Source organism: Paenibacillus sp. TSM33 (assembly GCF_056099025.1).
This window is the reverse complement of sequence record NZ_JBLZXB010000003.1, coordinates 1-57,671: the sequence shown is the minus strand read 5'-3', so window position 1 is coordinate 57,671 and position 57,671 is coordinate 1. Positions and strand designations below refer to the sequence as shown.

The window sequence follows — 57,671 nt, the reverse complement described above, 5'->3', positions numbered from 1 at the left end:
CGCTATGCTGTGGAGCCATCTTGTCCGTATCACCAGCCCAGGCGAACAATGGATTACGGTTCCGTCCTGTAGAGCAGCCACATTCACCAGAAGCATGGGAATACGTATCAAACTCAAAGGATTCAAAAGAACGATTTTGCACGAGTTCTGCATAAATCCCACCATCTGCCGCATTATTGATATCTTCGTAGAATAAGCCGTACATCACTTCGCTGACATCCACAACTTCCTTATTCCCATGAATGGTCAGCGTGTACGGAGGCAGCTGTTCTGGAAGAACGGAAACTTCAAAGCTTTCTTCAATCCGGCTTGAACCTCTGGTCAAGAGAGCCGTAACAGTGACCCCCTGTGCGGAGGTAATCGCCTGAACCTGTCCATGGTCAGAGAGTATGCTAGGCTGGCTGGATTTCCAGGTCACTTCTACTCTTCCACCCATCAGAACCGTTGGCAGGGATATGTCTTTGGTTATAATTGTCGTCGGGAATGACAAATACTTATCGCGGGCAAGCTTCACGATCTCTTCATCTGTCAATGAATCGCACATGACCTCAATGACTTCATCCGCCGTCAAACCTGCTTTATAAATTCGGAAGTCCGAAACCGAGCCAGCAAAGTCTACATCGGCTGCATGTTGGGAACGACCGATAAAATTGTTACTATAGTTGGTCGTATCTGCAAACGTTTCGAACCATTTGCGCAGCTTGGCATAGTTACCACTGGAGGTTTGGCTGATGGAGCCGTCCGCTGCCACTTCACCATTGACATATACCACTGGACCCGCACTGCTTAATGTACCACCTTTTGTGCCGATTACAGACAGGGCTATGTGCATCCACTCATCCCTGACAAAACCTCTTCCTGGGTCTACGGATAAGTCAGCCTCAGTGAAAAGAGTTCCACGCAGATTCCGTGTCATAAACATATAAGGACCCGTATGGGATTTACCAAAGTCAAAAACACGTTCCCACATATCCGTGAATCTGCCGAAGTTTACCCAAGCCGTCACTGTAACACCAGTGTTATCGCTTACATCTTTAAACAGATCAGAAGGTAGCTGAATATAAGATGTTCCGTTGGGACCTCCCTCAAGTGCCAAAGCCGCTCTTCCGGTAGTATGGGAGATCGTAGGTGCTGCTGTGCCTGAAGCAATCCCGTCATTACCTTGTCCAGAGCTATCCTTGCCGACATTCTCTGCATCATCAAACTTGTACCGCGCAATGATTTGATCTTGGAATTTGGTCATCTTTATGGCTCCTATACCTTTAGTTTATTAATGTAATACCTAATTAGTTAATATAAATACGTACTATATAGCTATAGTACCTTATCCTGTGTACCTTTTTCAATCCAATAAATCGGATTTATAAAGAAAATGCTTGAACAATTTACATTAAAAAAGCAGTCATCACAGAGAATACTCTGCAACAACTGCTGTTTGGTTTACAAAGCTACCCGTTCAATTTCTGTCCACAATTCGGACAAAAGTTAGCTCCCTCGTTTTTTGTACCACAATTCGGACAAAAATTTGGCCTTTTACCGTCGCCAGAAGGAGTGGGGGCATCGGTTGCAGGCTGAGTCTCAGCCTGAGGCTGCTGACTTGGATTCAAATTTTTCATCATTTCATTGGCTATATTCATGCCCATCATCATACTGGCCATATCCGACGCAGCACCGCCGCCTTTTACATTCCCCGATGCCATACCGTCGGTCATCGTCACTTGTTGGTACTTTTGCAGATTACCGATCATTTCATGAGAAGCTGTCTTTGTAATCATATCCTGAATTTCTTGAGGATAATTGAAGCTCATCACATGAAAGCTTGTAATCGTCATTCCGTTGTCCATCACTTGCATATCCAGGTCTTCTTGGATGCCCTTTGATATATCAGAAGCATTCGCCTGTAGATTAAACATATCCTTGCCTTCTCTGCTGATCCACTTCATCAATAACTGATCCAACACCGATGTAATCCGTATTTTAACATCCTCAACAAGATAACTGTCCTTTACCCCGGCAATCTTATCAATAAGCGTAACATAATCGTTTACTTTAAAATTAAATGTACCATTGGCGCGAATCGGCATTCCACCTGGCAGTTGGGGAGTCGGGATCAAAACCGGATTTTGTGTTCCCCATTTTACAGTAAACTCCTTCGTATTAACGAACAAGACCTCGACCCGCATGCCGCTGTTAAAACCGAACTTGAACCCTTTTAATGTCGATAGAAATGGAATAATATCCGCGTCCATGTTATATGACCCTTCATTCTCAAAGATACCCTCGATCTTACCGTTATTGACAAAAATGGCGTCCTGACCGGAGCGAATGATTAATTTACTGCCTTTTTTAATTTCACGATTGCTCCACTTCCAAAAAATCATGTCATCCCTAAATTCTTCCCATTCAACAACATTTGCAAATTGATTTCTGAAGAATCCCATGTGCTGTATCCATCCCTTCCGTTAAAATGATCCTCTGCTGCCGCTATGCGAATGACCGCCGCTGGTGGTTCCGCCCCCTCCGCCTGATGAGCTGCTGCTACTGCTCTTTTCAATCTTCCGCTTCGTTGTCGTGGTGTGAGTGTACATATCTTGATGTGCCAGAATCCCTGACGTGCTTGCATCCTCGTAGGTCTGCCGATTTACCGTAACCCGACCGCCGGAACTCGAAACCATCTTACCTACAATAATAGACGCCAATCCCAGCGCAATCGCCAAGTGAAGCCAGCCTTTGAAAAATATACTGTCTGGATTCACTCCTGGACGGATGGCCAAATATTTGTGCGCATCGAGAATATACTTTTGAAAGGCAAGTCCATAGTTGCCATTCGTCAGATCCGGGGTAATTTCATGGCGTATTTTAGTAAGCCTATCGTCATCCAGATACCGTTCTGCTTTGTAAAAGCCAGCTAAATAAACCTCTCTATTTCTCATATCCATCGTTAAAATAACTGCATTTCCATGAGATCTGTCATAACCCGGACCATGATCATCATAAAAATCCTGTGTCATTTTCACAACATCCATATTGTCGGGATTGTTGGTCGTATAAATAATAATGTCCGTTTCTCTTTCGGCTCCGTATTGATTAGCCATAGAGTTCAACACATCATACTCTTCCTGATTAAGCAAACTCGCCTCATCATAAATCAATGGCTTCATTTCTGTCGTTGCTGCTTCGCCCTTCATTTCCATAGGAACCGCCAGAAAAACAGCAAAGAACAACAAAACGGCCACAATGGCTCTATATTTTTTCAATAGAATTCTCCTCCCATGATCAGCCAAGTGATCAATCTTAATGAAAAGAGAGTCATGCCGAAAATGCCCGCAAACCAAGCCGTCACTTTGAATTTGCTAATCGGAGGCTTACCAACTACCTTGCCCGTCTGACCGTTCATCGCAAACGTATGCTCCAATTGATTGTAGTCATAGTGGATGACCCATACTGGGAGCAGGACATAATCCGCTTGCTTTAATGTTGTATCAATTTGCTTTTCCGTGTAACTCACGGACGTATACTCTGACACCGTGGACTGAATATAAGCATCAATATATTCCTTCACTTTGCCTTTCACGCGCGGGAAAAGCTCCTCTTCGTTATAACTATACTTTTCCGCAATATAGCCCGCTAGATATGGCGTTTTAAAAGGTTTGAGCTGATCATAAGGAAAAGGCTCCAATTTATCCATCAGCTCGTCATTCATTTTCTCCGCAGCATCAATCGGAACCTTTACGTAATTCAAACGGATTTTCCGATATACATCAAAATGCTTTGTTTCTGTATATTCGTAATCTCCGCTCGTATAGGTCCTCACTTGGGTACCTTCACCTTGAACCTCAATATGATTATGTAATTCATATAACCAGAAGGGGACATACATACCGGTTATTCCCTTGATTCGGTCTGCTATCATAAACCGGTTCGGTGTCAGACGACCATTCTTGCACCACTTTTTGAATGCAGCTATGGCTTCTTCCTTGCTGATCGAAAAAGGAATAACCTGCGCCGGAGCTAGCTCCCCGGTCAGTCGATCACCTAAAACCACGGCAGAACCACAAAAGCTGCACACCGTTGCACTCGTTTCCACTTCGGTCATAATCACTGCTCCACAGTTATTGCAATGATACTCATGGGCCTCATCTTCTGAAAAAATACGATTGGTCAGAGGATCAGGAATTGTATCGATGTTGTCCTCTCTTCCGCAGCTATGGCAAGATAACATTCCTGTCTCACTGTCAAAGACCATGCCGCTGCCGCAATTGGGGCATTTGTACTCGATAACCGGCATCTGCTCACCTCTTCATTGTAGAAACTCTTATGATTCTTTGGGATTGATTTTCTCCTTGATTGCAGCCAGCTCATCTTCTGCATTGGTACTCTTCTCATATTGTACGAATAACGCATCCAGGTCGTCCTTCGTCTCTCCCCGGAGCTCGGCTATCGCCATCGCTTCATCATATGCCTTGTTTGCCTTCTCTTCCAAGGCTTCGAATACAGAATCATGGTCGCCCATAGAATTTAAGGCTTGCTGTGCTTTGGCGACCGCCAGCTTCCCTTTAAGTTCGGCACGCCGCACTTCCAGCCGCCCTATATCGGATACCAATTTCCCCTGCATTTGTTTCATATGTACGGCGTTTGCCGAAGCTAATTCGTAGGAGGTCTGTAACGATTCCAGTTTCTCTGTCTGCAAGATTTTACGTTCCAGAAACTTTCGAGCCTCATCTTCATTGCCAGCCTCCACAGACTTACTTGCATAATGCTGGAGCTTTTCGATCTCAGCTCTACATTCATCTAGTGCTCTTTTCGCTCTTTTCTCATCAGCCAGCACTGAGGCCGTTTCTGCTTTCACTTTGCCCAGATCACTGTTCAAGTTCCGCATATAATCATCAATGGTCTTCTCTGGATCACTCGCCTTATCCAATAAGGCGCTGATATTCACCTTCATAATATCCTTAAACCTTGATAAAACTCCCATGATGCCCTCCTTCAAAAAGACTGCATTCCCCCATATCATACATCATGTCCGGTTAAAAATGTTCATCATTCATCATAGCTATATTTAGGCCTATCGCATCCTTTCCGCTATTACTAAAAAGCAAAGGGTTCAAAAAACCTCTACAGATTTTTGAACCCTTCGAATTCATTCTTGTAGATTATAGTTCTTCATAGGAATTGGGGTCCTGTCCCCATAGCCGTCCATCTTCCCTGCTTAGTGCTGAGATCACGTTCATTTCCTCTGGTGACAACTCAAAATCAAAAATGTCCAGATTTTCCGTCTGATGTTTTACAGAAGAAGCCTTAGGAATTGGAATTGCTCCCAGTTGGATGTGCCAACGTAAAATCGCCTGTGTCGCTGTTTTGCCATGAGCAGCAGCAATTTTCCCAATCTCTTCATTTTCCATCATGCTGTGACCGCGACCCAAGGGGCTCCACGATTCTGTCACAATACCCTGTTCAGCATCTTTGGTACGCTGATGCTCCTGGTTAAACAATGGATGCAATTCAACCTGATTGATGCTCGGTGCGATACCTGTTTCCCGAATCAAACGTTCATTATGCTCAGGCAGAAAATTGCAGACCCCGATGGAACGAATATAGCCCCGCTTCTTCGCCTCAATCAACGCCTGCCAGGCTTCAACATAACGATCAATTTGGGGATTCGGCCAATGGATCAAATACAGATCATAATAGTCCAAACCGCCTCTATATAATGACTCTTCAATCGTGACAATAGCTTCCTGATACGCATGTCGACGACCTGGAAGTTTGGAGCAAATCAATAATTCTTCTCTCGGTATAGAACTCTGCTGGACAGCTTTCCCGACAGCGCCTTCATTTTCATAGTTGAAAGCTGTGTCAATTAGACGGTAACCCGCGTCAATCGCGTCGGCTATCACTTTTACTCCATCTGCACCCTTCAATCCAGCAGTTCCAAATCCAATAACAGGCACCTTAGTGCCATCATTCAATACCTTCTCCGGAATTTGATGGTTCATATTAACAGCCTCCTCTCCTATTCCCTTATACCATAACACCTCTTCAATATTCAGACAAAATGCAGCTAACCATTCAGTTCCCATATACTTATTACCCACTTGCTCGTGACTTCCCTATTAAATTCTCAGTGTGCTACATCAAAAAGTGCCTGATCCCCGTTGAAATCATACTTGAAGTCAAGGGGTCAGGCACTTCTATACTACTACCAAATCATATATTTCACTTCATGCTTGACTGCTTGGCTGTCCAACACAAAGCTGAAATGTACTATACTTTTTTATTTCAGACCTTCCCATACCCAGTTCTCTACCTCTGGCAAGTCAATGCCTTCTTCACGAATGAATTGATGATGTTTCTTAACCATTGCATCCATTTCATCCGCAATATTCGCGTACTTTCCAGCGTCAGGTAAGTTTAGAACAGCTTCTTTCACCAAGTCAAAACGATCCATTTGATTCAATACACGCATATCAAACGGTGTCGTAATATCGCCATTTTCACGGTAACCATGTACATGCAGGTTATGGTTTTGACGATCAAAGAACAGGTCTTTGATCAGACCTTCGTAACCATGGAAAGCGAATACGACTGGCTTGTCTTTTGTGAAAAATTGATCAAACTCAGCGTCAGATAATCCACGAGGATCTAACTTTTGGCTTCTCAACTTCAGTAAGTCTACTACGTTGATGTAGCGAATCTTCAAGTCAGGCAGTTTTTTATGCAAGATCGAGATTGCAGCTAAGCTTTCAATCGTTGGCTCTGTACCAGCAGAAGCGATGACAATATCAGGCTCTCCACCTTGATCTGTACTTGCCCAGTCAATAATCTTCAATCCTTTGTCTACCAATTCTTTCGCTTCATCAGCAGAGAACCATTGTGGACGTGGGTGTTTGGACGAAACAACCAGATTGATCTTTTGACGGTCATTTAAAATGGTGTCAAAAACAGCTAGCAGAGAGTTGGCGTCAGCTGGCAGATACTCACGAATAAATTCTGGTTTCTTATCAGCCAAATGTCCCAACAAGCCTGGATCTTGGTGTGTATACCCATTATGATCCTGTTGGAAGACCGTTGAAGTAGCTACAACATTCAATGATGGGATATCTGCACGCCATCCTTGGTCCGTTGCTTTACGCAGCCATTTGAAGTGTTGAGTGATCATCGAGTCAACCACACGCAGGAAGGCTTCGTAACTTGCAAAGAAACCATGACGACCTGTTAACACGTAACCTTCCAGCAATCCTTCAGCTTGGTGTTCAGACAATTGGGAATCAATGACACGACCATAAGATGACAAGAATTCATCATTAGGCTCAATAATTTGATCCATCCATTGGCGTTTGGTTACTTCAAAAACAGGAGCCAAGCGGTTAGACATCGTTTCGTCAGGTCCGAAGATTCTGAAATTGCGATTCTCTTCATTTAATACAACCACATCTTTAACGTATTTTCCCAAAACCGACATATCTTGCGCAATCACTTTACCAGGCGTGGAGTTATCCAGCGCATAGTTACGGAAATCTGGCAATTTCAAGTCTTTAATAAGGTTACCCGCATTCGCAACAGGGTTCATTCCCATTCGTTTATCGCCTGTAGGCAGAATTTCAGCAATCTCAGCTTTTAAACGACCGTTTTCGTCGAACAATTCCTCTGGTCTATAGCTATTCAGCCATTCTAATAAGGCAGGTGCGTGCTGCATATTTTTTTGATCAACCGGAATTGGAACCTGATGGGCACGGAACGAATTTGTATTCGGCACTCCGTCCCATTCCTTTGGACCCGTCCAGCCTTTAGGTGAACGGAAGATAAGTACTGGCCACGCCGGACGAGTAAGGTCATTATTTTCACGCGCATTCTTCTGGATAGCTTCGATCTTCTCGATGGCAGTATCCAATACTTTCGCCATTTCTGGATGCATGTGATCAGGGTCTTCACCTTCAACAAAAAAAGGTTCCCAACCTAAACCTTTAAAGAACGAGGTTAACTCTTCTTTCGATTGGCGAGACATAATCGTTGGGTTACTAATTTTGAAGCCATTTAAGTGTAAGATTGGAAGCACTGCGCCATCCGTGATTGGATTGATAAATCTGTTAGAGAACCACGAAGCGGCTAATGGTCCCGTTTCGGCTTCACCATCCCCAATAACAACAGCCGAAATCAGATTCGGATTATCTAAAATAGCACCTACACCATGAGAAAGGGAATAGCCCAGCTCTCCACCTTCATGGATAGATCCAGGTGTTTCAGGAGCAGCATGCGAAGCAATACCGCCAGGGAACGAAAATTGTTTGAACAGTTTCTTCATGCCTGGGATATCTTGAGTGATTTGTGGATAGATTTCAGTGTAGCTTCCATCAAGATATGAATTTGAAACCATAACCTGGCCGCCGTGACCAGGACCTTCAATGTAAAGCATGTTCAAATCATATTTATTAATAACACGATTAAGATGAGCATAAATAAAGTTTTGGCCTGGAATCGTGCCCCAGTGTCCAATAGGCTTCACCTTTACATCCGAATCTTTCAAAGGTTCTCTCAACAAAGGATTGTCTTTTAAATAAAGCTGACCTACTGAAATGTAGTTGGTTGCACGCCAGTATGCATCCAGTTTTTTCAAATATGTTTGAGATGAGTATTCTGCTAACACGGGTGATAAGGCCATGGTGTCCACTCCCTAGTAATTTGGTTTGTAATATTGTTTGTAATTTATTTCCGTAAATTTCATCTACATGTACATCATAACGCTACGCTAAATTAATTCAACCTTTTTCACAAGTGATACGGTCCAATTTTGTGAAATTTTGAACATACTATGAAATATAAATTAAAAAGACAGTAAAAAAGCCCTTACATTAAAATATATAGAAAGATAAACAAATAAAATTCGTGATAAACGAAGAGTTCGCAGGCTTTAATTCTTTTTCAAAACCATAAAAAAAGACCGGAGAATTCTCCAGTCTTTTCGTTAGTGTACCGATACAAAGGTATTAAATTTCAAATATTTGTAGTGAAATCGCATATGCGAAAATTCAAATGGGGTACCGTTATCCAAAAAGAAAACACCCTCCATAATGCCTACGGGTTCATTTTCTTTCAATTGCAGCAGCTTTTGGTCATTTTTTTGAGACGGTTCTGCAAAAATGGATAAGAAAGATTTGGTGACAGCCAGGTTCCGCGAGTCCTCCAAATAATTAAAAATGGAACCCTCAATAATCGTCTGATTTAAATCCTGGACAATTTTAATGGGGATATAGCCCGTTTCGATCATAAATGGATCATCATCAAACAGACGCAACCGAACGATTTTATAAACAAAATCATGAGTGTCCAAGAACAAATCGCGCTGTAGTTCTTCTGTCGGTGGAATGACCTCAAAACTCAATACTTTGATTTTTGGCTTTTTGCCATGCATTTGAAAATTATCAGTAACCCCTAGATTAGAGCCTTCGTAGTTAAAGATAGATTCATTTCTTATGTATAAGGGATTAATAAATGTCCCGGAACCTTGTTTTTTGAAAATAATTCCGACACTCTCCATTTTAGTCAGAGCACGTTTAATGGAACTACGACTAACCTGGTAAGTCTCACTAAGACTACGTTCATCTGGCAATCTCATATCTGCAAACTTTCCAGCGAAAATTTTCATTTTAAGATCGTCAATAATTTGCTTATAGACAAATTGTGTCATATAGTACTCCTCTTTCAGGTCTTCTATAACTCCATATAGTTTACCATAAACATGCCCATTTCATCTCATGTTTGTTTGTGTCCCTTTTACTTTACATTCTTATGCATAATGCTGCCATGACATATACATCACACCACTGAACATATCTGCAAAACAGCCAAAAATACAGAACCCGACCTAACATCCGATAGAACCAAGCCTGTTTCGCACCTTCAGGGGGGTATTTGACTAGACCAGGCTAAAATCCTTGAATACATTGTTATTATTTATCTCGTTCAAAGGTTCTCTAATTAGAATGGTGGGGGGGGAGATCACATTGGCTATCCGCTACAGCGTCATCATTCCAACCTATAATCGCGCCCAGCAGTTGTTGCTCACACTCGCTTCATTTGAATCACAAACCTACCCGAAGCAACTATTCGAAGTCATTGTAGCTGATGATGGTTCTACAGACGGAACGAAAGAAATGGTCGAAGGCTTCAAAGCATCCTATCCTCTTACTTATGTGTCACACCCGGAACAACGCGGTCGATCTGCCGTTCGAAATTTGGGACTGCGCCGTGCAAAAGGGCTATACATCATTTTCTGCGATGCTGACTTTTTGGTGCTGCCTCATTTCATTAGAACCGTGAGCCGTTATCACCGCAAGTATCCCAAATCCGTGCTTTCAGGCATTCCACACTCGTGGGACGATGCTTTTACCCATTATCACCCTGACTTTTCTGCGGAAGAGAAAGAACATTGTCGGAGCATACTTACACAATCAGGCTTATGGAATCCTGACTTTGAAACAGCGAATGAAATTACCCCGGTCATAACGCCAGAAGATATCCTTCATCAAACGGGTGCACTGTCTAAAGTCGTTAGTCCCACAAGGGTTCCGCCCAGTACTCAAAAACAATTTGCCTCCACGGACGTAGCTCCCTGGATGATGCTAGTAACTCGTTGTGTAGCCATCAGACGCAGCCACTTGATTCGTATTGGAGGTTTTAATGAACGGTTCGTGTTATATGGACTCGAAGACTGGGATCTTGGCTATAGGCTGCATCGCTTGAAAATCCCCTTTTATTGCATCAAAGAGGTGGTCGGGTATCATCAGGAACATCCAACCCATCTTAGAGGTAACGTTTTAAATATGGAAAATCTGAGAATCATGTATGAAACTTACGGGTTCCATGACTCCTCGCTAAATTTATTCGCTCTAATCCCTCCATCCGAGGATTTTGAGACCTACAAAAATACGCTGCGAGTATTGCGCAGGGGACTCCGTTCCAGGTTAACACGTTCATCAGCCATGTTGTTGAGAAGGACACTACGCATGGCAGCCAAGCAGTTTTATTATCACAATAATACCCCAGCATTCCAACAATCATTACGAGTGATAAAAAAGAAAGCAGAGCACCGAAAAAGCCGAGTCGCTCACGTGTTACGAGAAATGCTGGTAAAGTCTGAAAGGTTAGTAGAATAACAAAAGGATGGAAGATCACGAGACACATACCTGGAAGCGGATTCTGTCTGATAGATTATGTCGTATATTAGATTAATCAAATCATAAATATAAGCTAATTGCGGATGATTTCATTTTCAGGAGGTAATTCATCGAATGAAAAATCCACAATCGAATGAGATTGTGGATTTACGTGACTTCATCTGGATGCAAAACAGCAGCTATTTCGTTTAATTTTGTTTACTTTTGTTTATCTGTTAATGTTCTCACTTCAATAGGATGCAGGTTTGCCTCGATCTGAGCCCGCTGTGGCTCATACCACTCTGGCAGCATTAATTTCTGCCCCAAAGATTCAGCAGGCTCATCGTTAGCAAATCCCGGTGGATCAGTAGCAATTTCGAACAGTATGCCGCCCGCTTCTCTGAAATATATCGCATTAAAATATTGGCGGTCGATGATTGGGGTCGGCTGATAGCCATAATGCTGGACTGTGCTTCTCCAATCTTCATGTTGTTCGAAATCTTTTGCGCGCCATGCAATGTGATGTACCGTGCCTGCTCCACCAAAGCCTAAGCCCATTTTGACGAGCGGAACATCCACAATGTTGCCGATTTCTCCAGCGGACTGATAACGAGCATATTCGGCGTCTTCATCGATCTTCGTAAATCCGAGTATGCTCTCCAATGCATCCATCGTTTTCTGTGGGTTGGTGCTAAACAGCACGGCGCCTCCAAAGCCCTTAATTGCTTTATCGGCCGAAATACCACCGTAAGACCAAGTACTGTTTGCTCCCTCTGCACGTTCAACAAGTTCAAGACGCAGGCCTTCATTATCCTCGAATTGAAGATACTGTTCATTAAAGCGGCTTGTTTTCGTCACTTGAATATCAAAGTTTTGCAAACGATGCTGCCAAAAATCAAGCGAGCCTGGCGGTACCACATACGAGGTTATGCCCACCTGACCACCTCCGATGCGCCCTTTGGGAGTTTCTGGTGCCGGGAAAAAAGTAATGATCGTTCCAGGACTCCCCGCCTCGTTACCAAAGTACAAGTGGTAAACCTCAGGAGCATCGAAGTTGATTGTTTTCTTCACTAACCGAAGTCCAAGAATACTTGCATAGAAGTCGACATTTGCCTGCGGATTACCAGCAAAAGCTGTAATATGATGGATACCTGTAGTTTGAAGTGACATATAAAACCCTCCTTTAATTGTAGAAATCCTTATTTTTCATTATTGATAATCTTTAATGACCTAAGTTCATGTATTAATGAAGTATTGCATCAATGGAATATGAACCTGCCCCTGTCAACGCAATTCCGATTACGACAGCAATAAGGACCAGCGGATATTCATATCCATTAGCGGTTGCCCAGATTCCGTTTTGACCATGTACTTTGACAATCGCTCCAAGCATCGTCATCGTAATCAACAATGCAGCCAGTGGAGTGAGCAGTCCTACAGTAAATAGAGCCCCTCCCAGCAATTCCATCAACCCAGCAGCCACAGCCATCAATACCCCGGGCTTGATCCCGATGGATTCCATCCAACCGCCAGTACCTTTTGGACCATAGCCGCCAAACCAGCCAAAAAGCTTCTGAGCCCCATGCCCCACCAATAATAATCCAACCACCAAACGTATCAGTAACAATCCACTCGCCAACATAAAATCACTCTCCGTAGTTATTATTTATTATTTGAAGATTTTCAAATTAGAGATATTAGACAAAATTAAGTTTCTGGCTTAACGATTTGAGCCTGTTCTTTTCTTAGTTTTTCAGGAGTCACATCGTCTCCATTCGGATCATAGATCGTAGCATTCAAAAGTATGCTTTTGATAGAGCCCCGAAAGATTTGAAGGTATTCCTTGCGAAGATTCATTTGCTCCGTTTTTTCAATTTCAGTTAACCCAACTTCTTTTGCTTTGTTTGCCAACTGATTAATTCTTTCTAAAATCGCAATCATGTGTATACCTCCCTATTCAAAATTTACTGTTTGTTTTTATCTTTAATTTATTTATCTTGATATAAAGATATAATATATTTTTATTCTTGTCAATACTTTATTACAAAGAGAAGAAGATGATGAACTCTTGAGTTGCTTCTCACCCCCATAATATCAAGGCCATCTCCATACTGATATTACTTGTATTTTAAACGTACCATCGCAGTGACCAGACCATCGTAGGTAAGACGGATATCCTGATAAGATCGCTTCTTTATCTGGATATCCATCTGGTACGAATGCGAAGCAGCCTTCAGTTCAACTGTATACACGTCCCGAATACAATTCCGAAACCTAACGGTTTTGAAACAGACCCTTAATCCAGCTCCTGTCCATCATTTTCAATTTGGATATGACCACAATACAGACACTGATGGGTACAGTTATGTGTCAAAGCGGGCTGCCCTTCGATCTTCACATCACTTTTTCCATTCAGCCACGGCATGGTCAGGACTGGAATACACGGAGCCTTTTTCACGCCATAGATGTCCACCATCTCACTTGCCTGCACGGCTGGATTTAAGGGACTGGAGCAATTTCCAAAAGACTGAATGTTCACCCCTGGAACGTAATCTCCAATGTTCATTTGTGCTTTGTCTTTTACGTAGACGCCATGGCTAAAAGGTCTCTTCAAACGGGTAGGTTGTGTTCCATAACTACAACTTAAGATCGCTCCCGCCACAACATAGCTTTTTTTTGCACCCGTTCCCGGTCTCACTTGGGCTTCTTCCACTTACCTCATCCTCCTTGGTGCTTCCTTCTCAACTCTTTGCACTCGAATGCCTGTAAAAGATCGGCGCAGCAGGCTTTCTGCCACAGCCAAATGGATATAGATATAAGGTTCGACCAGTCCCTCAATCCGAAAAACAGGTGGCTCTATCTCCCCCTGTCTTAGTATCAATTGTTTCAATGTACCATTGGGATACCATTCCGTTTGTGCGGACAAACAATCCACCATCGGCGGACAAAGCACCCAGTATACCTCCTGTCTAGCCTGCTGAAATTCGGTAAGGATGGCCGCTTTCCATTTCAGTCCTGGCATATATTTCTCCAATAATACTTTCAACCGGTCGGACACCAGGGGTAGGGGAAATTCCAGGAAATCCGGGTACACTGTTCGTGGATCGGTATGTACAGCCAAAAAAAGCGGATCATCCTGCTGTTGCTCTCCCTCAGCTTCCGTCAGGATTTCTTCTACTTGCAAAGGAGATAGCGCAGCAGGCTCCACCCGATGTTTTACCCGCTCGTCTATCATCAGTCGAAAATATCTCAATGCAGCCACTTCCTTTTGCTAACATCATCCCTTACCTCTGTAGACGCAGACAGCTCTCCATATGAATGAGAAGACCCAAGAGTAGACCACTCCAAACCAATGGCTCCTCTACGCTGTTCATCGGTAAAAATGACTCCTTGTACATTGGCACCTGTAAAATTAGCTCCGATCAAACAAGTTCCTTTAAAGGATGCACCTGTCACATTTGCTCCAACAAAGCAGGCATCGGTTAGATCTGCCCCGTCCAAGGACGCTTTTTGTAGTAACGCCTCTTGAAAAATGGCTCCCCGCAATTGTGCATCATGAAAACGGGCTCCTTGCAAGCTCGCACCTGTGAAATCTACTCCAGCAAAACCTAATGGCTCCCAATCCAGTGAAGCATCTGATCCATATCCGGCGTTCCCTATAACGACATCCAATATGGCCCCTTTCATCGAGCATCCGCTAAAATTGGCTCCATGAAGCAAACTGTATGTCAAATCAATTCCATTTAACTCACTTTCCTGCCACACTGTTCCTACTAGAACACAGCCATGTAGACGGCTATGCTCCATCCTGATTTGGCGAAAGGCTGTATAACGAAAATCCAACAGGCTAAAATCCCCATCCGACAAATGAACTTGAGTCAACGCCTGATAGCTGTACGCATGTTCCTCTTTTTCCTCCAACCACGACCGAATCTCATTCGCCTCCATGGCTCTGCGATCTTCTCGATATACCGATACACTATGATCCAAATATTCGCCGACACGAATCTCGAATGTCTCTTCTCGCTCCAGCTCTTGAAACTCCGATAAGTACACCGCCTGTTTCATTGCCGAGCGCACCACATTCACAACGAGCGCATGAATGTGTACCGCTGCTTCCAACATAACCTGCTCCCATTCAAGCTCTGATAGAGAAACTTGCTGCTTCTCTACCTCCCCTCGCAATTGTCGCTGCAAATCGGTCCAGTAGGAATATGTCCAGCTTGTATCCCATTCCAATCGGATCGGCTGCGGATCAAGCATCCATAAAACATCGGAAGCCTCTACGAAATAAGCAGGCCGTTCTTCCAGCCAGGTGGTACGTAGCATAGAGTACGTGATATAACCGATCCTTCCTTTTCTTCCTTGAAGCTGCTCTTGCCGAATGTGCTGGCAATATCCCCGAAACTCTTCGACACAGGCCTGAATCCGTTGCTCCTGTGTCACCTTGAACTTCAGTGCCCAGTCTCTGCGGATGAGAAACCACGCCTGATTCAAAATGGCTTGCCATTGCGGTTCTAACTCATCCATAGGCTTCTCCATTTGTACTCAACCACCACCTAAAGCTCTCATAAATTCATATCTTCAGGCTAATGCCATTCATCCGCTGCCCTACAGCCTAATTCGACTTCACTTCACTGCCCTTCATATCCGCTGATCCACTCAATTGAATATGACTGCCATTGCAATCCATACGCAGCTCGCTGCCTGCCGACAAATTCATCGTTTTCCCAGCCGACAAGCTCAGATTACCACCCGCCGAGATACTTACCTGTTTATTGCTCATAATATGAATGCCTTCCTTATCGTCCAGCTTGATAAAAATAGCACCATCTTTACCCGTCACGACCAGTTCATCCGGTCCCAAACGAATTTCTTTTCCATGAGGTGTTCGCCATATTTTCATCTGCGGATTGGAAAGCTTGTTATGCCCGCTCCCTCTGTCTGCACGTCGGACTGCACTGCCTGCTACCCCATCCTCTTCACGGCTGCCCGGAAAATAGAGTGAAACCGGGTCCCCTTTCTCCGGCATCACATACCATCCTGTATGTCCCCCACCGCTATACATCGTCGAATAGTTGAACCAATGCGCCTGATCGACCGCCTGCTTCTCGTCGCAGTCCAGATGGATACGTACCTGATCCTGACGTACGTCTACGACCACCCCGCCTAATGAAGCACCCGCCAGCTTTTCCTGATAATAGCCTTTCTGCCGTAAGCCTTTATACGAGGCAAGCACATATTGATGCCGCAACAGACCCTGTCTCATTTCCGTATAAGCCTCCATGACATACAAACTGTGTCCCTGAAAGGTCAACTGAGCGCCCAAATCCAGCACCTCGTCTGTCTCCACCTCATAAAAAATAAAATCATTTTCGTTCACCTTTGCCTGCTCATTTTCCTGAAAGTAGCGGAAAGGCAGCATCTGCTTGCGTACCGTATAACGGGTATGATCCAGTACAGCCTGTGCAGAGCTGTCTTCAATGCCGAAATAAAATTTGGGACTATCAAAACGAGACACAGGCATCAGGCTCGTATGATAGCGGGAAGCCATGCGTCTTAAAAAAGCCCAATCCGTCTCCTGATACTGGATGGAAATCCGTCCGATAGGCTCTCCACCTGTCGCTCCATCAATCACATCCAACCCTTCATAATCCTTACCAATCTGCTCCAGCATCTGAGGAATCGTCATTTTGGTATATTGAAAAGAACGGGTGCGTTGCTGAATATCCATCCGATAAGTATGGGAGATGGCCTCTACCTCCAGATAGTACACATCCCGCACAACCTTCACTTCGACCGATAGCGCAATTCCGCTGAATAGCGGCTTACTTTCACCCGATTCATTGCGCTGGCTTACCTCAATAACCGTGTTCTTTTCCGTCGTTTCCACATAGCTGTCCTGCATGTCTTCCGGGATGATCCCTGTAAAATAGAGCCGAGTATGCTCGTTGATTTTCTTCGTGAGGGTAAGCTGCTCCAGCTCAACCAGCTCGTAAGGCTGGATTTGGATATTATCGTAGCCCAGACTCATAGCGAATCCACTCCTCTCTCAAGCGTAGGATGTAAAAGCAAAGAGACTGCATGGAGCGATTGTACTGTGTTTTCCGCTACAGGCAGCCATACCTCCATGTCCGATTCCATACAGTTAAACGTTCCCATCATTACCTGTCCTGCATGGGTGAACAGCAGGATTTCGTTGTACAAATTTGTATCCACGCCTGCAGCAACAAAACGGATCACCCCAATGGACAGACCGGAATGATTTACGATCACTTGAGTGCCCAACCAGTTACGGATCGGTTGTACAGCTCGCAAAGTGTCCGCCATTTGCTCCACAAACTCATAAAGTTCCTCGTCTGCCAAAGTGGACTCTGTCCGATTAAAGGTGATATTCACCGTTCCATCCTCCGAGGTATAAATGACCTCTGGACGATATTCCGAAGGATATTTAAATTTGGCCAGCTCCAGTGGCATCAAGCTAAAAGATTTCGGCACACTTACCTGCATTTGTCCGTCCAAAATCACCCTCAATTCCAACGTAATGAGCTCATCACCTAACCGCAACACCTGATTTTCCCCGAAAACGGATTGATCCCGTTCGGATATAGCAATTTGAGAAAGACTCGTATTTACGTTATTAGATGCAACATCATAATTAAGCCTATTTTTGAGACTTAAAATATGCTCGTCCATATAGCTCATAGGGTTAGTCCCTTCTTCGTAAAAAAGATAAGTATTTAATTCAAAATATAAAAGCAAAAGGGCATATTTAACAATAACCCATCTTATGTATGTATCGGCCAGATTAGAGAGTTTGTTTACAGAAAGAACCATCCCATGTGTTATTTTCAATGTATATTTCTGAAATTAATATGGAGAAGGGGATGATAGGAACGGACCATGGATCGAGTTAAATCCATCCTTGCTCAGAATAAAAGCAGTTATTATGACTTGGAAAGGCCGCTCCCTTAATGCAAGTGATTTTATCAAGCGGTTTAGATAATCGGAGTTTGTAGAATCAAAGTTACACTTGGTCCGCAATCGAATCTACTAAAAAGCAAAAACCCGCTCTATGAGCGGGTTTTTCAAATGGAGGCGAGGGGAGTCGAACCCCTGTCCGAAGATAACGACACATAAGCTTCTACGGGTGTAGTCACAGTTTTGATGTCACCCGAGTATCGCCCCGTAACCGGCTATACGTTGGGTCAGCCTGATTGTCTTCTTCAGCACACCCCAGGCGGAGATGTGGCAGCGTATCCCACTATAGGTTAGCCCCTACATCCGGCACATGGGCGATGCAGGAGAGGAGCACGCTCACAGGTTATTAAGCTGCGAAAGCGTAGTTGTTTTGTTGTTTGCCGTTTAATAGGCTTTAGCGTTGATGAAGTGGACGCGTCCCCACTACCCGCTACCCATGCTCGAACTATCCCCGTCGAATCCATAAACGCCCCCTTATTATAAAAGGGCTCCACGGATAAATCCGGAAATACCGGAGCATAAGTGCATAATATCAAAAGCTGCTGAATCCTAAGATTCAACACTCCAAACAAGTTAAATCAAGATGCATTGAAAAATCACTACTTCGTTAGTATAACATATTACATGTCATAACGAAACGGATTGAAGCCATTATAGTTCGATAAAATAGCACCATTACAGGAACAAGTAACTTATCCACGTAATTTGTACCATACAGAGTAAGCAGACTGCTTATCTTGCAATTTTTTGCTTCTCTCGTAGTGCACGTTGGATATCACGCTGTGCATCACGTTTGGCAGCTGTTTCGCGCTTATCATACTGCTTTTTACCTCTACCTAGTCCAAGTAGCAGTTTGGCATAACCGTTGCGAACATAGATCTTGAGCGGCACGATGGTGTAGCCTTCCTGTTTGGACAGACCAATAAGCTTACGAATCTGCTCTTTATGCAGCAGCAGCTTACGCGTACGCGTCGGATCGGTCGGATTGTTACGATTACCTTGTTCAAAAGGGCTGATATGCATATTGTGAATATGAATTTCACCATTACGGATCGTAGCAAAAGCATCACTTATGTTAGAGCGACCATTCCGCAGAGACTTAATTTCCGTTCCCGTTAACACCATGCCCGCCTCGTAGGTGTCCTCAATAAAATAGTCATGGGAAGCTTTTTTGTTCTGGGCGAGCACTTTCCCATCTGCCTTCTTACCCATGAATACCACTCCTTATGAATAACTTAGATTGAATCTAGAATTCTTGCTACAAAGAGCTACCTAGAAATATATTGTAACAAATTTCGGAGGGTAAAAGCAAGAAAGGTCAAGCCTTCTACATTTCTCATTACACGTATAGCACACTAAAACCAAGCGGCTTCTATCCATTACTACAGACAGAAACCGCTCATATACCTAAGCATCCGTAAGCTTCATTCACTGCTCTCGGAAGCCCCAATCTCCTAACAGTAAGTTATATCAACCTATTTTTTCTTTTTCCGTACAAACCCAGCGGTGCTATTTCCACCGTTAGTGCCCTTTTTTTTCCGCTTGCGACGTGCTGCACCTTCACCGCCTGATCTTGCATCACTACCTGGGGTAGCTGCATCACCAATGAATATCCCGCTGGTAGACGTCTTTTTCCGCCGCTTGCTTGCCCCGGATGCTGGCGAATTGTACCCGCCCTTGCCACTGCCAAAGCCGAAGCTGCTAGCTGAACCAGCTCCTGCTCCGTTAGCACTGCCGCGCCCTGAACGACCTGCGGTGCTGATGCCTGCGTTACCGCTCTCTTTAGGCTTTCCAGCCGCCTCACGACCGCCTTTACGCTCTCTTCCAGCCTTGTCTTTTCCGCCCTTACGGTCACGTCCTTCTCGGCCCCTGCCTTTACCGCGGCCCTCGCCATGTGCAAAATCTCCGCCCTGGCCCGAGCCACCCGTCCGTTCACGGCGTTGCCGTTGCTTCATATCGACAAGTTCGAAGTCAATTGTGTAATCTTCCATGTTCACACGTGCGACGCGAACTTTAACCTCATCCCCAATGCGGAACACCTTAGAGGTACGTTCTCCAATTAACGCCATATGCTGCTCGTCAAAATGATAATAGTCGTCCGTAAGTGCACTCAGACGCGTCAGACCCTCGACAGTGTTGTCCAACTCAATGAACATCCCAAAGCTGGTTACACTGCTGATAATTCCTTCGAATTCCTCGCCGACCTTATCCAGCATATATTCAGCCTTTTTCATTTGCTCTGTGTCGCGCTCTGCATCCACAGCCACACGTTCACGCTCGGAGGATTGCTGAGCAATATCTGGCATGCGTGCGGTCAAGTATTCCTGACGCTCATCTGTCAAAGCCCCGCCATTCTCCAATACCTCACGAATGACACGGTGAATCACCAAGTCAGGGTAACGACGAATCGGCGATGTAAAATGAGAGTAATACTCCGCGGCCAGTCCAAAATGTCCTGTTGACTCTGCATCATACTTTGCCTGCTTCATCGAACGCAGCATCATCGTGCTAAGCACCGTTTGCTCCTTCGTACCCTGAATGTCTTCCAACAATGTTTGCAGTGCACGCGGATGAATGGAATTTCCTCGACCTTTGATCTGATGACCAAAATTAGCTGCGAAAGCCATAAAATTTTGCAGCTTCTCTGGATCGGGGTCCTCATGAATTCGGTACAAGAACGGTACCTTAAGCCAGTGAAAATGTTCGGCTACCGTTTCATTGGCCGCCAGCATAAACTCTTCGATAATTTGTTCAGCTATCGTACGATCCCTTTTCACAATATCGACAGCTTTGCCTTCATCATCTACAATCACTTTGGCCTCATCAAAATCAAAATCAACCGCACCCCGGCGCATCCGATTCGCACGCAGCTTCAACGCCAAATCCTTCATCGTACGGAATACATCAACCAGGTCCTTGTACCGTTCCATCAGTTCTGCATCTTCCTCTTCGAGGATTTTGCGAACGTTAGTATAGGTCATCCGTTCCTTTGTTTTAATCACGCTGGTGAAAATATCATGCTTTACTACCTTCATATGCTCATTGAATTCCATCTCACAGGATAAAGTCAGTCGATCCACCTGAGGATTCAATGAACATATTCCGTTTGAAAGTCGATGTGGAAGCATCGGAATGACGCGGTCAACCAAATACACACTACAACCGCGGTTATATGCCTCCTGATCCAACTTGGAGTTCTCACGCACATAATACCCTACGTCAGCAATATGAACGCCCAGACGGTAGTTTCCGTTCGGCAAGCGCACTACATTAACCGCATCATCGAGGTCTTTGGCATCCTCACCGTCAATGGTAACAATGATCTTATCGCGCAAATCGCGCCGTCCCTGACGTATGATCTCTTCTTCCGTAATCGCATCAGGAGCCTGATCCGCTTCCGCCATCACTTCATCCGGAAAAGCCTCGGGAAGCTGATGCTTGCGAATAACGGACAAGATGTCAACGCCCGGATCATCCTTATGACCCAGCACCTCCAGCACTTCGCCTTCTGCCGCTGCACGTCCTTCCGGATAGCTCACAATACGCACGACGACCTTTTGCCCGTTCACAGCTCCGTTAAAGCTATCCTTAGGAATGAAAATGTCCCGGTTAATACGTTTATCATCCGGCAAAACAAAACCGTATGCTTCGTGACTCTGAAACACACCGACTACCTGAAGCACTGCGCGCTTCACGATTCGCACAACTTCGCCTTCTAAACGGCCACCCGCAGGTCCCTTTGACGTCACTCTTACCAGTACCGTATCTCCATTCATTGCGCTCTTTAAGTCGTTAGCATGAATGTATACATCCGGGTGTTCCCGGTCCTCTGGAATCAAAAAAGCAAAGCCCTTGGCATGAGCCTGCAAACGCCCGCGCTGCAAATCCATCCGTTCTGGAACACCATAACGGTTTGTGCGGGTCAACAGAATTTTTCCGTCTTCCTCCAATGCGTTCAAGAGCTTAAGGAATTCACGAAACTCTTCTGCATCCTTAATGTCAAAATGTTGCTCCAGCTCCTGGTATGTCATAGGTTTATATGCGGTCTCGCGCATGAAATCAAGTAGTTGTTGCTCTGTTATCATAATTTTGTCCACCTCGGGTGACCTTTAGTTTTCAGTAATAAATCCGCATGTTCCTTGTTCCTGATACACAAGGCTCTTAATATACTCATACCCTAGTATACACGAATTTAATCGACGGCATCCCTGCCTGTCCAAAATCCAAAAAAAGCCCCCGTTTCCCGTGAAACGAAGGCTTAAGGTGTATATTTATTTTATTTTGCGAAAAATGCAACCAAAACGGAAACGATCATAAAACACGCACCCAAAACAGCAGTTACGCGTTGTAAAATCAAATCCATACCGCGAGCTTTGGTCTTGCCGAACAGATGCTCAGCACCGCCAGAGATGGCACCGGACAAACCTGCGCTTTTCCCCTTTTGCAATAAAACAACCGCAATAACAGCAATCGAGAACACAACGAGCAGCACTTTCAAAAAGATTTCCATGAAAAATCCCACCTCCTGAGCTTATACATCTGTTTTGCAAAACAACACAGCCTCTTTTATGAAAACATGCACATATCATGCTTTAAATAGCCGGAAATTAACGCAAAACACTATTTTCATTCTACCACAGCTTTCAGTAGATAACAACAACTACGGCAAGACACTTAGTCATTAAGCTTCTGTAGATATATTATACATTTTCATAATAAAAAACAGACCTGCTTGCACATGGCGAGCAGGTCTGTTTATTTTATGCGTAAAAGCTTCGGACGTCAGACTTCGTGATCATAAATCATAGGTCTAAGACGCTGTTAGCATTTTTCGCAATATTATTTTTTCAGGTTGTAGAAAGATTTCAGGCCATGGTATTGAGCCAGTTCACCCAGTTGATCCTCAATGCGGAGCAATTGGTTGTACTTCGCAATACGGTCAGTACGGGAAGGAGCACCCGTTTTGATTTGGCCTGCATTTGTTGCAACAGCGATATCAGCGATTGTGCTGTCTTCGGATTCACCGGAACGGTGAGAGATTACAGCTGTGTAGCCTGCGCGTTTAGCCAATTCGATAGCATCGAATGTTTCAGTCAGCGTACCAATTTGGTTTACTTTGATCAGGATAGAGTTACCGATGTTTTCATCGATACCTTTAGCCAGACGCTCAGTGTTAGTTACGAACAGGTCGTCACCAACCAATTGGATTTTGTTGCCCAGTTTTTCAGTGAGCAATTTCCAACCTTCCCAGTCATCTTCGGAGCAACCATCTTCAATAGTGATGATTGGGTATTTATCAACCCAAGAAGCAAGCAGGTCAACGAACTCAGCAGAAGTGAAGGATTTGCCTTCGCCTTCCAAAGTGTATTTTCCATCTTTGAAGAACTCAGTGGAGGCAACGTCCATACCGAGGAATACGTCAACGCCTGGTTTGTAACCAGCTTTTTCGATCGCTTCGATAATAGTGGACAAAGCTTCTTCGTTGGATTTGAAGTTAGGAGCAAAACCACCTTCATCACCAACAGCTGTGTTCAAGCCTTTGGAATTCAGTACGGATTTCAGGTTGTGGAAGATTTCTGCGCCAACACGCAGAGCTTCTTTAAATGTAGGAGCGCCTACAGGCAGAACCATGAATTCTTGTACGTCAACGTTGTTGTCGGCATGAGCGCCACCGTTAACGATGTTCATCATTGGTACTGGCAATTGTTTAGCGTTGAATCCACCCAGGTAAGTGTACAGTGGCAAGCCCAGAGCTTCAGCAGCAGCGCGAGCTACAGCCATGGATACAGCCAGAATTGCATTTGCACCCAGTTTACCTTTGTTTGGAGTACCATCCAATTTGATCATCAGTGTATCGATTTCTACTTGGTTCACAGCATCCAAGCCGATTACTTCAGGAGCAATAATTTCGTTCACGTTTTTAACAGCTTGCAGAACGCCTTTACCCAGGTAACGAGATTTGTCGTTATCGCGAAGCTCTACAGCTTCGTGAGCGCCTGTGGAGGCACCAGAAGGAACGATAGCGCGACCAATTGCACCGGATTCCAGATATACTTCAACTTCAACCGTAGGGTTACCACGGGAGTCGAGGACTTCGCGAGCGTACACGTCAGAAATAATAGTCATTTGTACTTAATCTCCTTTGTAATTCATAATTTATTGGTCAAGCCTATACTTATTAAATCAAGCTTACTTGCGGGATGCAATCATAGATTTTCCTGTCATTTCCGCAGGTTGCGGAAGTTGCATCAAATCCAGAAGCGTTGGAGCTACGTCAGCAAGAATCCCATGCTCACGTAGAACGATATTTTCATCAGTCAAAATGAACGGAACCGGATTCGTTGTGTGAGCTGTGAACGGACGTCCCTGCTCATCAATTTCCATATCCGCGTTACCATGGTCAGCGATGATAACTACCACACCGCCTTTGGCTTTAACTGCATCTACAACACGTCCAACACATTCATCCGTCGTCTCTACTGCCTTAATTGTTGGTTCCAGCATACCGGAGTGTCCAACCATATCCGGATTGGCAAAGTTCAGGATAATCGCATCATGCTTGTCAGCTTCGATTTCCTTAACAGCAGCATCCGCTACTTCATACGCACTCATTTCAGGCTTCAGATCATATGTAGCCACTTTAGGCGAGTTGATCAAAATACGAGTTTCGCCAGGAAGCTCCACATCGCGTCCGCCACTGAAAAAGAAAGTAACGTGCGGATACTTTTCCGTCTCAGCAATACGCAATTGCTTTTTGTTGTTTTGTACCAGCACTTCGCCAAACGTATTGTCCAGGTTTTTCGGTTCATAGGCTACAAAGCCTCCAACCGTTTCACTGAACAAGGTCAGGCAAACAAAGTGCAAATTTTTAGGCCATTTTGGCCCACGGTCAAAACCACGGAAATCTTCATTGGTAAATACTTGAGACAATTGAATCGCACGGTCAGGACGGAAATTCAGGAATACGACAGAATCATTGCTTTCGACCAGCCCTACAGGACTTCCATCAGCCTTCACAATAACAGTTGGCTCCACGAATTCATCGAACACTGATTTTTCATACGATTCCTTCAATGCTTCGAGTGGATCAGTATATTGAGGACCTTCACCGTATACGATTGCACGGTAAGACTTCTCAACACGTTCCCAACGTTTGTCGCGGTCCATTGCATAATAACGCCCTTGTACGGTTGCAATTTGGCCAATGCCCACTTCCTGAATTTTAGCGACCAGCTGTTGCATAAAGCCTACGCCGCTATCAGGCATAACGTCACGTCCATCCATGAAAGCATGAATGTACACTTCAGTTAATCCTTCTTTTTTAGCCAGATCCAGCATAGCGAACAGATGGCTGATATGGCTATGCACACCACCATCGGACAGAAGTCCGTACAGGTGAAGTTTAGTGTTGTTCTTCTTCGCATGCTGCACGGCTTTAACCAATGTTTCATTGTCGAAGAACTCGCCTTCACGGATGGACTTCGAAATACGAGTCAAATCTTGATATACAATTCGGCCTGCGCCGATGTTCAAGTGACCTACTTCGGAGTTACCCATTTGTCCTTCCGGCAGACCCACTGCTTCACCAGAAGCCGTCAACGTGGTATGTGGATACTGTTTTAAATACCGGTCGTAATTCGGTTTGTTAGCCTGTGCAACCGCATTGCCTTCCACAGTGTCACGCAGTCCGAATCCGTCCATAATAATTAAAGCTACCGGTTTTGGTGCTGTCATCTTACTTCGCCCCCTCAACAAGCGCGATGTACGACGCCGGTTGAAGACTGGCACCGCCCACGAGCGCGCCGTCGATATCACTTTGACCCAGGTACTCAGTAACATTTTCAGGTTTTACACTACCACCGTACTGAATACGTACAGCATTTGCTGTATTTTCATCATACAGCTCTTTAATCAGACTACGGATGTAGGAAATCACTTCATTCGCATCCTGCGAAGTGGAGGATTTGCCTGTTCCGATGGCCCAGATTGGCTCATAAGCAACTACGACTTGTGCTGCTTGATCTTTAGCCAGACCAGCAAAAGCTGCTACAGTTTGCACTTTTACAACTTCTTTGGTTTGACCTGCTTCGCGGTCTTCCAGCTTTTCGCCTACGCATACGATTGGTGTTAGGCCATGGCGGAATGCAGCATGGACCTTTTTGTTCACCGTTTCGTCTGTTTCGTTGAAATACTCACGACGCTCGGAGTGTCCGATCACAACGTAGTCTACGCCTAGATCTTTCAGCATTCCGCCGCTGATTTCACCTGTAAATGCGCCATCTTCTGCAAAGTGCAGGTTTTGTGCGCCGATTTTAATAGATGTACCTTTTACTGCTTCAACCAGAGCAGGAAGATTTGTAAATGGAGCACAGATAACGCTCTCCACTCCTGCAACCTCTGCTTTACCTTTGATCTCTTCGATGAAGGTTTTAGCTTCTGGTACGGTTTTGAACATCTTCCAGTTACCCGCGATAATCGGTGTTCTCAATGGTTTCAACTCCTAACTATTAGGTGCCCTAAAGCCTTTATTACGCGTAATGCGTTTGATTATTTATCGTTAAGTGCAACAACACCCGGAAGTGCTTTGCCTTCCATGAATTCCAGGGATGCGCCGCCGCCAGTGGAGATGTGATCCATTTTGTCAGCCAAGTGGAATTTTTCAGCCGCAGCCGCAGAATCACCGCCACCAATGATGGTGTATGCTTCTGTTGTAGCACAAGCTTCCGCTACTTCACGAGTACCGCCAGCGAAAGGCTCGATTTCAAATACACCCATTGGTCCATTCCAAACAACCAATTTGGAGTTTTTGATAACATCTGCATAGATTTTACGAGTTTTCGGTCCTATATCCACGCCTTCCCAATCTGCAGGAATGCCGTCGATGTCCACAATGTTCGTGTTCGCTGTAGCGCTGAAATCGTCAGAAATAACGATATCCACAGGAAGGTAGAAGTTTTTTCCAAGCTTTTTCGCTTTTTCAATAAATCCAAGAGCTACGTCCAGTTTGGATTCATCCAGCAAAGATTGACCCACTTCATGACCTTGAGCTTTGAAGAATGTATAAGTCAAACCGCCGCCAATAATTACGTTATCTGCAATGTTCAACAGGTTGTCGATTACGTCGATTTTGTCTTTTACTTTGGAACCACCAATAATGGCTGTAAAAGGACGATCTGGATTCGACAGAGCTTTACCAATGACAGACAACTCTTTTTCCATCAGCAAGCCGGAAACAGCCGGAAGGAAATGCGCGATACCTTCTGTAGAAGCATGAGCACGGTGTGCTGCACCAAAAGCATCATTCACGAAAATGTCAGCCAGTTCAGCAAATTGCTTCGCCAGTTCAGGATCATTTTTCTCTTCTCCTGGGTAGAAGCGTACATTTTCAAGCAATAGCACATCGCCGTTTTTCAGTTCAGCCACTTTCGCTTTAACAGCCTCGCCAACTGCTTCGTCCACCTTAACAACAGGCTTATTAAGCAGTTCTGACAAACGCACACCAGCAGCAGTCAGACGCATGGATTCAACGACTTGACCCTTTGGACGTCCGAAGTGACTCGCCAAAATAACTTTTGCACCTTTTTCAATCAGGTAGTTAATGGTTGGCAAGGTTTCGCGAATACGCTTGTCATCGGTAATTTTACCATCCTCAACCGGAACGTTAAAATCTACACGAACAAACACCCGTCTTCCATTCAGTTCTATATCACGTACGCTCTTTTTGTTCATCTCCATATTCCTCCGCACCCTTATAATTTTACGAAACAGGAATTTAAGGCACATTTTGATATATAAAGAGCGGAAACAATAACACCTGTTTCCGCTCTATGATGTTGCTCGATAAGGAATTCTTATTTAGCCAATTTAGCGAAGTATTCCAACGTACGGATCAATTGTGCAGTGTAGGACATTTCGTTGTCGTACCAAGCTACAGTTTTAACCAGTTGTTTGTCGCCAACAGTCAGAACTTTAGTTTGAGTTGCATCAAACAGGGAACCAAAAGTCAGACCTTTGATGTCAGAAGAAACGATTTGATCTTCAGTGTATCCGTAAGTTTCAGGATCGGAAGCTTCTTTCATCGCTGCGTTGATTTCTTCAGCAGTTACGTTTTTCTCCAGAACTGTTACCAGCTCAGTCAGGGAACCTGTTGGTACTGGAACACGTTGAGCTGCGCCATCCAATTTACCTTTCAGCTCAGGGATAACCAGACCGATTGCTTTAGCAGCACCAGTAGTGTTAGGGATGATGTTTTCAGCTGCTGCGCGAGCACGACGGAAGTCACCTTTAGCATGTGGAGCATCCAAAGTGTTTTGGTCGCCAGTGTAAGCGTGAATTGTAGTCATCAAGCCTTCAACGATACCAAATTTGTCTTGCAGTGTTTTAGCCATAGGAGCCAAGCAGTTAGTTGTGCAAGAAGCACCGGAAATTACAGTTTCAGTTCCGTCCAGAATTTCATGGTTTACGTTGTAAACGACAGTTTTCATGTCGCCAGTAGCTGGAGCGGAGATAACAACTTTTTTAGCGCCGCCTTTCAAATGTTTCTCAGCAGCTTCTTTAGTTGTGAAGAAACCTGTGCATTCCAGAACGATGTCTACACCCAGGTCTCCCCAAGGCAATTCTTCAGGGTTGCGGTTAGCCAAAACTTTAACTTCTTTACCGTTTACTTTGAAGAAACCGTCGTGTACTTCTACTTGTCCTTGGAAAGTACCTTGTGTTGTATCATATTTCAACAGATGTGCCAGCATTTTGGAATCTGTCAAGTCGTTAATTGCTACTACTTCAATACCTTCTACGTCTTGAATACGGCGGAAAGCAAGGCGTCCAATACGTCCGAAACCGTTAATACCAACTTTAACTGTCATGAGTGAGTTCCTCCCAAAGTTCGTTTAGTTTTATATATTCAAGACAGACCCGAAAGCCCGTCAAGACAACACAATTAAAAAACCTTATCAATCTCTTAAATAACGGCTTACAATCTCGGCAGCAGCGCCTTCATCGGTGACAAGAATGTCTTCCTGCCCGAAACGCAATACTGCATGAATAGCGGCAGCCTTGCTCTTGCCTCCAGCCACACCTAACACCGTCTCCGTACGCCTGATGTCCTCCAAGCGGAGTCCAAGCGTCAGCATTCTGTGAACAACGACGCCGTCTTCGTTAAAATAATACCCAAACGATTCGGCAACCGCACCCTCATTGCTGATCTGGGCAAAGGTTTCAGGGTCAAGCTTGCGTCTGTGGGCCATTGCTATGGCGTTGCCTATCCCGTGAATGATAATACGACTTTCTCGAATCAGGCTCAATATATCCTGAATATTCGTATCCTCAAGCAAGGAGTTGTAAGCATGATTGCTGAGCAAATCCGGTACATGGAGCAGACGGTATTGAGCGCCGACCTTGCGAGCCATCGTGGAGGCAATTGTATTTGCCTGCATTTCCATGCTCTCTCCCAAACCCCCGCGTGCCGGTACAAACCACCCGCCCTTATGCGGGCCGTTAGCAGGTAATGTCAGTTGTTCCGCCACATCTGCAATCGTCGTGCCACCTGTTACAGCGACCACGTCCTCGTCATCCATAACACTCAGCAGCGCCTTTGCGCCAGCACGGCCCAGTTCCTGCTTCGCTAACGGTGAAGCATCCGAATCCCCTGGAACGACAACCACCTTCCTCAAACCGTAGGCTTGACGAATCTGATCTTCCAATTGGGACAGGCCGAACAAGTTGTTCGCAATCGGCTCCAGCTGTTCCAGCAGATCCAGTCCTGCTTTGCTCACCTTCATGCCCACACTCTCAATCTCAATTAGCCCTTGCGCTTTAAGGAGATCGGTCTCAGCGCGCAGTACGCGCTCGGTCATATCCAGTGAAGCTGCCAGTGTTCTGCGTCCAATAACTTCGGACAGCATGATCTGATGCAGGATCGTGTACCTTTTTTTCAAAACATCCATGAGGTCGGGCAGAAGCTGCTTCTGTATTTCTAATATCTTTCGCATGCTTTCCACTCCCGCACACTTCTAAGTTCTGTCTCTATGCTATATCTCTAACTGGTCTTAAAATGTCCCGGGATAACTTTTTAAGTCCCACGTATATCTTACCCAATATTTGCTTCACATGCAAGTCTATCTGAACCTATATTTCTCAACTTTTTATGTGAATATGCGCACGTAATAAAAGCTTGCAATTCAATGCCGTATATCATATAATCATCTTTGTTTCCAATTAATTAGTTAGTTGCTTGTAATGATTCATCTGTGCGCCCGTGGTCCAACGGATATGACGTAGGCCTCCGGAGCCTGAGATCGAGGTTCGATTCCTCGCGGGCGCGTCGTTTTATATGATTGGCTAAATGTTCCATATAATGTTTTTAACCAATAAGAGCGCTAAGCGCTCTTTTTTTTAATCAATAGTTTGACTTTCTTTGACTTTTTGTTTGAAATTGTTTATCATGTGGTTAATACGGTAACAGTTTATAAATAGGGATGTGTAATCGGCATATCCACCAAATCCACTAATGATATTTAAGGGAGGTTTTTTGACGTGAGCTATGTTCCTATGGTAGTAGAACAAAGTAACCGCGGCGAACGCGCCTATGACATTTATTCCAGACTGTTGAAGGATCGCATTATTTTGTTGGGCTCGGACGTCAATGACGTTGTAGCCAACTCAATTATTGCACAAATGCTGTTTTTGGCTGCTGAAGATCCTGAAAAAGACATTCACTTGTATATTAACAGTCCTGGCGGCTCCATCACAGCTGGTATGGCCATTTTCGATACGATGCAATACATTAAACCTGACGTATCTACCATTTGTGTAGGTATGGCTGCTTCCATGGGTGCTTTCTTGCTGAATGCAGGTGCCAAAGGTAAACGTTTTGCTTTGCCAAACAGTGAAATTATGATTCACCAGCCACTGGGTGGTGCACAAGGACAGGCAACGGATATCGAAATTCGCGCCCGTCGCATTCTGAAAATGCGTGACAAATTGAACCGCATTCTCGCAGATCGCACAGGTCAACCACTGGAACGCATCGAAAAAGACACAGACCGTGACTATTTCATGTCCGCTGATGATGCCAAAGAATACGGTATTATTGATAAAGTGTTAACTAGCTCTTCTCCAGAAGGTGTGTAAGAAAGTTATGTATCTCTGAATAGCTGGTAAATACAAAGACTGCCTCGGATTTTCGTATCCGGTAGGCAGTCTTTTTTATTTACTATTATTTTTTAATATATAGCTAATCCAGATTACTGATTTTGTCCCACAAAAGGCTTACCGCCCTGAGGCAGCAGTTGAGCGAATGAGTAAGTAAACTCCGGAATTCCATATGCGTATGGAGCATAATCATACAAATCAAACACGATGGTTACACCACTGTTGGTCACATAAAAATTCTGATCTGCGGCCAACTCTTTAAATTTCCCAAAACCTTCGCCAGCCTGGAGCGCATCAATTTTTTTCTTCAAATCAGCATTCAGGAACTTTTTGTAGTTCGGGTTTGCTTTCAAAACGTCAGACAATTGCAGCAGCTTTCCATCAGCAAGCGAGAACGTATATCCTTTACGTACCGTCATACCGTGTGCGCCACCTGTATACGAGTAGTCCTGCATAATCACACTTAGAATACCGTCCTTATTATAGGCAATTGCAAAATCATTTTCGAAATCATACGGTCTATCTGCTGTAACCTCTCCCTCTGCCACCATCTTTTTGCCTGCTGCCAATACTGTCTCTGCATGCTTTTTAAGCACATTATTAATGGCCTGTTGAGCCTCAGAATTTAGCTGATTGCCGCTGATTTGCGGATACTTAATCTTATAAGATACCTTTGCATTACTCGAAGCTGGAAGCGTCTGAGATGCAATTGTGATCGGATTTAGCTGGCTTTTACTCAATGTTACTGTTTTCTGAGCTACATTCCACTGAGCATCGATACCCAGATAGTCTTTCAGCAGACTCATAGGAATGTATAGCTTCCCGGCGATCATTTTGGCATCCATGCTGCGCGTGTTGATTCCGTTCACATTGACATAGGCATCCGAGGAGGAGACCACGATATAGAGTTTGTTGTACCCACTCCCCACTGTATATGTCCCTTCTTTGGTGTCATAGCTCACTGGAATTCCCAAGCTGTCACGCAGTGCTGCCACTGGAATCATTGTGTTCCCGTTCACTTGAACACCTTTAGCGGCCAACGTTTTACCATTCCATTGGATGGCGATCCCTGGTTGCTGTGTTGTCGCTTGCTGCTGTTTGGTCGATGCTGCCCCAATATAGGAAACGGGAATAACCGCAACCCCTGCTAAAATTCCCGCTGCCAGCAATGCTGCGCTCCATTTTTTTGTATGTTTGTTCATCGTAAGTATTCCTCCTATTGCAAATCTGTATAATCTATGTGTTTTGATCACTTTTCTTATTATATCTATACCCTATTGTATGTAGTTTACAATCTGTACACTCCTTGATTTCAATCTGTACACCTAACAGCCCTTAGCTATGACAGACTCATTACAAAACGGTTTCAATAGACAAAAGAAGCCAACAAGTCATCCTGCAATGTTGCAGGCGCTTGCGGCTCCGCTTAATGGTCTATACTAGTTCATCTCATATTGGGCAGACACTTGGACTTTCACCGTTACTTGACCCGACTGTATCTCTGTTCCGCCACTCATATCCATGAGCGCTTTGGACATGGCATTCTCACGTTGTGTGAAAACCTGAGCTTCCCCGCCATCTACTGTAACATTCACCAGAGCTCCTAAACCGCGTTTAGCTGATTTTGCTACGGCACTGGCTTTGGATTGAGCATTATCCAACGCCTTTGCAATGGCTGCTTCCTCATAAGCGGAAGGATTCTCTACGGAAAACTGTATATTATCTACGTTGTTTGCCCCGGAATTTGTAGCCTCATCCAACAGTTGACCAATTTTGTCCAAATTGCGATATTTCACTGAAAGTGTATGGTTGGCCATGTAGCCTTTGAGCTTCTGTCCTTCTTTCTCGTTATAGGTATAGTTAGGTTGTACAGAGAACTGGCTTGTCTGAATATCGTCTGCACTAATGCTCCATTTTTCTTTTAATAGCTGTGTAACCTTGTTTATTTTCGCAGCATTGGCTTTTTGAGCAGCAGCAGCGGTGTTCCCTTCCGATTGCACACCAATAGAGAGATAAGCGATATCTGGCTTAGCCATTATTTCACCACTTCCGCTCACGTTAATTACACCATTCGCCGTCGTCGCCGTTGCTGCATAAGCGCGATCAGCTCCCGTCCACAGCCCTCCTGCTACTCCTCCAGCTAATAATGCTCCTGCAAGAATTGCTGTGCTTACAGTTTTTGTCCAAACTCTCATTGTAGTCAGCCTCTTTCTTGAAAATGTTTGTACCTTCCAGACGGAAAAAACGGGGAAAGGTTGCAGTCAAGCGGTATAAATTTCCGAAACCGGGCATACCACAGGGGTTTTAATTATTTGTAGCTTGGACTTAACACGGTCGCTATATACAAATAAATATGCATAAATAACTTAATAGTGGGGCTGGGTTGAATACTTTTTTCTGGATACAAAAAAAAGCCCCCAAGGGGGCTTTCACTAAGAGCATACATCATTATACCAAAAAGTAGATGTTCGTTTATTGATTTTCCAACTCAACCTTACTAACCAGACTTACTAAAGCGTTTACAGCCTGTTCGGCGTCCGCACCTTCGGCACTAATATTGATTTCAGTACCTGTACTGATGGCGAGGCTCATAATACCCATGATGCTCTTGGCATTAACCTTTTTGTCTTCTTTTTCCACAAAAATTTCAGATGAATATTTATTCGCTTCCTGTACGAACAATGCAGCAGGTCTGGCGTGCAGTCCTGTTTTCAAGCGTACGACAACTGGATGTTTTGACATGTCAGCTTACCCCCTCATCAAATAAATCTGGACGCTATTTACTCCATTTTATTTATCACATTATAACATTAACCCGGGACAGACACTAGAAAAAAAACTAAAAAAACCGGGGCTAAAAGCCCCACAGACACTTTTTTACGGAATCAGGCCGTTTTCTCCCCTGATTTTGTCAGCCATCTCATCAATTTTGCGAAGTCGATGATTTACACCCGATTTACTTACGACCCCCTTGAGCATTTCCCCGACTTCTTTCAAATTCAAATCGGGATGAGCGAGCCGAATTTCTGCCACTTCACGCAGCTTATCTGGCAAGGTCTCCAAACCAACTTCCCTCTCCAGCAGCTTGATATTCTCAATTTGCCGGACAGCGGCCCCGATCGTCTTGTTCAAATTAGCCGTTTCGCAATTGACAATACGGTTTACGGAATTGCGCATATCGCGCATAATGCGTACATCTTCAAATTTGAACAGGGCTTGGTGCGCTCCAATGATACTGAGCAGTTCAATGATCTTCTCGCCTTCCTTGATGTAAAGGATGAAACCTTTTTTTCGCTCAATACAGCGGGCATTGAGATGAAACTCATTAGCGAGATCAACCAGCGCCTGACAATGCTCCTCATACATCGAAGAAATTTCAAGGTGATAAGACGATCCCTCTGGATTATTGACAGAGCCACCTGCCATAAAGGCACCCCTCAGATAAGCCCGCTTACAACAGTTTTTCCGAATGATATCACGATTAATCCCGTCAGTGAACAAGAAACCTTCTGAGACAATATAAAGCTCCTTTAGAAGCTCTTGTACACCATTGGGGATACGGACAATGTACACATTATTTTTTTTCAAGCGCATTTTTTTCCGTACAAGCAGTTCGATGTGAAGTTGAAAATGCTTTTTGATCAAGGAGTAAATCCGCCTTGCAATCGCGGCATTTTCTGTGGACACGTCCAATATCACCCTTTTATTCGACAGTTGTACGGATCCGAGCATACGTATGAGCGCAGACAGTTCCGCTTTTTCACAGCAGGGCTGGCTTTCAATCATCGTAAGCTCTTTTTTCGTTTGTGCCGCAAAGGACAAGGGACTCACCTCCTTCTTAACATCCAGTTTTGTACCAATTGGTAAATATGCTGGCTCAGTTTGTCGGCATCATGCCGTAAATACGTACGGAACAGAACTAACGTATCTGCCACTACTTTATATCCTCGATCAGCCAGCTCGCCCATGTCTACTTGAACAGGTTTAGCTCCCTGCTCGGCATACATCTCCTGTACTTGGGGTGGAATTTCTCCGTTATTTACAATGACATAGTCAAAGAGATGATGCCCCACATGCTCATAGATCGCTTGCAGGTGATCACCCACCGTGTAGCCGTCGGTTTCTCCCGGCTGGGTCATTACGTTGCAGACAAATATTTTGATAGCATCTGAGTTCACCACAGCCTCAGCAAGTTTCGGTACAAGCAGATTCGGTAAAATGCTGGTATATAGACTGCCGGGACCAATCAGAATCGCATCGGCTTCATTAATGGCTTCCACAGCCTCAGGCAACGGCTCCACGTGAGTCGGTTCAAGAAAAACACGTTTGATTCGCCCACCCGCTTCCGGAATTTTGGACTCCCCGGTGATCACCGTGCCATCCTCCATCTCGGCGCTCAGCACAACGCCTTCTTCAGCCGCCGGCAGTACACGCCCCCGGACAGCAAATACACGACTAAGCTCACGCACCGCCGTTACAAAATCCCCCGATATATCAGTCATCGCTGCTAAGATCAAATTCCCCAGACTATGGCCTGACAATCCTGATCCGGCACCGAAACGGTATTTTAGCATATCTGACATTACTGGTTCCACGTCAGCCAAGGCAGTCAGCACATTGCGGATATCCCCTGGAGGGGGCATCTGCAGCTCACTGCGCAATATCCCGGAGCTTCCGCCATCGTCAGCGACTGTAACAATAGCCGTAATATCCAGCGGCTTTTGCTTCAAGCCCCGCAGCATGACGGACAAGCCGGTTCCGCCGCCCATAACAACAATACGTGGGCGCTCCCGTTGTGATCCGGTCTCTTTCATGATTTCACCTCATTAATGCCGGTCCCGATCAGCATCTCGATGCGATACAGAAACGGATTCTGTCTCGCTGGCACCCAGCATTTTTCCTAAATACTCCGATATTGCAACTGAACGATGCTTACCTCCAGTACAGCCAATACCGATAATGACCTGGCTTTTACCCTCTTTGCGATACTGCGGAATCAAAAAGTGCAACATATCCAGTAACTTGGTCAGAAACGCCTGAGTCTCCGGCCACTTCATAACATAATCATATACATCGCTATCCTGTCCCGTGTGTGGACGTAGCTGGTCCACATAGTGGGGATTAGGCAGGAAGCGCACATCGAATACAAGATCGGCATCAATGGGAATACCATACTTGAAGCCAAAAGATGTAATGTTCACGGACAGCATACTGCTCTCCAGATGAGAAAATCTCGAGATAATCCTCGCCTTTAAGGTTGCGGGCTTCATCGTACTTGTATCAATAACCTGTGTAGCGGAACTTTTGAGTTCCTCCAACATCTTACGCTCCAAACGAATCCCATCTAAAGGCATACCATCTGGAGCAAGCGGATGCCGTCGACGGCTTTCTTTGTACCGTTGCACAAGAACACCGTCATTCGCATTCAAGAATAAAATTTCACAATGAATCGTAAAATGATCTTTAATATAATTAAGCGATTCCGACAAGGCGGTGAAAAATTCTCGTCCGCGTAAATCAATGACAAGAGCCACTTTGCCTATTTTACCGTTAGACTGCTCAATCAACTCGGCAAATTTGGGAATCAGCACAGGGGGTAAATTATCAACGCAGAAGAAGCCCAAATCTTCAAGGCTCTGCACCGCAATGGTCTTCCCTGCGCCTGACATCCCCGTAATAATAATGAGCGTTGCCCACGGTGCAGCATTTTTTAAATTGTCTGTCATATGGACTTCCCTCTCCTTTTGCTTCTTCGCTCTATTCCAGTATCTGTACTATCAATTGTGGATTAGGAGCGTAGCAGCAACCCTGCAGCCCCTACAATACCCGCGTCATTGCCTAACACCGCTGGTACGATATATACACCTTTTTGAAGCGGTTCAGGCGCCAGCTTGGCGTATACGCGACGCATCTCTTCAAACAAAAAGTCGCCTGCTTTAGAAACACCGCCGCCTATAATAAACAACTCTGGATTAAGCACAGCGGCAACCGCTGCCATCGATTTCCCCAAATAAAAGGCAGCCCGGTTCACGATACGCAGCGCGACTTCATCCCCGGCTTTAGCAGCATCAAATACTTCCTTGGCAGCAATGTGATCTTCCAGCGCCAGCGAGGTCCGGTCGCCACGTTCCACAGCGTCCTTAGCCATACGAATGATGCCTGTCGCGGAAGATACAGTTTCCAAGCAACCCATTTTGCCGCATCCACACTGAATAGCCTCCAGATCAGGTACGACGCTGATATGGCCAATTTCCCCGGCCATGCCCGAAGAGCCTTGGTATATTCTACCATTTATAATAATACCGCCACCTACTCCTGTTCCCAGGGTATAGCATACGCAGTTCTCTATACCTTTGCCCGCACCAGCCCAAGCCTCACCTAGCGCAGCAACATTCGCATCATTGTCTATTTTCACAGGCTTGCCAATCCGATTCTCTAGGAGCGCACGGATCGGCACGTCACGAAAGCCAATATTAGGAGCGAGGACAATAATACCATCACGAACATTCGTAAAACCTGCAACGCCTGCACCGACACCCTTTAGTTGATCCCACTCATAAGGAGATTCCTCAACAATGTGCCGCACATATTTTTCGATATTACTAATGACAACGTCTACACCTTTATCGGTTTCGGTTGGTCCCTCATATGTGTGCAAAAGCTGTCCGTTTTCATTACAAATGCCGACTTTAATCGCGGTACCGCCCAAATCGACACCTACATAGATACTTTCAGACATGTTCCAAGCCACCTTTTATGTTTACTTAAAATCTGGTATGAAATATAGCTTAAAATTGCTGCCTCATCATAGTAATCCTACGTTCCAACTATAATTGAAGCCCCCGTTACGGTCAAGGACACTTACTTGTTGAAAAATGTACGATTAGCTGAACTTTTAACCTCAGACCTCCATAAGAAAAACGTCTGTTGACATACTTTCAAGGAAGCCAGACCACACTTAACGGAAATTTTTCTTGCGATTATAGAATTGTTCAGCTCCGCTGAAAATTTATAAATTCTATAATCATAAAAAGGAGAAAGCCTGTGCAAATGCAGCAGGCTTTCTCTTCCTGAACAAACAATGTGGCTTAACAGAGGGCTCTTAGCCCCTCATATTAGCCACTTTGTATATTATAGACACTCTTTATTGATCCAGTGTTTCGCTCCAGTCGTGGACAGCGCTGCCTTCAAGATACTTCTCGCAATCCATAGCCGCCATACAGCCCGTTCCCGCAGCCGTAATAGCCTGACGATAACGGTTATCCTGCACGTCGCCACAGGCAAAAACACCCGGGATATTCGTTTCTGTCGTGCCTGGCTTCACCTCAATGTAGCCGTGCTCATCGGTATGGATTTGTCCGTTTAGGAAGCCTGTGTTCGGTGTATGCCCAATCGCCACAAACACGCCATCTGCCTCTATCAGCTCATCCTGATTGGTCTCATTATTGTGTACTTTCAAGCCCTTTAAGCCGGTCTCTCCCGTCACAACTTCCAGAGGAGTCCGGTTTAATGCCCAATGTACTTTTTCATTTTCGCGTGCGCGGTCTTGCATAATTTTAGATGCCCGCAATTCGTCGCGACGATGGACCAAGGTTACGCTGGAAGCAAAACGGGTCAAGAAGCTCGCTTCCTCCATGGCCGAATCGCCACCGCCGACCACGATAATCTTTTTCCCACGGAAAAAGAAGCCGTCGCAAGTTGCGCATGTGCTAACTCCGCGACCTACATTGTCCTGCTCACCCGGAATGCCGAGGTATTTGGCGGACGCACCTGTAGCAATAATAACCGACTCCGCCTCAATGATGCCTTTACCCTCTACCTTCACTTTAAAAGGGCGCTTGCTGAAATCGACTTCCTCTACCCAACCGGAAGTAAACTCAGCGCCAAAACGTTCGGCCTGCTTGCGCATGTTATCCATCAGCTCAGGTCCGAGGATACCTTGCTCAAAACCCGGGAAATTTTCAATTTCAGTCGTTGTGGTAAGCTGCCCACCGGGCTGCATTCCTTCAATGATCAGCGGATTCATGTTGGCGCGTGCCAAATAAATAGCGGCTGTGTAGCCTGCAGGACCTGTACCAATAATTATGGATTTATACATACGTTTGTTGCCTCCTTTAAGTGATGTTTGGAGCAGGTCTCAGACCTGCTTTTTAAACGTGGAGAGCGGCTGCTTCAGCTTCTGTTTGATACCACACACGCTGTCAATTTGACGTGCGTAGCGGCTTACGGTCGATACGGAAATACCATAGCGGTCAGCTACTTCCTGATAGGTGACTGAATGATGATGCATTTTGGCTGTCAAATATTCCAGCGCAGCTGCCCATCCCTCAGTATGCTGAACCATCGGGACCTCTGGAGCAAGCCGATCCAGATACTCCTGCCAAAGTGATTTCAAATCATGCTGCATGGCCGGATCGGATGATTTGCTCATGACGGTCAGCACCTTGTCCAGCACAGCCTGCCATTGTGGATCAACTGGCGAAGCAGAGATATCACCTTCGGTTGTATGTGGATCTTTTTCAGCCTCCAACCGCTCAGGATGTTCTGTTTCCGCGTGTGTATGCTGCACATCCTGCTCTGCCAGCTCTTGCAATACTTGCAAAGCACGACGTTTGAGTTCACCCTCCTGATCCGGATCTTCTACGAAGGACTTCAGTGCTTGACGCACCTCGTCATCCCCGATTAGGCTTAACGCCTGAATGACCTGCAGCTGAGTCGCCCGGTCTCCGTGGCGCAAGGCCCAGAAGAAAGATGACCGGATTAGCGGGTCTTTCTTCATACTGTCAGGCACCTGCTCAGCACCAAACTTCTCCCACATGCGGAATTGCTCCTCAAACGGGAGATGATAGTGATAGCTGAGCACTTGTAGTGGTGTACCTTCCTGCTGAAGCTCTTCCAATCTGGATAGGAAAAATCTTGGAACCTCCGAGGAAGCATCCTGCTTTTGCAAGTGACTCCATAACCGCCGGGCTTCCGCATATCTTCCTGTATTGCTGGCAGCCACCGCTGTGTAATGGTACAAAGAAGCGTCCGCATTGTTCTCGCCATTGCCATGAAGCAACCTGCGGAAATGTCTGTAGGCCTCCTCATGGCGTCCGAGAATCCCCATAGTGGTCGCCAGCTTGAACACCTGCTCCTCCTGAAACGGTATAGTGACCGCCAAGGTTTGAACCAGGCGATCCAATTCCGGACCGCCACCTTCGTGCTGATAAAAAATCGCCAAGTTGCACAATGCGTGTAAATTACCTGGCTCATCCTCCAACACTTGAATAATGGTAGCCTTAGCATTTTGGAACAATCCCATGTAGTAATACGCTAGCGCCAGATTATTCCGCGCAGCGAACATATCTGGTTGCTCCTCTGAAATTTGCTTGAGCAGTTGGGCTGCCTGAGCAAACTTTCCTTCTTCCAGCAGAACACGGGCCTGATCATGCTCGACCACTCCCTGCCGGGCCTTAATGCGGTTCAGCTTCGTTGGACGGTCCAGCTCATAATAGAGCAGCTCCATCATTTCCTCGGCTTCATCAAGAAACTGGCCTTCTTCGTCCTCCTCCAGGTACGTAACCAAGGCTTTTTCCGCTTCTTCAAACTGCTCCATATTAGCGTAATTATTCGCCATATAGAAATAACATTCTGTCATCGACGAGTCTACGTCGCTCAGAACAGAGGACAGGATCTCATTCGAACCTGCATAATCCCCCATCTCTGATAATATACCCGCCATATTGCAATGATTCACCGGATTATCCGGTTCATATTCAACGGCTTTGCGAAAATATTTTAATGCCTTGTCATAATGATTGCGATCAAGCGAGCGCACAGCTTTCTCAAAAAAGAAAGATGCGTCGAAACGCAAAGCAATAATCTTAGGGCTAGGTTCCGAAACTCGCAGATGTTTCCCTTTCATAAATAACCAAGGCACCTCCTTTAAAAGTAACTGGCATGTTCATACCCTTCAGTATACCACAACTTCAAAACGACTTGACAGTCGATCCTACCTCATTCCAAAAAACGGTTCCGTACTCGTACCCCGATAGATACATATGCAAAAATACGCAAAATAGCCGAGCGCATTTCCCCTGTATGAAAGGCGCGTTCGGCTATTCACTAGATATAACATTAAGACCCAATAAATAAGTATTATAGCGTCAACGGGACCCGTGAACGTTCACGGTGCTGAAATACGGCTAGCTCGCGATAGCCAACTTCATATAAAAGCGCACGCGCCTTCTCCAAGTGCTCAGCCAGCTTTGCCGGATCATGAGCATCTGAGCCGATGGTCAACGGAATGCCTAGCTTGAAGGCTTCTTCCAGCATGCGTCGGCTCGGAAACATTTCGGCACAGGGTTTGGAAAGCCCCGATGCATTCAGTTCCATGGCCCGACCGCTGCGGGCCACCGCTGAGAGTGCTGAGCGCTCCAATTCACGCAGCTCCTCCTTTTCCTCCGGCTTCGGATGATAGCCGAAACGTTTAATGACATCCAAATGACCCATGATGTCATATAAACCCGTAGCGGCCGCCTTGGAAACCGCATCATAATATGTGCGGTATACCTCCAGCACATTTTTGCCTTCCCAATGGTGTACCTGACGGAAGTCGGTGACATCCCACTCACCGAGAAAGTGGACGGAGCCAATCACATAATCCCATGGGTATGCATGGATGATATCTTCAATTTCGCGTTCCCAGCCCTCGATATAGTCGCCTTCCAAGCCAACACGAATATCAATTTGCCCTTTATAGCGCTCCTTCAGCTCCAAGCATTCTTCCACGTATCGGGGCAGCTCATCCATAGGCATCGCCATTTCTGGATAATAGTTGGCCGGTTCTACATGCAGCAGCGGCATATGATCGGACAAACCGAGCTGATCCAGCCCCAGTCGAATTCCCTGCTGTACGTACTCCTCCAGACTTCCTATCGCATGCCCGCAGCGGGAATGATGCGTATGATAGTCAATTTTCATGTAGCCCTCCCCTTTTCAAACCCTACAATACCCGTCCTAATCACGACGAGGGCGTTCATGACGGCGATTCAGCTCAGCCAGCACGTCATCGAGTGGTAGCTTGCGCTCCTGCAACAGCACCAGCAGGTGATAAATCAGGTCGCTGACCTCCAGGCGCAACTCCTCATTATCTTTATTTTTGGCTGCAATAATCGTCTCGGAGGCTTCTTCGCCAACCTTCTTCAGGATTTTGTCTACGCCTTTATCAAAAAGATAGGTCGTATAGGCTCCTTCAGGACGTGTCTCCTCGCGCTCCTTAATAATTGCCTCCAATTGGACGAGCACCTCAAAGCGGCCTTCTGAAGCATTGGAAATAGCATTAGTACGAGCTTCCAAAGCTTGAGCGCCTGCATTTCCTGCCACAGGTGCTACAGCTGTTCCTGGCACGGAAATATCACGAGAAAAGCAACTCGTTGCGCCTGTATGACAGGCCGGACCGCTCGGAATGACACGCACCAATAGAGCGTCGCCGTCACAATCCAGCTGGATGGAAGAGATCTTTTGCGTATTCCCTGAAGTTGCCCCCTTGTGCCACAGCTCCTGTCTGGAACGAGACCAGAACCAGGTCTCTCCTGACTCCAAAGAAAGTTTCAGCGACTCGCGGTTCATATAGGCCAGCGTCAACACTTGAAGCGTAGCATCATCCTGCACAATCGCCGAGACAAGCCCCGCCTCGTTCCAGCGGACATTATCCAGTATCTGCTCCAGAGATAGCTGTTGGTTCAATTCATTGCTCATCGTATCTCCACTCCTCTGCGCTTCAAATCCCGTTTCAGCTCAGGGATTCCGATTTCTTTATAGTGAAAAATTGTTGCTGCTAATCCAGCATCCGCCTTACCTGACGTAAACACGTCATAGAAATGCTTCTGTTTGCCTGCTCCGCCGGAAGCAATAACTGGAATCCCTACGGTATCCGAAACTGCGGAAGTCAGCGGCAGGTCAAAACCATCCTTGGTTCCGTCTGCATTCATGCTGGTCAGCAGAATCTCACCAGCCCCCAGCTGCTCTGCTTCCTTGGCCCAGGCCAAGGCGCGAATGCCCGATGGCGTGCGGCCTCCGTGCGTGTATACTTCCCATTCGCCCCACGCCTCATTGTACTTGGCATCGATGGCAACAACGATACATTGTGAACCAAAGCTGCGCGCACCTTCCGCAATCAGCTGAGGGTTGCGGATAGCCGCCGTATTTACGCCGATTTTATCAGCACCGGCCCGCAAAATACGTTTCATATCATCGACATGAGATATCCCGCCACCTACGGTGAAAGGAATGGCAATTTCCCCGGCTGTCTGGCGAACTACTTCCTCCATCGTGGCCCGGCCTTCAACCGAAGCAGAAATATCCAGAAATACGATCTCATCCGCCCCTTCCCGGTCATAAAGCGCAGCCAGTTCCACCGGATCACCTGCGTCGCGTAAGTTCACAAAATTAACGCCCTTAACCACCCTGCCATCCTTTACATCCAGACAGGGAATAATACGTTTCGCCAGCATGCCTACTCCCCCTATGCCTTTGCTACAGCTTGTACGGCAACCTGTAAATCAATGCTCCCTGTATACAATGCTTTACCCACAATAGCTCCGCCTACGCCTTCTTTCGCATAAGTACTCAGTGTAATTAGATCATCCATCTTGCTGACACCGCCGGATGCAATCACGGTTCGTCCGCTGCTTTTGGCAAGCGCTGCGATTGCCTCCACATTTGGACCCTGCATCATTCCGTCGCGGGAAATGTCTGTGAAAATAAATGTCTCGGCTCCCTTGGAGGCCAGCTCAACAGCTAATTCATCTGCTCGGACCTCCGAGGTTTCAAGCCACCCACGCGTAGCCACATAGCCATTCCGCGCATCCAGACCGATGGCGATCCGATCACCGTAGGTACCCAATACCGCTTCCGTAAAAGCACGATCCTCAATAGCTGCCGTGCCCAAAATCACCCGGCTCACGCCCAGCGACAACAGCCGTTCCACATGCTTGCGCGTACGTAAGCCTCCGCCCACTTGTACAGGTACTTGCACCGCAGAAGCGATCCGCCCAATGAGCGCATCGTTCACTGGTTGACCTGCTTTGGCACCGTCCAAATCAACCAAATGAATGTAGGAGCCACCCAAGCACTCCCATTCTCGTGCTACTTCCACCGGATTTTCGTTGTATATCGTCTCCTGGTTATAATCACCTTGTACCAGTCGTACACATTTGCCATCGCGAATATCAATCGCCGGGTATATCGTGAACAAAGTTAAGACCCCCTTGTGAGCTATTCAACATCTATATGCCTTTACATCAATCAGCGACCAAAGTTGGCGTACCACCAAATGCAGACTCACGAATCGTTACGCTCGCTTTTTCGCTTCCGCTAGTTCCAAAAACTGACGAAGCAGGCGCATCCCCATTTCTCCGCTTTTCTCCGGATGGAACTGCATGCCGTATACATGACCTCTGCCAACGATAGCTGTTACAGGTCCGCCATAGTCGGTTACTGCCAGCAGGTCACTTTCGACCTCCGGCCTCGCATGATAGGAATGCACAAAATACACATGCCCTTCCTCCAAACCCTGCAATAACGGGTGCTCCGTCTGAGTCATATGCAGACGATTCCAGCCCATATGCGGCACTTTAACGCCCAGATCAGGAGCAAACCGAATGACCTCGCCTGGTAAAATATTAAGTCCTTCGTGAATGCCGTATTCTTCACCGCGAGTGAACAATAGTTGCATTCCCAAACAAACACCAAGCAGCGGTTGTCCAGCACTTGCAACTTCCTGAATTACCCGATCCAATCCGCTGGAACGCAGATGGTCCATCGCGTCCCCGAAGGCCCCTACCCCCGGCAAAATTACACCGCTAGAGGTACGGATCACTTGGGCATCTCCTGTCACTACAGCCTCATAGCCAAGGCGCTCAACCGCCCTGCTCACACTATGCAGATTCCCTCTGCCGTAATCCACAATGGCAATGGACATGGACTACAGCACTCCCTTCGTTGAAGGCACTCCTGTCACTCGCGGATCAATGGAGGTCGCCTCATCCAAAGCACGCCCCAGCGCTTTGAACACCGCCTCAACCATATGGTGGGTATTTTGCCCGTAGTGAACAATGACGTGCAGCGTCATGCGAGCCTCCAATGCAAATTTCCATAGAAATTCATGCACCAGCTCTGTCGAGAAGCTGCCTACCTGCTGAGATGGGTACTCTGCACGATACTCAAAATGAGGTCGATTACTCAGATCAATAACCACCTGCGCGAGCGCCTCATCCATCGGTACAAAGACGCTGGCATAGCGCTTGATGCCTTTTTTATCACCCAATGCTTCCAGCAAGGTTTGCCCCAGACAGATCCCAATGTCCTCGACGGTATGGTGGTCGTCGATATCCACATCCCCTCTGGCCTGTACTTTCAGATCAAATTGGCCGTGCTTGGTGAACAAATCCAGCATGTGATTTAAAAAAGGAACATCCGTTTCAATCTCAGCTTGACCTGTCCCGTCTACTGCAAATGACAGCTGAATGTCTGTTTCGTTCGTTTTCCGACTGACACTGCCTGTACGCCCTGCATTGTTATTTTCGTTCCCCATCGCCATCCACCGCCTTCTTCTCATTGTCCAATCGAACTTGTATCGCCCGTGCGTGACCTTCCAGCCCTTCATGCCGGGCAAGCTGCATAATGGTCTCTCCATTGCGCAGTAGTGCTTCCTTGCTGTAATAGATCATACTCGACTTCTTGATAAAGTCATCAATGTCCACTGGCGAGGAAAAACGCGCCGTTCCATTCGTCGGAATGATGTGGTTAGGTCCGGCAAAATAATCGCCTACCGGCTCCGAGCTGTACGCTCCCAGAAAAATAGCTCCCGCATTTTCAATCATCCCCATATGCTCCATCGGCTGCTCTGTCATGATTTCCAAATGCTCTGGGGCAAGCCGATTGACAATACGGATGCCCTCTTCCAAATTGTCAACGACAATGATGGCTCCGTATGCCTCTACCGACGCAGCAGCAATATCTCTGCGCGGCAACTCCGCCAACTGGCGCTGTACCTCGGCTGATACTTCTTCGGCCAAGCGTTGCGAAGGCGTAACAAGAATGGCTGAGGCCATTTCGTCATGTTCAGCCTGTGAAAGTAGATCAGCCGCTACATAAGAGGGATTCGCTGTGTTGTCAGCCAACACGACAATTTCGCTCGGTCCCGCAATACTGTCGATATCCACTGCACCGTATACCTCTCGCTTCGCCAGCGCCACATAAATGTTGCCAGGACCGCAAATTTTATCGACCGGTTCAATGCTATGTGTCCCGTAGGCAAGAGAGGCAATCGCCTGCGCTCCGCCAACCCTGTATATTTCCGTTACACCAGCCTCTGCCGCAGCTACCAGTGTATAGGGATCGATCCCCGCCTTACCGCCTGTCGCCGGGGGTGTCACCATGACGATCTCCGGTACTCCAGCCACCTGAGCGGGAATGACATTCATTAATACCGAGGATGGATATGCGGCTTTACCACCTGGAACATACACGCCTACACGCTTCAACGGTCGGATGATTTGACCGAGCAAGCTCCCGTCCGGCTGTAAATCCATCCATGAGTTGCGTTTTTGCTTGATGTGAAAGGCGCGAATATGATCCGCCGCTTCTCGAATTGCCTCTATAAATGAAGGCTCTACCTTATCATAGGCCAACTTCAACTCTTCATCTGTCACACGAAGTTGCTCCACCGTCAGCGATACACCATCAAACGCTTCCGTATACCGCAGAACAGCCTCATCCCCCTCTTGACGTACCGATTGAATAATTGTACGCACAGCCTCGTTTTGCTCAGGTGTTCCGTAATCCACCTCTCGTTGGAGGCTGAAATCACGGGCTGCTACGATCTTCATTTATTCATTCCCCCTTACCCGCTGCTTGCTTGCAGAATGCTCCTGAACCTTGCTTCGTTCCTTTAATCCTTCGGTACTACTTCAGTTGGGATCACCTGATGCAATCGATCACACAATGCCTGAATCGGACCATTTTTCATCCGGTAACTGACCCGGTTGGCAATCAAACGACTGGTAATATCCAGTATGCTGATCTGCTCAACCAATCCGTTCTCCCGCAAGGTCTGCCCCGTCTCCACCATATCTACAATGCGATCTGCCAGACCAATTAACGGCGCCAGCTCGATGGAGCCATTCAGCTTAATGACCTCCACCTGTTTACCTTGCTCCCGAAAATACTGGGAAGCCACATTTGGATATTTGGTAGCGACCCGCTGACGAATACCTGGTTGCCAATCGGGTAAAGCAATCACCGACATCCGGCAACGAGCAATCCCCAGATCCAGCAGCTCATATACATCCTTGTTTTCTTCCAGCAAAACATCCTTACCGACAATGCCGATGTCAGCTGCACCGTACTCCACATACGTAGGAACATCGACGGGCTTCGCCATAATAAATTCCATCCCCAGCTCAGGCAGTGGAATGACCAGCTTGCGGGTTTCGTCCACATCCAGTGGAATTGGAACCCCTGCCTGGCGAAACAACTCGGAGGCCTGCTTATAAATCCGTCCCTTCGGCATGGCTACCTTTAATGTTTCCGTCATGGCAATTCCCTCCTTTGTACGGGCTGTCTTCCTTCGGCTGTATAGCTGTATACCTCTGCGTACAGATCCTGCTGCTCACGACGTCGATCTTCCGGCCCTCCCGTGAGTCCTGTCACCACTGTAAAACCCTCTGCACGCAGCTGTGCTGCGGCTGATAGTGCCTCTTGACGTTCCTGCTCGTCATAACGTATAAGTACCGGACGCTTCGTCTCAATTGCAATACCATCCACACCATCGACGATTCGGTTCGTCTTCAATGCGAATCCCGTCGCTGGTACAGATCTCCCAAACTGCTGGAGCAGATTGTCATAACGACCCCCATTGCATACCGGGAACCCGATTTCCGCTGCATAGCCCTCAAAAGTCATTCCTGTATAATATGAAAAATCCCCGATCATAGTAAGATCAATTAGCACATGTTCAGATACGCCGTATGCCTCCAGCACTTCCCACACCTCGCACAAATGTGCAATGGATTGGAGCGTCTGCTGCTCCACACTAAGGCGGGTAGCCTGCTCGCAAATTTCCTTCCCGCCACGCAACCGAAGAATGGCCTCCAGCTTATCCCGATGCTCAGGAGCCAAATCTAAAGCTTCAATCGCCGTTCGGTAGCCCACTACATCACGACTGAGCAACAGTTCTTTTAACGCTTGCTGTTCAGCCTGGCGACCTGGAATAATCTCTTCAAACAACCCGTTCAGGAATCCCACATGCCCCATGGCAATTTTAAAGGACGTAACACCCGCTGCCTGCAATGAGGCAATGGACAAAGCTACAACTTCTGCATCAGCCTCAGGTGAGTCATCGCCTACCAGCTCCACGCCTGTTTGAAAAAACTCTGCCTCTCTTCCCGCCTCTTCCTCAATCGCTCGAAAAACATTGGCGTGATAGGAAAGGCGAAGCGGTACTTCCTCTTCCTTTAGTAACGAAGATACCACCCGTGCAATCGGAGCAGTCATATCAGAACGAAGTACCAACGTAGTCCCCCGGTTGTTGAGCAATTTAAACAGCTTCCGATCAGAAGTAGAACTAGCCACTCCCACCGTATCATAGTATTCCATCGTAGGCGTCATAATCTGACGGTAACCCCAACGCTCCATACATGCGAGTACATTCAGTTCAATGGCCCGCAGCTTCGACACTGCACGTGGAAGATAATCTCGAACCCCTACAGGAATCTCGAATCCTTTTGGCTTAGACATCTCTATCACCTCATGATTTCACAATTTCTTTATCATGGTAAAGTGCTAACAAACTAAAGTATATTCGATATATTATCATGCCCTACTTATGAACGTCAACCAAACGTAGCAGCCCATTTTTATAGCCCGGACAAGTCGCTGCCCCTCTCTATATTTTATCCAATGCAAAATACATGAATCCTAAAAAAAGACTGTCAGCCTTAAGCCAACAGTCCAAGTCAAAGTATTTAGTAGTTTGCCTGTTCATCTTTACTCTGGGATGGAAACTTCGGAACGGTACCCAAACCGATCCATGAAAATGGTACATATCGAAAAAACAACGTCACAATCAGCCATGTTCCAAACAGCGCCAACACCCATCCGCCAGCAACAGAGAAGACATATTCTATGGGTGTACCATGTAAATCCAGTTTGCGATACACTCGTAATAACGCCGGATGAAGTAAATAAATACCGAAAGAACATGCTCCCAGCCAACTGATGAACATTCGCAGTCTATCACTAGTATGACGATATAAAAAAACCGATAACTGAAACAGCACCAATGCAGATACGAGAGCATATGCATTATGTAGCAGTTCATAGACCAGCGAGTCTGCATAAATGGCTTTGCGGTAGGCTACAAACCACACTTGTACATAAACGACCCCCAGTAATAACCAAGTCGCCCACAGGGCCCACCAGCTGATCAATCGACCGCGACCTATTACCGTGCCTGGGACTGGAAAAAACCACTTTTTAAACCCTTCATATCCAATCGCTACAGCGGCACCCAAGGCAAAGTAACTGATATACGTAATCGCAAGGCTTCCTCTCTCCTCTTGCCAAACGTATTTGTTCAGTAGTACAAACCCCCATTGAATGACTAACCCTACTGTCAAAATGACAAATGCTGCTCTCCGCGGACTCGATAACCAATGACGTAAACGCTGCACTCCCCACAACAACAGCGGAAAGACCAAATAAAATTGGATGATGATAATGACATAATACAAATGCGTATACGCTTTTCCCGTTAGCAGCACGAGCGGAAGATCACTAAGTGGCATCAACCCACGTGTCACCAAGGTCAAATAGTACATAAGAGAAAATATAAGGTATGGTAACACAATAAACATCAGTCTTTTTCGAAAAAACAAAAGCATACTCTTTCCACGAAGTGGCCGATCGACATAATTGTAAAATAGAACAAAGCCGCTCACAAAAATAAATACAGGCACTGCAAAGCTGCTAAACATATTTAAAAATAAGAAAGGATAAAACAATAGAGAATGACGCGCATCAATCAAAGCCATTGAAGTTGCATGAATGGTAATGACGGCCGCAATTAATAATCCCCGGTAAATATCAAGCTCTGGTATACGTTCTTTTTTGACCAAATCAACACGCTCCCATATCGCTTTGCAAAAATATTTATTATCAACTTTTAAACATAACCAACATGCATCACCCCACTTATTATACAGAAAAACAGCACAAGAAAGACCCCTTAATATATAAGGGGCCTTTCTTATCATGCTATTACTTCTCATTCACACCAGAGCGTCTTAAATCACGCAATGGATTACCGCCTACAAATGCACCTGCTGGCACATCTTTATGCACAACCGCTCCGGCCGCTATCACAGCTCTGTCACCGATGGTAACACCCGGCAAAATGGTTGTGTTTGCGCCGATCAGCACACGATCCCCGATCACTACTTTACCAATGCGATACTCCTGTATAAGGTATTCATGAGCCAGTATGGTCGTGTTATATCCTATGACCGAATTGTTCCCGATTGTAATATGCTCCGGAAAAAAAACATCCACCATCACCATCAGACCGAAGGCGGCATGTTGCCCAACCTTCATCCCCAGTATTCTGCGGTAAATAACATTTTTCAGTGAAAGCACAGGACAATACCGAGCAATCTGTATAAAAATGAAGTTCTTAATGCCTTTCCAAGGGCTCACCGTCCGATAAATTTGCCACAACGCATTGGGACCTTCTACAGGATAGCGGTTCACCTTTCTCACGATACATTGACACCTTGAAGCTCCAACTTCAGCAAATCCCTCATATCATATAGCATGTAGTCTGGTCCATATTCGCGCAGAGTCTCCTCACCCTTGAGCGACCAGGCCACTCCCGCAGATTTTACACCTGCCGCCTGAGCTGACAAAATATCAAAGGAACTGTCTCCAACCATCAACGTATGTTCCGCTTTAGCATTCAAACCTGCTAAAGCCTTGAGCACTGGCTCCGCGTGAGGCTTCGGATGCTCCACATCGTCTACCGTCACAATATAATCCATAGAGGAAGTCAGATTAAACAGATTAAGTACACGTATCGTGGATGGTCGTATTTTAGTTGTCACAACCCCCAACTTAATTCCTCGTGCACGCAGCTCCTGAATAACCTCAATAACATATGGAAATGGCTTCACCATTTGATCATGATGAATTTGATTATAAGCACGGTAGTCTTTAATTAGCCCTGACACATCCGTTAATCCCGTAAAAGTACGGAGTTGATCGTCCAGCGTTCCCCCCATATGAGGAATAATATGCTCCCGCGTTAGCGGATCAGCATCTGGATGGTTCAAAATGTGTAAAAATGTGCTGATAATCAACTCATTCGTATCCATAATGGTACCGTCTAAATCAAACAAAATTGTATTTATCATAGATGCTCCTTCTTGTCCTCATCCGTGTCTTCCTTAGATAGCTTATCCGCCGTGGCTGTTGGAGAAACCGCATCCTGCCCAGGACGGGACACCTGTTCTGGCGTCACATCAGGTACCTGATCAATCCCCGTCTTGCTGGAGACAATCGGGTCGCTATATCTTGCAACGACCGAGCCCTTTCGACGACGAACCAAGATGAAAATCACGGCAGCTACAATGATGAAAATAGCAAGCAACTGTGAGATCCGTACGTTACCGTAATTCGGGTCCAAGTACCCCGGTTCAAACCCTAGCCATACCATAGGGGACCACAGAGCATTCACAAAGGAAGCCAGCCAGTCCGGCCCCTGAAAGGCCAAGCTGTCCGTCCGCACCCGCTCGATGAAAAAGCGACCAATAGAGTACCAAATGAAGTAAAATGCAAACATTTCACCCGCACGTACAAATTTCATCCGGCGAATCACAAGCAGCAAAATCACGCCAACGATACTCCACAGCGATTCGTACAGGAACGTAGGATGGTGAAACACCCCATTAACATTCATCTGATTCACAATGAAATCCGGTAGATGCAGCTGACTGCGCAAAAAAGTCTCTTCCGTTGGTCCACCGTAAGCCTCTTGATTGACAAAATTACCCCAGCGTCCAATCGCTTGGCCGATTAATAGACCTGGCGCACAAATATCAGCAATACGCCAGAAATTATACCCTTTATAGCGGAAATAAATAACTGCACATATAATGGCACCAATCAAGGCACCATATATCGCGATACCGCCATTCCAAATTTTAAAGATATCCCACAGATTATCCCGGTAGTCTTCCCATTTGAAGGCTACATAATAAATACGCGCTCCAATAATGGCTGATGGAACACCCAGAAGCAGCATATCCATAAAGAATTCCTGCGGAATACCGAATCTTTTTCCCTCACGGATGGCGAGATATAAACCCACAAGCGCCGCCAGCCCCAAAATAAGCCCATACCAATGGACCTTGATTGCCCCGATTGAAAAAGCAATCGGATTCAGCAGTAATGTTGCCGTTGACATATGTTTTCTCTCACTCCTTGTTCTTCCTTGCAACCGAACGACCTTAATCCATCTCTTCCATATCTTCGGAAATCGTAGCGGTCAGCTTGTTTGTAAATTGCAGGGCTGCATTAACGCCCATTTGTTTCAAGCGATAGTTCATGGCCGCCACCTCGATAATAACAGCCAGATTTCGGCCCGGGCGAACTGGAATCGTAACGAGTGGAACATCTGTATCAATAATGCGTGTAGTTTCTTCATCGAGACCAAGACGGTCATACTGCTTGTCCTGTTGCCATGCCTCCAGACGGACAACCAATGTAATCCGCTTATTATTACGAACTGCACCAGCACCAAACAGTGTCATCACATTAATAATACCTACACCACGAATTTCAAGCAGGTGACGAATGAGTTCAGGCGCTGTTCCATGCAACTGAAAGTCGGACGTTTGCCGGATTTCTACGGCATCATCTGCTACCAAGCGATGCCCACGTTTAACAAGTTCCAGTGCTGTTTCACTCTTACCAATTCCACTACTGCCTGTGATCAGCATTCCCACGCCATACACGTCACACAACACGCCATGAATAGTTGCCGTAGGTGCCAGCTTTCTTTCCAGAAAACCTGTGATACGGCTCGATAAAATCGTCGTCGCCATATTGGTTCGCAGTACAGGAATATCTCGCTCTGTGCTTGCCTCCACTAACTCGGCCGGTACCTCCAGGCCACGTGTGATGATAATACATGGAGTCAGCTCTGTACACAAACGCTCCATCCGATCCCGTCGCTCCTCAGGAGGCAGCATACCCAAAAAAGCCAGCTCAGACCTTCCCAAAAGCTGTACCCGCTCCTGTGTATGATATTCAAAATACCCGGCCATCTCCAGGCCTGGGCGATTCAAATCGTCCACGGTGATCAGTCTGCGCAGACCCTTTTCACCGGAAATAACCTCCATTTGGAACTGCTGTACAAGCTCGGATACCTTTACCTGTTTAGCCATTGTATTCTCTCCTCATCTGCAAAAACCGGATTCTATACGCCATTTGATTTATGTAGCATTATTCTATTAACCATACAACCCCACGCAGTCTATACTGAATGAGTCCAAACTTCACTTGATTTATCAATAGGATTCCAGGCTATCTCTATCCCGACAGTTGGAGTCCCCGATCTAGAAGATCTGCCAACGAACCTTATCTGAGCCTAGACCTGCACCATTGTACACCCATCGTATCGGAATTTTCCAATGAATGCAATGCCAAAGCTAGTAGCGGATACGATATACAAAAGAGTCGCAGTTCTCCGCTTGGGAAAACTGCGACTCTCTTCCAGAGGCTGATCTTATTCGCCAACCAGAATGCTCAATTCCGATTCCTTATCAAAAATATGAACTTTGTTCATATCAACAGCCAATTTCGCTTTGACACCATCACGAGTATTGGAACGTCCGTCTACACGAGCAATAATCGTATCATTTCCGGCACCGCTCAGGTACAACAGCATTTCATGACCGAGGTTTTCCGTTACATCCACAGTGGATGTAAAGATCGTGTTCGGAGAAGCCTCCAAGAATACAGGCTCTTCATGAATATCCTCAGGACGGATGCCCAGGATCACTTCTTTGCCAATGTAGCCTTTCGCTTTCAAAATCTGTCCCTTACCTTCAGGTACAAACAGATCCAGACCTGGTGCTGTGAAATGCAATGCACCTTCTTTTTCAACCAGCTTACCCGAGATAAAGTTCATTGTAGGAGAGCCGATAAAACCAGCTACGAACAGATTCACTGGACGGTTGTACAGTTCATCAGGGGATGCAGCTTGTTGAATGATACCATCCTTCATAACTACAATCCGATCACCCATCGTCATGGCTTCAACCTGGTCATGTGTTACATAGATAACGGTCGTTTCCAGACGCTTAGCCAACTTCGTGATCTCCGCACGCATCTGACCACGCAGTTTAGCATCCAAGTTGGACAGTGGCTCATCCATCAAGAAGACTTGTGGGTCACGTACAATCGCACGTCCCAAGGCAACACGCTGACGCTGACCACCTGATAACGCTTTCGGCTTGCGATCCAGCAGATGCTCAATATCAAGGATTTTAGCCGCTTCACGTACACGTTTATCAATTTCTTCCTTTTTAACCTTGCGGAGCTTCAGACCAAAAGCCATGTTTTGGTATACATTCATATGCGGATACAAGGCATAGGATTGGAATACCATCGCGATATCGCGGTCTTTTGGAGCCACGTCGTTCACAACACGATCACCAATGTACAATTTACCGTCTGAGATTTCCTCCAGACCAGCAATCATACGGAGTGTAGTAGATTTCCCACAACCAGAAGGACCAACCAATACGAGAAATTCTTTATCTTGAATGTCCAAATTGACATCAACAACCGTAGCTTTTTCTGCACCCGGATATTTCTTGAAAATATGCTCTAAACGTACGCCAGCCATAGCTTTTGCCTCCCCAAGGTCAAGTTTTGAAATCGAATACATTTTCTACTTGTATCTTACCCTAGTACCCAAAGCCTGGCTATTCGCAAACTGCACAAAAATGCTATTTCCTTTTTGTCACTTTGTACAATAGCAGATATAGTTTGACCAAAACTGCATCATTAAACGTTCGCACGTCCAATCCGGTCTCCTGTTTAATCTTGTCCAAACGGTATATCAACGTATTACGGTGAACATACAGACGCTTGGCTGTCTCACTCACATTACAATCCAGTTGAAAAAAGATATCCAATGTAGCCATCGTTTCTGAGTCTTCCAGTATGACAGATGACTTCATTACCTGCTCCAAAAATAGTACACGTTGTTCCTTGGGAATGCGATTTAACAGTCTCTCCAAATGAAGCTCCCATGAAAGGTGGATATGCTCTGTTACATGAAAAAGCTTGCCAAGATGGATCGTCTCCCATAATAAATTCAGCTCATGGGGAAAGCTTTGCAAAGGGACCGAAGGCTTAGAAATTGCCAAATGGAATACACCGACCCATTCATTCGCGATAAGCTCATATAATCCCAAGCTAAAAGCCGTAAGTACGTCCTCCAGCGGTTCCGCAAAATCTGCCTCTCTGGTCTCATTATCTTTATCCCGTTCATCATCGGCTCCTAATAAAAGCTCCTTTTTAGCGAGAATCAGCCAAGATTGTTCGTCTAATGGAGTAAGCAGCACTTCCCCTCCAAAATAGCTCGCTAACAATCGATGAAGCTGCGTATAGGTAATAGCTCCATCCTGTGTTCCCTCACCATTTAGCAAAAACGGCACCATACACGCTGATAGCGAATCACAAAGCTCCAATTCAGCAGGAACCTCTTCTTCACTGTTTAGGTTGGCAGCCTGCTGTATGAGCCATTGTCCAAAACGATTCATCCGCTCTTCCTCGCTATAGGCTGGGTTGACCGACAAGCGTGGACCATTCTGCCAGACTTGTTCCATGTTCCCCAGTAACGCTTCTATCAACTTCCGTTCTCGATCCGACAAGTATCTGGCTTCTACCGCAAAAGCAGCAAGTTCACCTGCCGACGCACGAAACGGAAAATATAATTTATTCTCACTAACAAACGATCTATCCGGTATGACTGAATCGGCTGTTTCTCCTTCTGCCATCATTTCTGGGCACCAAGGCACTATGGTAAAAGGCGCTTGAATTATATTCTGAAGCTGTTGCTGAATCCATTCTGTATCCAAAGTCACGCGATCACCACTTCACTTTTTTTAGAATATAGATTAACACTAAGCGAACATAATGAACTCATTATAACCCGTCGATACCTTAAAACAAAAAGTTATATAAAAACATAGCTTATAATAATACAAAAAAAAGTCATCAACTTATAGTTGATGACTTCTGATGAGCCATGAAGGACTCGAACCTTCGACACCCTGATTAAAAGTCAGGTGCTCTACCAACTGAGCTAATGGCTCGTAAAACTGGTGGAGGATGATGGATTCGAACCACCGAACCCGTAAGGGAGCAGATTTACAGTCTGATGCGTTTGGCCACTTCGCTAATCCTCCATATAAAAGTGGCTCGGGACGGAATCGAACCGCCGACACGAGGATTTTCAGTCCTCTGCTCTACCGACTGAGCTACCGAGCCATATCCATTGGCAAAAAAATAAAGTGCGGAGGGATACCCCTTCCCACTTTCTACGGCAAAATATTAAGCTGAAAAATGGCGGAACTGACGGGATTCGAACCCGCGATCTCCTGCGTGACAGGCAGGCATGTTAGGCCTCTACACCACAGTTCCCTATATTTTTCAAAAAATGGTGCCGGCGAGAGGACTTGAACCCCCAACCTACTGATTACAAGTCAGTTGCTCTACCAGTTGAGCTACACCGGCACAATGGTGGAGGCTGAGGGGATCGAACCCCCGACCCTCTGCTTGTAAGGCAGATGCTCTCCCAGCTGAGCTAAGCCTCCTGGGTATGTATGGTAGCGGCGGAGGGGATCGAACCCCCGACCTCACGGGTATGAACCGTACGCTCTAGCCAGCTGAGCTACACCGCCATAACATAATTTACTAGCTTGTCCTAAATGGCGGAGAGAGAGGGATTCGAACCCTCGCACCACTTTCGCAGTCTAACCCCTTAGCAGAGGGTCCCCTTATAGCCACTTGGGTATCTCTCCAAATAAACGGACTCGCTTAGTAGTATTCTACAAGATATTCAGATTAACAATAGAGTAATTTTGAATATCAAGCATAATTCCAAGGTATTTCACCCTGAAAACTGGATCCGAAACTCATTGCGTCTTATCTTTAGGATAAGCCCTCGACCGATTAGTATTGGTCAGCTCCATGCATTACTGCACTTCCACCCCCAACCTATCTACCTCGTCGTCTTCAAGGGGTCTTACATACTGGGAAATCTCATCTTGA

52 protein-coding genes, 9 tRNA genes, 1 rRNA gene and 1 other RNA gene (1 of these 63 running past the window's edge) are annotated in these 57,671 nt (G+C 46.0%); 3 read left to right on the top strand and 60 right to left on the bottom strand.

All coding sequences use genetic code 11. The features are described 5' to 3' along the window. The 8 genes from ACN6NF_RS00995 to ACN6NF_RS00960 form a co-directional block, all read right to left on the bottom strand. Window positions 1-1,243 carry the 5' end (the start) of an alpha-L-arabinofuranosidase C-terminal domain-containing protein gene (locus ACN6NF_RS00995; protein WP_474314339.1) on the bottom strand. The gene continues 2,498 nt to the left of window position 1, outside the view, so only the first 1,243 of its 3,741 coding nucleotides appear in the window; its start codon is at window positions 1,241-1,243; the stop codon falls past the left edge of the window. A 205-nt stretch (window positions 1,244-1,448) separates the two neighbouring features. Next, entirely contained in the window at window positions 1,449-2,441 is a 993-nt protein-coding gene (locus ACN6NF_RS00990; protein WP_474314338.1) for an SPFH domain-containing protein, read from the bottom strand. A 21-nt stretch (window positions 2,442-2,462) separates the two neighbouring features. Further along, on the bottom strand, window positions 2,463-3,257 hold the full coding sequence (locus ACN6NF_RS00985) for a TPM domain-containing protein (RefSeq protein WP_474314336.1): 795 nt from the start codon (window positions 3,255-3,257) through the stop codon (window positions 2,463-2,465). Beyond that, a complete protein-coding gene (locus ACN6NF_RS00980; RefSeq protein WP_474314335.1) occupies window positions 3,254-4,288 on the bottom strand; it encodes a TFIIB-type zinc ribbon-containing protein in 1,035 nt (344 codons plus the stop codon). Before ACN6NF_RS00980 ends, ACN6NF_RS00985 begins: the two co-directional genes overlap by 4 nt. A gap of 27 nt (window positions 4,289-4,315) precedes the next feature. Further along, entirely contained in the window at window positions 4,316-4,975 is a 660-nt protein-coding gene (locus ACN6NF_RS00975; RefSeq protein WP_474314333.1) for a PspA/IM30 family protein, read from the bottom strand. 178 nt (window positions 4,976-5,153) lie between these two features. Then, on the bottom strand, window positions 5,154-5,996 hold the full coding sequence (locus tag ACN6NF_RS00970) for an aldo/keto reductase (protein WP_474314332.1): 843 nt from the start codon (window positions 5,994-5,996) through the stop codon (window positions 5,154-5,156). A gap of 278 nt (window positions 5,997-6,274) precedes the next feature. After that, window positions 6,275-8,659, bottom strand: a complete 2,385-nt coding sequence (locus tag ACN6NF_RS00965; protein ID WP_474314330.1) for a phosphoketolase family protein — start codon at window positions 8,657-8,659, stop codon at window positions 6,275-6,277. A gap of 303 nt (window positions 8,660-8,962) precedes the next feature. Next, window positions 8,963-9,685 (bottom strand): GntR family transcriptional regulator, encoded by a 723-nt coding sequence (locus ACN6NF_RS00960; RefSeq protein ID WP_474314327.1) that lies wholly within the window; start codon window positions 9,683-9,685, stop codon window positions 8,963-8,965. A gap of 316 nt (window positions 9,686-10,001) precedes the next feature. Here ACN6NF_RS00960 and ACN6NF_RS00955 point away from each other — a divergent pair, with 316 nt between their 5' ends. After that, window positions 10,002-11,153 (top strand): glycosyltransferase, encoded by a 1,152-nt coding sequence (locus ACN6NF_RS00955; RefSeq protein ID WP_474314324.1) that lies wholly within the window; start codon window positions 10,002-10,004, stop codon window positions 11,151-11,153. 219 nt (window positions 11,154-11,372) lie between these two features. Here the strand turns inward: ACN6NF_RS00955 and ACN6NF_RS00950 are convergent, their stop codons facing one another. From ACN6NF_RS00950 to ACN6NF_RS00865, 18 genes are all read right to left on the bottom strand, one after another. Beyond that, entirely contained in the window at window positions 11,373-12,323 is a 951-nt protein-coding gene (locus tag ACN6NF_RS00950) for a ring-cleaving dioxygenase (protein ID WP_474314322.1), read from the bottom strand. 73 nt (window positions 12,324-12,396) lie between these two features. Next, window positions 12,397-12,795, bottom strand: a complete 399-nt coding sequence (locus tag ACN6NF_RS00945) for a DoxX family protein (protein WP_474314321.1) — start codon at window positions 12,793-12,795, stop codon at window positions 12,397-12,399. A gap of 65 nt (window positions 12,796-12,860) precedes the next feature. Beyond that, the gene (locus ACN6NF_RS00940) at window positions 12,861-13,094 is read right to left on the bottom strand and encodes a DUF896 domain-containing protein (protein WP_474314319.1); all 234 of its coding nucleotides are present in this window, start codon (window positions 13,092-13,094) and stop codon (window positions 12,861-12,863) included. A 355-nt stretch (window positions 13,095-13,449) separates the two neighbouring features. After that, on the bottom strand, window positions 13,450-13,866 hold the full coding sequence (locus ACN6NF_RS00935; RefSeq protein ID WP_474314318.1) for a DUF4280 domain-containing protein: 417 nt from the start codon (window positions 13,864-13,866) through the stop codon (window positions 13,450-13,452). Next, on the bottom strand, window positions 13,867-14,388 hold the full coding sequence (locus ACN6NF_RS00930; protein ID WP_474314541.1) for a hypothetical protein: 522 nt from the start codon (window positions 14,386-14,388) through the stop codon (window positions 13,867-13,869). 14 nt (window positions 14,389-14,402) lie between these two features. Beyond that, window positions 14,403-15,695, bottom strand: coding sequence for a pentapeptide repeat-containing protein (locus ACN6NF_RS00925; RefSeq protein ID WP_474314317.1), 1,293 nt, complete (start codon window positions 15,693-15,695; stop codon window positions 14,403-14,405). A gap of 76 nt (window positions 15,696-15,771) precedes the next feature. Further along, window positions 15,772-17,187 carry a phage baseplate assembly protein V gene (locus tag ACN6NF_RS00920; protein ID WP_474314314.1) on the bottom strand — a complete coding sequence of 472 codons (1,416 nt, stop codon included), beginning with the start codon at window positions 17,185-17,187 and terminating at the stop codon, window positions 15,772-15,774. Next, window positions 17,184-17,858 carry a hypothetical protein gene (locus ACN6NF_RS00915; protein WP_474314312.1) on the bottom strand — a complete coding sequence of 225 codons (675 nt, stop codon included), beginning with the start codon at window positions 17,856-17,858 and terminating at the stop codon, window positions 17,184-17,186. Before ACN6NF_RS00915 ends, ACN6NF_RS00920 begins: the two co-directional genes overlap by 4 nt. A gap of 385 nt (window positions 17,859-18,243) precedes the next feature. Continuing rightward, window positions 18,244-18,608: a transfer-messenger RNA gene (gene ssrA / locus ACN6NF_RS00910) on the bottom strand. Window positions 18,609-18,866: 258 nt separating this feature from the next. Next, on the bottom strand, window positions 18,867-19,346 hold the full coding sequence (gene smpB, locus ACN6NF_RS00905) for an SsrA-binding protein SmpB (RefSeq protein WP_007428162.1): 480 nt from the start codon (window positions 19,344-19,346) through the stop codon (window positions 18,867-18,869). 263 nt (window positions 19,347-19,609) lie between these two features. Next, window positions 19,610-22,219 (bottom strand): ribonuclease R, encoded by a 2,610-nt coding sequence (rnr, locus tag ACN6NF_RS00900; RefSeq protein ID WP_474314309.1) that lies wholly within the window; start codon window positions 22,217-22,219, stop codon window positions 19,610-19,612. A gap of 191 nt (window positions 22,220-22,410) precedes the next feature. Then, window positions 22,411-22,644: a preprotein translocase subunit SecG gene (secG, locus tag ACN6NF_RS00895; RefSeq protein ID WP_013368823.1), complete on the bottom strand. Its 234-nt coding sequence runs from the start codon at window positions 22,642-22,644 to the stop codon at window positions 22,411-22,413. Between the two features lie 329 nt (window positions 22,645-22,973). Beyond that, window positions 22,974-24,260: a phosphopyruvate hydratase gene (eno, locus tag ACN6NF_RS00890; protein ID WP_013368821.1), complete on the bottom strand. Its 1,287-nt coding sequence runs from the start codon at window positions 24,258-24,260 to the stop codon at window positions 22,974-22,976. A 63-nt stretch (window positions 24,261-24,323) separates the two neighbouring features. Beyond that, on the bottom strand, window positions 24,324-25,868 hold the full coding sequence (gene gpmI, locus ACN6NF_RS00885) for a 2,3-bisphosphoglycerate-independent phosphoglycerate mutase (protein ID WP_474314307.1): 1,545 nt from the start codon (window positions 25,866-25,868) through the stop codon (window positions 24,324-24,326). A 1-nt stretch (window position 25,869) separates the two neighbouring features. Next, complete coding sequence (tpiA, locus tag ACN6NF_RS00880; RefSeq protein WP_013308264.1) at window positions 25,870-26,622, bottom strand: triose-phosphate isomerase; 753 nt, start codon at window positions 26,620-26,622, stop codon at window positions 25,870-25,872. A 59-nt stretch (window positions 26,623-26,681) separates the two neighbouring features. Further along, window positions 26,682-27,863 (bottom strand): phosphoglycerate kinase, encoded by a 1,182-nt coding sequence (locus ACN6NF_RS00875; RefSeq protein WP_474314306.1) that lies wholly within the window; start codon window positions 27,861-27,863, stop codon window positions 26,682-26,684. A 122-nt stretch (window positions 27,864-27,985) separates the two neighbouring features. After that, window positions 27,986-28,996: a type I glyceraldehyde-3-phosphate dehydrogenase gene (gene gap / locus ACN6NF_RS00870; RefSeq protein WP_017427870.1), complete on the bottom strand. Its 1,011-nt coding sequence runs from the start codon at window positions 28,994-28,996 to the stop codon at window positions 27,986-27,988. A gap of 87 nt (window positions 28,997-29,083) precedes the next feature. Continuing rightward, the gene (locus ACN6NF_RS00865) at window positions 29,084-30,121 is read right to left on the bottom strand and encodes a sugar-binding transcriptional regulator (protein WP_474314304.1); all 1,038 of its coding nucleotides are present in this window, start codon (window positions 30,119-30,121) and stop codon (window positions 29,084-29,086) included. A gap of 260 nt (window positions 30,122-30,381) precedes the next feature. Between ACN6NF_RS00865 and ACN6NF_RS00860 the strand changes: the two genes are divergently transcribed. Together ACN6NF_RS00860 and clpP are read left to right on the top strand one after the other, a co-directional pair. Then, window positions 30,382-30,453, top strand: a tRNA-Arg gene (locus ACN6NF_RS00860). A 212-nt stretch (window positions 30,454-30,665) separates the two neighbouring features. Continuing rightward, on the top strand, window positions 30,666-31,262 hold the full coding sequence (gene clpP / locus ACN6NF_RS00855) for an ATP-dependent Clp endopeptidase proteolytic subunit ClpP (protein WP_013368815.1): 597 nt from the start codon (window positions 30,666-30,668) through the stop codon (window positions 31,260-31,262). Window positions 31,263-31,375: 113 nt separating this feature from the next. Here the strand turns inward: clpP and ACN6NF_RS00850 are convergent, their stop codons facing one another. From ACN6NF_RS00850 to ACN6NF_RS00685, 34 genes are all read right to left on the bottom strand, one after another. Beyond that, window positions 31,376-32,485 carry a PdaC/SigV domain-containing protein gene (locus ACN6NF_RS00850; RefSeq protein WP_474314302.1) on the bottom strand — a complete coding sequence of 370 codons (1,110 nt, stop codon included), beginning with the start codon at window positions 32,483-32,485 and terminating at the stop codon, window positions 31,376-31,378. Between the two features lie 237 nt (window positions 32,486-32,722). Next, window positions 32,723-33,478 (bottom strand): SIMPL domain-containing protein, encoded by a 756-nt coding sequence (locus tag ACN6NF_RS00845; protein ID WP_474314300.1) that lies wholly within the window; start codon window positions 33,476-33,478, stop codon window positions 32,723-32,725. A gap of 277 nt (window positions 33,479-33,755) precedes the next feature. Then, window positions 33,756-34,025, bottom strand: coding sequence for an HPr family phosphocarrier protein (locus ACN6NF_RS00840; protein WP_013368811.1), 270 nt, complete (start codon window positions 34,023-34,025; stop codon window positions 33,756-33,758). A 135-nt stretch (window positions 34,026-34,160) separates the two neighbouring features. Further along, on the bottom strand, window positions 34,161-35,105 hold the full coding sequence (gene whiA / locus ACN6NF_RS00835) for a DNA-binding protein WhiA (RefSeq protein ID WP_013368810.1): 945 nt from the start codon (window positions 35,103-35,105) through the stop codon (window positions 34,161-34,163). A gap of 5 nt (window positions 35,106-35,110) precedes the next feature. Then, on the bottom strand, window positions 35,111-36,097 hold the full coding sequence (locus tag ACN6NF_RS00830; protein ID WP_474314297.1) for a gluconeogenesis factor YvcK family protein: 987 nt from the start codon (window positions 36,095-36,097) through the stop codon (window positions 35,111-35,113). A gap of 12 nt (window positions 36,098-36,109) precedes the next feature. Next, window positions 36,110-37,009: an RNase adapter RapZ gene (gene rapZ, locus ACN6NF_RS00825; RefSeq protein WP_013368808.1), complete on the bottom strand. Its 900-nt coding sequence runs from the start codon at window positions 37,007-37,009 to the stop codon at window positions 36,110-36,112. Window positions 37,010-37,071: 62 nt separating this feature from the next. Then, complete coding sequence (locus tag ACN6NF_RS00820; protein ID WP_307353696.1) at window positions 37,072-38,022, bottom strand: ROK family glucokinase; 951 nt, start codon at window positions 38,020-38,022, stop codon at window positions 37,072-37,074. A gap of 405 nt (window positions 38,023-38,427) precedes the next feature. Continuing rightward, window positions 38,428-39,381, bottom strand: a complete 954-nt coding sequence (gene trxB / locus ACN6NF_RS00815) for a thioredoxin-disulfide reductase (protein WP_013368806.1) — start codon at window positions 39,379-39,381, stop codon at window positions 38,428-38,430. A 39-nt stretch (window positions 39,382-39,420) separates the two neighbouring features. Next, window positions 39,421-41,190: a tetratricopeptide repeat protein gene (locus tag ACN6NF_RS00810; RefSeq protein ID WP_474314296.1), complete on the bottom strand. Its 1,770-nt coding sequence runs from the start codon at window positions 41,188-41,190 to the stop codon at window positions 39,421-39,423. Window positions 41,191-41,423: 233 nt separating this feature from the next. After that, complete coding sequence (gene hisJ / locus ACN6NF_RS00805; RefSeq protein ID WP_474314295.1) at window positions 41,424-42,248, bottom strand: histidinol-phosphatase HisJ; 825 nt, start codon at window positions 42,246-42,248, stop codon at window positions 41,424-41,426. Window positions 42,249-42,284: 36 nt separating this feature from the next. After that, window positions 42,285-43,025 (bottom strand): bifunctional phosphoribosyl-AMP cyclohydrolase/phosphoribosyl-ATP diphosphatase HisIE, encoded by a 741-nt coding sequence (hisIE, locus tag ACN6NF_RS00800; protein WP_474314293.1) that lies wholly within the window; start codon window positions 43,023-43,025, stop codon window positions 42,285-42,287. Beyond that, a complete protein-coding gene (hisF, locus tag ACN6NF_RS00795) occupies window positions 43,022-43,780 on the bottom strand; it encodes an imidazole glycerol phosphate synthase subunit HisF (RefSeq protein ID WP_474314291.1) in 759 nt (252 codons plus the stop codon). The genes hisIE and hisF overlap by 4 nt, the downstream gene beginning before the upstream one ends. An 11-nt stretch (window positions 43,781-43,791) precedes the next feature. Further along, window positions 43,792-44,523 carry a 1-(5-phosphoribosyl)-5-[(5-phosphoribosylamino)methylideneamino]imidazole-4-carboxamide isomerase gene (gene hisA, locus ACN6NF_RS00790; protein WP_474314290.1) on the bottom strand — a complete coding sequence of 244 codons (732 nt, stop codon included), beginning with the start codon at window positions 44,521-44,523 and terminating at the stop codon, window positions 43,792-43,794. 96 nt (window positions 44,524-44,619) lie between these two features. Continuing rightward, entirely contained in the window at window positions 44,620-45,249 is a 630-nt protein-coding gene (gene hisH / locus ACN6NF_RS00785) for an imidazole glycerol phosphate synthase subunit HisH (RefSeq protein ID WP_474314289.1), read from the bottom strand. Between the two features lie 3 nt (window positions 45,250-45,252). Continuing rightward, window positions 45,253-45,861, bottom strand: coding sequence for an imidazoleglycerol-phosphate dehydratase HisB (gene hisB, locus ACN6NF_RS00780; RefSeq protein WP_474314288.1), 609 nt, complete (start codon window positions 45,859-45,861; stop codon window positions 45,253-45,255). Further along, window positions 45,845-47,158 carry a histidinol dehydrogenase gene (gene hisD, locus ACN6NF_RS00775; protein ID WP_474314285.1) on the bottom strand — a complete coding sequence of 438 codons (1,314 nt, stop codon included), beginning with the start codon at window positions 47,156-47,158 and terminating at the stop codon, window positions 45,845-45,847. Before hisD ends, hisB begins: the two co-directional genes overlap by 17 nt. A 62-nt stretch (window positions 47,159-47,220) precedes the next feature. Continuing rightward, the gene (hisG, locus tag ACN6NF_RS00770) at window positions 47,221-47,865 is read right to left on the bottom strand and encodes an ATP phosphoribosyltransferase (RefSeq protein WP_474314284.1); all 645 of its coding nucleotides are present in this window, start codon (window positions 47,863-47,865) and stop codon (window positions 47,221-47,223) included. Next, window positions 47,862-49,067, bottom strand: coding sequence for an ATP phosphoribosyltransferase regulatory subunit (locus tag ACN6NF_RS00765; RefSeq protein ID WP_474314282.1), 1,206 nt, complete (start codon window positions 49,065-49,067; stop codon window positions 47,862-47,864). The genes hisG and ACN6NF_RS00765 overlap by 4 nt, the downstream gene beginning before the upstream one ends. 227 nt (window positions 49,068-49,294) lie before the next feature. Then, window positions 49,295-50,446: an acyltransferase gene (locus ACN6NF_RS00760; RefSeq protein ID WP_474314280.1), complete on the bottom strand. Its 1,152-nt coding sequence runs from the start codon at window positions 50,444-50,446 to the stop codon at window positions 49,295-49,297. Window positions 50,447-50,588: 142 nt separating this feature from the next. Further along, a complete protein-coding gene (locus ACN6NF_RS00755; protein ID WP_474314279.1) occupies window positions 50,589-51,086 on the bottom strand; it encodes an acyltransferase in 498 nt (165 codons plus the stop codon). Beyond that, the gene (gene ppaX / locus ACN6NF_RS00750) at window positions 51,083-51,736 is read right to left on the bottom strand and encodes a pyrophosphatase PpaX (protein WP_474314277.1); all 654 of its coding nucleotides are present in this window, start codon (window positions 51,734-51,736) and stop codon (window positions 51,083-51,085) included. Before ppaX ends, ACN6NF_RS00755 begins: the two co-directional genes overlap by 4 nt. Further along, window positions 51,733-52,788, bottom strand: a complete 1,056-nt coding sequence (lgt, locus tag ACN6NF_RS00745; RefSeq protein ID WP_474314274.1) for a prolipoprotein diacylglyceryl transferase — start codon at window positions 52,786-52,788, stop codon at window positions 51,733-51,735. The genes ppaX and lgt overlap by 4 nt, the downstream gene beginning before the upstream one ends. A gap of 43 nt (window positions 52,789-52,831) precedes the next feature. Then, complete coding sequence (hprK, locus tag ACN6NF_RS00740; protein ID WP_016820103.1) at window positions 52,832-53,770, bottom strand: HPr(Ser) kinase/phosphatase; 939 nt, start codon at window positions 53,768-53,770, stop codon at window positions 52,832-52,834. A gap of 341 nt (window positions 53,771-54,111) precedes the next feature. Next, the gene (locus ACN6NF_RS00735; RefSeq protein ID WP_019685783.1) at window positions 54,112-55,236 is read right to left on the bottom strand and encodes an ABC transporter ATP-binding protein; all 1,125 of its coding nucleotides are present in this window, start codon (window positions 55,234-55,236) and stop codon (window positions 54,112-54,114) included. A 103-nt stretch (window positions 55,237-55,339) separates the two neighbouring features. Then, window positions 55,340-56,482, bottom strand: coding sequence for a PucR family transcriptional regulator (locus ACN6NF_RS00730; RefSeq protein ID WP_474314271.1), 1,143 nt, complete (start codon window positions 56,480-56,482; stop codon window positions 55,340-55,342). 158 nt (window positions 56,483-56,640) lie between these two features. Then, window positions 56,641-56,713: transfer RNA gene (locus tag ACN6NF_RS00725), tRNA-Lys, on the bottom strand. Between the two features lie 7 nt (window positions 56,714-56,720). Continuing rightward, window positions 56,721-56,806, bottom strand: a tRNA-Tyr gene (locus tag ACN6NF_RS00720). 9 nt (window positions 56,807-56,815) lie between these two features. Further along, window positions 56,816-56,888, bottom strand: a tRNA-Phe gene (locus ACN6NF_RS00715). Window positions 56,889-56,964: 76 nt separating this feature from the next. Further along, window positions 56,965-57,041 (bottom strand) — tRNA-Asp (locus ACN6NF_RS00710). Between the two features lie 17 nt (window positions 57,042-57,058). Further along, window positions 57,059-57,134: transfer RNA gene (locus ACN6NF_RS00705), tRNA-Thr, on the bottom strand. 4 nt (window positions 57,135-57,138) lie between these two features. Continuing rightward, window positions 57,139-57,214 (bottom strand) — tRNA-Val (locus tag ACN6NF_RS00700). Window positions 57,215-57,224: 10 nt separating this feature from the next. Next, window positions 57,225-57,301: transfer RNA gene (locus ACN6NF_RS00695), tRNA-Met, on the bottom strand. 28 nt (window positions 57,302-57,329) lie between these two features. Further along, a tRNA-Ser gene (locus ACN6NF_RS00690) sits at window positions 57,330-57,421 on the bottom strand. 131 nt (window positions 57,422-57,552) lie between these two features. Then, a 23S ribosomal RNA gene (locus ACN6NF_RS00685) occupies window positions 57,553-57,671 on the bottom strand; the annotation flags it as partial.

Bases quoted from the DNA above. Each gene is read 5' to 3' on its own strand.
- hisIE (WP_474314293.1), bottom strand. From the start codon at position 43,025: ATGAGCAATGAATTGAACCAACAGCTATCTCTGGAGCAGATACTGGAT.
- smpB (WP_007428162.1), bottom strand. From the start codon at position 19,346: ATGGGTAAGAAGGCAGATGGGAAAGTGCTCGCCCAGAACAAAAAAGCT.
- ACN6NF_RS00850 (WP_474314302.1), bottom strand. From the start codon at position 32,485: ATGAACAAACATACAAAAAAATGGAGCGCAGCATTGCTGGCAGCGGGA.
- hisB (WP_474314288.1), bottom strand. From the start codon at position 45,861: ATGGGGAACGAAAATAACAATGCAGGGCGTACAGGCAGTGTCAGTCGG.
- ACN6NF_RS00940 (WP_474314319.1), bottom strand. From the start codon at position 13,094: ATGATTGCGATTTTAGAAAGAATTAATCAGTTGGCAAACAAAGCAAAA.
- eno (WP_013368821.1), bottom strand. From the start codon at position 24,260: ATGACTATTATTTCTGACGTGTACGCTCGCGAAGTCCTCGACTCCCGT.
- ACN6NF_RS00930 (WP_474314541.1), bottom strand. From the start codon at position 14,388: ATGATAGACGAGCGGGTAAAACATCGGGTGGAGCCTGCTGCGCTATCT.
- ACN6NF_RS00950 (WP_474314322.1), bottom strand. From the start codon at position 12,323: ATGTCACTTCAAACTACAGGTATCCATCATATTACAGCTTTTGCTGGT.
- hisD (WP_474314285.1), bottom strand. From the start codon at position 47,158: ATGAAGATCGTAGCAGCCCGTGATTTCAGCCTCCAACGAGAGGTGGAT.
- lgt (WP_474314274.1), bottom strand. From the start codon at position 52,788: ATGTCAACGGCAACATTACTGCTGAATCCGATTGCTTTTTCAATCGGG.
- ACN6NF_RS00925 (WP_474314317.1), bottom strand. From the start codon at position 15,695: ATGGAGAAGCCTATGGATGAGTTAGAACCGCAATGGCAAGCCATTTTG.
- trxB (WP_013368806.1), bottom strand. From the start codon at position 39,381: ATGTATAAATCCATAATTATTGGTACAGGTCCTGCAGGCTACACAGCC.
- ACN6NF_RS00965 (WP_474314330.1), bottom strand. From the start codon at position 8,659: ATGGCCTTATCACCCGTGTTAGCAGAATACTCATCTCAAACATATTTG.
- secG (WP_013368823.1), bottom strand. From the start codon at position 22,644: ATGGAAATCTTTTTGAAAGTGCTGCTCGTTGTGTTCTCGATTGCTGTT.
- rapZ (WP_013368808.1), bottom strand. From the start codon at position 37,009: ATGACAGACAATTTAAAAAATGCTGCACCGTGGGCAACGCTCATTATT.
- hisG (WP_474314284.1), bottom strand. From the start codon at position 47,865: ATGACGGAAACATTAAAGGTAGCCATGCCGAAGGGACGGATTTATAAG.
- ACN6NF_RS00960 (WP_474314327.1), bottom strand. From the start codon at position 9,685: ATGACACAATTTGTCTATAAGCAAATTATTGACGATCTTAAAATGAAA.
- ACN6NF_RS00915 (WP_474314312.1), bottom strand. From the start codon at position 17,858: ATGAGCTATATGGACGAGCATATTTTAAGTCTCAAAAATAGGCTTAAT.
- rnr (WP_474314309.1), bottom strand. From the start codon at position 22,219: ATGATAACAGAGCAACAACTACTTGATTTCATGCGCGAGACCGCATAT.
- ACN6NF_RS00970 (WP_474314332.1), bottom strand. From the start codon at position 5,996: ATGAACCATCAAATTCCGGAGAAGGTATTGAATGATGGCACTAAGGTG.
- ACN6NF_RS00820 (WP_307353696.1), bottom strand. From the start codon at position 38,022: ATGTCTGAAAGTATCTATGTAGGTGTCGATTTGGGCGGTACCGCGATT.
- hprK (WP_016820103.1), bottom strand. From the start codon at position 53,770: ATGGCTAAACAGGTAAAGGTATCCGAGCTTGTACAGCAGTTCCAAATG.
- ACN6NF_RS00830 (WP_474314297.1), bottom strand. From the start codon at position 36,097: ATGAAAGAGACCGGATCACAACGGGAGCGCCCACGTATTGTTGTTATG.
- ACN6NF_RS00975 (WP_474314333.1), bottom strand. From the start codon at position 4,975: ATGGGAGTTTTATCAAGGTTTAAGGATATTATGAAGGTGAATATCAGC.
- hisH (WP_474314289.1), bottom strand. From the start codon at position 45,249: ATGTCCATTGCCATTGTGGATTACGGCAGAGGGAATCTGCATAGTGTG.
- gap (WP_017427870.1), bottom strand. From the start codon at position 28,996: ATGACAGTTAAAGTTGGTATTAACGGTTTCGGACGTATTGGACGCCTT.
- ACN6NF_RS00840 (WP_013368811.1), bottom strand. From the start codon at position 34,025: ATGTCAAAACATCCAGTTGTCGTACGCTTGAAAACAGGACTGCACGCC.
- ACN6NF_RS00865 (WP_474314304.1), bottom strand. From the start codon at position 30,121: ATGCGAAAGATATTAGAAATACAGAAGCAGCTTCTGCCCGACCTCATG.
- gpmI (WP_474314307.1), bottom strand. From the start codon at position 25,868: ATGACAGCACCAAAACCGGTAGCTTTAATTATTATGGACGGATTCGGA.
- ACN6NF_RS00875 (WP_474314306.1), bottom strand. From the start codon at position 27,863: ATGAACAAAAAGAGCGTACGTGATATAGAACTGAATGGAAGACGGGTG.
- ACN6NF_RS00980 (WP_474314335.1), bottom strand. From the start codon at position 4,288: ATGCCGGTTATCGAGTACAAATGCCCCAATTGCGGCAGCGGCATGGTC.
- ACN6NF_RS00945 (WP_474314321.1), bottom strand. From the start codon at position 12,795: ATGTTGGCGAGTGGATTGTTACTGATACGTTTGGTGGTTGGATTATTA.
- hisJ (WP_474314295.1), bottom strand. From the start codon at position 42,248: ATGAAAATTGACTATCATACGCATCATTCCCGCTGCGGGCATGCGATA.
- ACN6NF_RS00810 (WP_474314296.1), bottom strand. From the start codon at position 41,190: ATGAAAGGGAAACATCTGCGAGTTTCGGAACCTAGCCCTAAGATTATT.
- ppaX (WP_474314277.1), bottom strand. From the start codon at position 51,736: ATGATAAATACAATTTTGTTTGATTTAGACGGTACCATTATGGATACG.
- ACN6NF_RS00765 (WP_474314282.1), bottom strand. From the start codon at position 49,067: ATGTCTAAGCCAAAAGGATTCGAGATTCCTGTAGGGGTTCGAGATTAT.
- ACN6NF_RS00845 (WP_474314300.1), bottom strand. From the start codon at position 33,478: ATGAGAGTTTGGACAAAAACTGTAAGCACAGCAATTCTTGCAGGAGCA.
- hisF (WP_474314291.1), bottom strand. From the start codon at position 43,780: ATGCTGGCGAAACGTATTATTCCCTGTCTGGATGTAAAGGATGGCAGG.
- ACN6NF_RS00990 (WP_474314338.1), bottom strand. From the start codon at position 2,441: ATGGGATTCTTCAGAAATCAATTTGCAAATGTTGTTGAATGGGAAGAA.
- ACN6NF_RS00920 (WP_474314314.1), bottom strand. From the start codon at position 17,187: ATGAGTCTGGGCTACGATAATATCCAAATCCAGCCTTACGAGCTGGTT.
- ACN6NF_RS00735 (WP_019685783.1), bottom strand. From the start codon at position 55,236: ATGGCTGGCGTACGTTTAGAGCATATTTTCAAGAAATATCCGGGTGCA.